Here is a 57,671-nt window from a genome sequence, read left to right as displayed (position 1 = left end):
CGGGTGCTCTCGATGCCACGCCTGGTCGGCACCATCGATCCAGCCGACGTCCGACACCCGGGCGATGCGCATCCACATCTCCATGTCGTGGGTGTGGGCGAGCTGGCGCTGACCGCCGACCTCGGCCACCACGGACATGCGCATCAGCGCCTCGGGCGACGTGATGCAGTTGACGCCGGATTCGCACCGCAGATCGAGCCAGGCGGGGCCGTCGGTGATCCGCCACCGCGTCGCATGCGCCCGATGCGTCGACGGACGATCCCCGGCGAAGTGCACGGGGCGACCGTAGACGAGCCCCACCGATGGCTCGGCTTCGGCGAGCGCGACCGCGCGGGCGACCGAGCCGGGCGTGAGGATGTCGTCGGCGTCGAGCCGGACGAGGTACTCGCCGGTCGCGACGGCGAGCCCATCGTTGAAGGTCGCGACCGGCCCGCTGTTCCGGGTATGGCGCACCAGCCGCACGTGCTCGCCGTAGGCGGTGGCGACCGCAGCCGAATCGTCGGTCGATGCGTCGTCCACGACGATGACCTCGATCTGCGCCCCGGCCTGCGCCAGTGCGCTGTCGATCGCGGCGGCGAGGTACCGGCCGTAGTTGAAGCAGGGGATCACCACACTCACCCGAGGGCGCGTTCCGGGCGTCTGGGCGACCGTCGACACCGTCCGATGATGCGGCGACGGCCGTCGCGCGGCCGAGGTCGATGCGCTCATATGCCGTGCCTCCGCCATCTCCGCCAACGCAGCCGATCCTCCAGCTGACGATAGTGCCGACCGAGCACCGTCGGGCTCGACGACAGGGTCGTCCTCCGGCCCACACCCGGCGCTCGCTCGAGATCCCGGGCAACCTCCGAGAACTTCGCGGCGGCGTCCGCCCCGCCCGACGGTCGCTCCGCAGCGCGGGCGCCGAGGCGCCTGGCGTCGCGCGCGAGCGACGAGAGCGCGACGGCGTGCAGTTTTCCGTGGTCTCTGAGCCGCGGACCGCACTCCTCGAAGAACATCGTCACCGCTGCGACACGCGCCTCGAGATCCGAGAGCTCGATGTCGTCGGCCGATCTCTGGAAGCTCTTGTCGTGCACCCGGTAGAGGCCCTGCGTCGCACCATCCACCCTGCCGATCGCGCCCATCGTCGCCAGCCGCAACCACCAGTTGTAGTCCTCGGCCCAGCGCAGCTGCGGGCGATATCCGCCCGATTCCACGACCGCGGTGCGGCGCACGACGACCTCGGGCTGCATGATGACGTTGTGGCCGCGCCGCAGCACCCGTTCGATCCAGTCCCGGCCCTCCCAGATCGTCCAACCGGAGACGGAGGTCGGCACGTCCGCCGGCGGGGTGCCGCGGAACTCCTGCGGGTACCCGTAGCACAGCACCGCCGAGGGATACGCGGTCAGCAGTGCGGTCGATCGCGCGAGCGACCCGGGAGTCAGCAGGTCGTCGGCGTCCAGTTTGACGACGAACTCGCCCGTCGCCAGCCCCAGCGCCTCGTTCGCGGTCTCGACATGGCCCAGATTGCGCGCGTGCCGAACGAGACGGACTCGCGGATCCCGGGTCGCAATGCGCTCCGCGACTGCGACGCTGTCGTCGGAGGACGCGTCGTCGAGGATCACGACGTCGAGGTCCACGCCCTCTTGAGCGAGCACGGAGCCGACCGAGTCTTCCAGGTACCGGGCGTAGTTGTAGCACGGGATCACCACCGAGACGCGAGGCTCGATGCCCGCGGGCAACGGTCGCGGAAGCATCCTCACGACTCCTTCCTCGTTCGGGCGATCCGGCGCAGCAGCGCGCTCGTGAGCCGTGCGAGCTCGGCCCACGCGACGGGCAATGTCAGCCGAACGAGCGGCACGTACACCACGACGACGGTGACACCGAGCAGCAGCACGGTGACCCAGTCCGGCAGCCCGGCCGTGAGCATCCCCACGCCGATCGCTGCCGCCGCCGCGCACAGCGCCGGCAGGCTCACTCGCACGAGCGGACCCGCGATCCGCTGCCACTGCGTCTCGAGCACCCGCCCGACGAGAATCCATCGCGCCGCGGTGGCGGCTGCGGCCACGCAGAGGAAGCCGATGGTCACCGCGAGCAGACCGTACGGGGCGACCAGGAAGGTGACGAGGATGGTGACGGCGTCGACGACGAGCGCGTAGCAGAACCACAAGCCGGGTCGACCCACCCCGTAGAGCAGCCCCTGGTCGAGGGCGTTCAGGGTGAGGATTCCGGCGACCGCGAGTGCTTGGGCGGGCGCGACGCTCGGACCCCACTGATCACCGAAGAACACGGGAATGAGAGCCGGAGCCCCGACCGCGATCACCAGCATGATCGGGGTGACGGCCGCGTACGACACCGCCTGTGCGCGGAGATACCCGGATCGGAGCCGGTCGACCGATTCGCGCACCTGCGCGAACACCACGACCGACACCGGGACGAGCGCGCTCACCGTGAGGTCCTGGGCGATCTGGATGAGGCGCTGCGCGATGGCGAGATAGCCCAGTCCGGTGGTGCCGAGGGCGGAGACGATGATGGCGTTCTCGAGCCACACCCGCGACAGCGCAACGAGTTCGACACCGATGACCTTCGCTCCGAATCGCAGCATGCGGTCGAGTTCCGCCCCCGAGAAGGCGAAGGCCGGCCGCCACCCCGATGCGATCCAGGCGAGCGTGGTTGCGACGGCCTGATAGGCGAGGGTCTGGGCGACGAGGGCCCACACTCCGAGCCCCATGAGCGCGATCGCGATCGCGATCGCCTGTCCGACTGCGCCGGCGACGACGGCCTGGACGGCGATGGCGCGGAACCGCATCTCGCGTCGCAGCCGGGCGAGCGGCACCGATCCCAGCGTCACGAGAAGTGCCGCCGGGGCGAGGCCGTAGATCACCGGCACGACTTCGGGGGTGTCGAGGACGAGACCGACGAGCGGGGCGACGAGCACGAGCAATCCGCCGAGCACGATGCCGACGACCGCGGAGAACCAGAACGCCGTGCTGTACGACCGTGCGGTCGGCCGGTCCGCCTGTACGAGATAGGTGGAGAACCCGAGATCCGACAGGAGCTGGACGAGTGGGAGCAGGGACAGCGCGATCGCGACCACACCGAAGTCGGCCGGCGCCAGCAGCCTCGTCAGGATCGCGACCGTGACGAAGCCGGTCACCCGGATGACCCACTTCTGCGCTACACCCCACGCGACACCGGACGCCGCGCGCCCTGCGAGGTCGCGCTCAGGCTGCGCAGTCCGCTCGCTCACGTCGCTGCTGCCCCTGCCGAGGTGAGATCGCGCAGGACCTCCGCGACCCGTTCCTGCTGCGCGGAGGACAGGTGCGGAGACATCGGCAGCGACAGGATCCGGCTGCTGCTGGCCTCGGCGATCGGGAACTGTCCCTCCCGGTACCCGAGGTCGCGGTAGGCACCGGTGAGGTGGAGCGGAACCGGGTAGTGGATGGCCGCGCCGATGCCTGCCGCTGCGAGGCCGTCGAGCACGCGGTCGCGTTCGTCGACGCGGACGACGTAGAGATGCCAGACATCGGTGTTGCCGGGCCGGGAGACCGGAATCCGCACGCCGGGCGCATCCGCGAGGAGTTCGGCGTACCGTGCCGCCGCGGCACGACGGTTCGCGTTCCATCCGTCCAAGCGGCGCAGTTTCGCGCGGAGCACGGTCGCCTGCACGGAGTCGAGGCGCGAATTGCCGCCGACCCGATCGTGCACGTACTTCACCCTGCTGCCGTGCGAACCCAGCTCGCGCACGACACCGGCCACCGCCGCATCGTTCGTGAGCACTGCGCCCGCGTCACCGGCCGCACCGAGGTTCTTGCCGGGGTAGAAGCTCGTCGCGGCGACCCGGCCCAGCGCGCCCGCCCGCCCGGCCGCAGACGAGGCTCCCTGCGACTGCGCGGCGTCCTCGACCACAATGAGGTCGTGGCGTCGGGCGATGGACTCGATCGCCTCCACCGGAGCGGTCTGCCCGTACAGGTGAACGGGGATCACCACACGCGTGCGTTCGGAGACCGCCGCATCGACCGCCCGCGGATCGATGAGGAGGTGCTCGTCATCGACGTCGACGAACACCGGCGTCGCGCCGACGCGGCTGACCGCCTCGGCGGTGGCGATGAACGTGTTGACCGGGAGGATGACCTCATCTCCCCTGCCGACGCCGACGGCTCGGAGCGCGAGCTCGATCGCGTCGGTTCCGTTGCCGACGCCGATGCAGTGCTCGACACCGATGTACTCGGCGTACTCGCGCTCGAAGGCCGCGACCTCGACCCCGCCGATGAACGAGGCCGTCACGAGCTGCTGCTGCCAGGTCGCCAGCACCTCGTCGGCGACCTCGGCCTGCTGAGCGGCGAGGTCCAGGAACGGCACCGGCCCCGGGTCGGCGGCGGTGTCTTCGGTTGCGCGGAGGGTATCGGTCATGTTCTGCATCGTCTCGTCAGGGCTCACGGCGCGGCGGGAAGGAGGAGTCGGTCGACGTTGCGGGGCGACCACCCGACGATCGAGTCGAGCTTTCGGACGGCCCTCGCGGTCACGGTGCGCATCCGCATCGCGCGTCGATCCCGCTCATCGAGCCGGGCGATCGCACCATGCAGCGACCACAGCAACGGTGACCGTTGCTCGATCGCGAGGATCGCGAGGCTGTAATCGGCGAGCTCGTCACTCGCAGGCGGAGCGGGCGTCTCGCCGATCGTGCGGCCGGCCGCGGAGAGCTCGTCGAGTCGCGTGTACAGGGCCTCGAGTCGATCGAGCCAGGATCCGTCCGTCGTGAGCTGGTCGAACACCCCCCGGGCGGCGGCACCGCGCGCGCGACGAAGCCCGTCGTCGCCCACCAGGTCGGTGAGGCGGCGTTGGAAGGTCGCGAGGTCGTCGGGTCGGTCGAGGTCGTCAGCGACGAAATCGGCGATGCCGAGGGCCTTGCGCAACCCGTGGTGCCCGTCGAAGGTGAGCACGGGCAGATTCGCCGACGACGCCTCGAGCAATGAGGTGAGCGACGAGAACGGGAACGTGTCGAGGTAGAGATCCGCCGCATTCAGGCACGCCTGCGGGTCGGGAAGCGGGCCGGTCAAGCGAATCCGGCCCGGATATCGTGCGAGCAGACCCGGCCAGGGCGAGTCGTCGGGGCCGGGGCCGACCGCGCAGTACACGAGTCGCGGGTTCCGGTCGAGCGCTTCGGCGATCAGGTCGGCGAACCTCGGTTCGAGCGGGGTGTCCTCGAACTTCACCGCACGGGCCACCGACACGGCGACGACGTCGGCATCGGCGAACCCGAGTCTCGCCCTGGCTTCGTCACGGAGTCCGCTCGCCGCGGCCCCGGGTACGAGCAACGGGAGCCGGTGCCGTGCAGCGGTGCCGTAGCCGCGTCCGAACTCGGTGAGCACGGCACCGGCCTCGCGGAAGTCGACCACCAGGCTCGCCCCCGTCGGTGCGAGCCAGAAGAGGTGGTCGGAATGGTTGAACAGCGCGACGGGTGCACCTCGGTAGCCGGCCCCGAAGGCGAGCGCTGGAACAGGGTCGCCGGGGTGCAGGTGGCAGATGACGAAGTCCGCTTCCTCGCCGAGCCTGCGCAGCTCGGCCGCCTGCGCGATGGCGTCTCCGAGACCGAACGCTGCCGTCACTCCGCCCGACGCGGCGACGGCCGCGACGAGCGGCTCGACCACCTCGGACTGCAGTGTGACGACGATCGACGATGTGCTCGCGGTGTCGTGGCGGATCCAGCGTTCTGCGAGTCGCGTGAGTCCGCCGATCGATCGAGCTTCACTCACGACGTGCAGCACACGTCGAGGCGGTGCCGACTCGCCGGTGGCGGACCGGCGCCGTTCGCGGGGCGAGGGGCGCAGCGCACGGGCGGCGATCTGATCGACCACCGCTTCGAGACGGTCGCTTCGGAGCACGCCCACCGGATTCGTCATCGCGAAACTCGCCGCGACACGCACCCATTCGACGGCGGACTCGAGCCGATCGTCGGATGCTCTGCCACTTGCGATGTCGATCAGACGATCGAAGATCCCTCGGTTGAGCTCGAGCGTCTCGGCTCCGAGATCGGCCGCGCGTTCAGACCGATGCGACCGTGTCGCGGTCATCTGGGCTCTCCGGCGTACGCGTTCAGCCGCTCCTGGGCGGTTCCGGTCTGCAGGCTCTGGGACGCGGCTTCGAGCACCGACAGCACGCGCAGCCCGGACTGGCCGTCGGTGCGCGGCGGGCGGCCCGTCGTGATCGCCTCGGCGAACTCGTCGACCATCGCGGCCAGCGCCTCGCGCTCCTGCAGCGCGGGCGACCAGGTGTCGCCGAGCCGGTAGGAGATGAGGGCCGACGCCCGATCGATGCCGTCGAGGGCTTGGATATCGAGATCGACGCCACGGTCGTAGACGCTGACCCGCTGCTGGGGGCTGAGATCGTCCCACACGACCGTGCGCCGCGACCCGCCGATGACGAGCTGACGGATCTTCGTGGGGCTGAGCCAGTTCACGTGAGCGTGGCCGATGGCCCCGCCGGGGAACATCATCGACAGGTATCCGATGCAGGCCTTACCCGCGCTGAGCGGGTCCGCCCCGACGGCGGTGACGCTCTCCGGCACGAGGCCTCCCGGCAGCAGGAAGTCCATGATCGACAGGTCGTGCGGGGCGAGGTCCCAGAAGACGTCGACATCGGGCTGGATGATACCGAGATTGATGCGTACGGAGTCGATGTAGAGGATGTCCCCGAGGTGGCCCTCGGCGATGAGTTCCCTCATCTTGAGTACCGCGGGCGTGTAGCAGTACGTGTGGTCGGTCATGAGCACGAGTCCGGCGGCATCGGCCGCCGCGACCATCTCACGAGCGCGCTGCGTGCCGTCGGCGATCGGCTTCTCGACCACGACATGCTTGCCGGCCGCGATGGCGGCCATTGCGATGGGGTGATGCGTGCGTGCCGGCGTGGCGATCGCAACGGCGTCGATCGCCGGGTCGGCGAGCACGTCGTCGAGCGAGGCGGTCACCCGCACACCGCCGAGCCGGGCCGCGAGCGCGGACGCACGATCCAGATCGAGGTCGCAGATCGCCTCGAGCCGCCAATCGGGGCTGTACTGGAAGTTGCGGGCGAGGTTCGGGCCCCAGTAGCCGGCGCCGATCACGGCGACGCCGAGGGTTCTGGTCATGGGTGGTCTCTTCCCCTGCGTGGGTAGTCGGGTCTGCAGCGAGGGTCGCGGCCGCGGATCGAGGTCGAATAGGGATCGATCTCGCTGACTCGCGTGTCGGGTGGGGTGCGTCGGATGATGACGTTGACTCACTGTCGCACACGGCCCTCGGGCGGTCATCCCCCAGAATGGGGTCCCCCCGCTCGGGGGGAACGCTCACTCGGCAGTGGTCACGCTCGCCGATCGGATCACGGCAGCGACGGAACCGCCCTCGGATGCACCGACGATGATGCCCAGACGCGGCGCGGCGAACGTCGCGGTAGTCGATCCGAGCGAAGTCCAGGTCGCACCGTCGTCGATGGAGTAGGAACCCTCGATCGTCGAGCCCAGGCGAACGAGCTGCAGCACCATCGTCGTGGCCGACGAGGCCGCCTGGCCCGGCGCGGTCGCGACACCGTCGCGCTCCGACACCATGACGAAGCCGGATCCGCCTCGTCCCGAGTTGAAGTTCCTCGTGACCTGCACGTAGTCGTCGTCGGAGTCGTAGACGACGACCCCGGCCTGCTGGAAGTTGGTGCCCGGGTCGAACTGCAACGAGAGCCGAACGCTCGCCCAGTCGGCCGGGAGCTCACGGAAGAGACTGTTCCTCGTGCTGTTCAGCCCTTCCCAGAGGTCACCCGGTCCGGCGGGAATCGCGAGCCCGGCCGGTGAGTACACGATGCTCTCACCGGCGAGCTGCTCCGTGTCACGGACCGTGCCCGACGAGGTCCGTGCCAGGAAGTCCCAGCCGTCGCCGACGAGCGCTGCGCGATCGGCGTAGTCGAAGTCGAACCTGGTCGTCGGCGTCGGCGTCGGCGTCGGCTCGGGCTCCGGCGTCGGCTCGGGCTCCGGCGTCGGCTCGGGCTCGGGCGTCGGCGTCGGCTCCGGGGTCGGCTCGGGCGTCGGCGTCGGCGTCGGCTCCGGCGTCGGCTCCGGTTGCGGCTCAGGTTGCGGCTCAGGTTGCGGTTCCGGTGTCGGCTCGGGCGTCGGCTCCGGTTGCGGCTCGGGCGTCGGCGTCGAGGACGCCGCCCGCACGACCGCGTCGCGGACGAGCGCCGACGCACCGCCGACGGCACCTCCGACGACGATGCCGAGACGCGGGTGCTCGATCTCGCCCTCGAGCGTGCCGACGGGGTTCCAGGTGGCGCCGTCGTTCGTGGAGTACGAACTCGTGATGAGCCCGCCGTTGCGGTCGAGCCGCAGGCGCATCGAGGTGGGTGCGACATACGCCCGCGCCGCGTCGACCGCCGAGCCGCCCGACTCCCCGATGAACGCGATCGACTGCCCACCAACCCACGGATTGAACACCCGGGTGATCTGAACGTAGTCGTCGTCGGACCCGTACACCACGAGTCCCGCCTGCTGGAGCGACTGGAGCGGTGCGAAGTCGAGCGCGAGTTCGAGGCTCGTCCAGTCGTCGGGCACGTCGCGGAACACACTGTTCCGGGTGTTGTTCAGTCCCTCCCAGAGGTCGCCCGAATCAACCGGGATCCGCAGCCCCTGCGCGGAGTACTCCACCACCGCCCCCGACGTCTGTTCGGTGTCGCGCGCGGCACCCGACCGGGTGCGCGCGGTGAAGTCCCACCCATCTGCGAGCAGCGCCGAGCGGTCGGCGTAGTCGAACGAGAACCTGTGCTCCGTCGGCTCCGTCGGGTCGGTCGGATCCGTCGGATCCGTCGGGTCGGTCGGGTCCGTCGGGTCGGTCGGATCCGTCGGATCCGTCGGGTCGGTTGGATCGGTCGGATCCGTGGGATTCCCGGGCGTTCCCGCGGTCACGATGGCGCGATGAATCGTCGCGACCGGGAAGCCGCCCGCCGAGGCACCCACGACGATGCCCAGTCGCGGGGAGGCGATGCTGCGCACGGCGACGCCGACCGGGATCCAGGTGGCGCCATCGTCGACCGAGAACGAACCGGTGATGACCAGTCCGTCGCGCTGCAGCCGCAGGTCGACCTCGGTGTCGCTGAGCAGGGCGGGTGCGCCCTCGCTCGCCGCGCCGGCGGTCTCGCTGATGAACGCGGTCGACTGGCCGCCCATGCCGGAGTTGTAATTGCGCGTGACCTGCACGTAGTCGTCGTCATCGCCGTACACCACGAGCCCGGCCTGCTGGAAGTCGGCTGTCGGCGCGAACTCGAGCGACACCTCGACCTGCGTCCAGTCTTCGGGGAGGTCGCGGAAGAGACTGTTGCGGGTGTCGTTGAGCTCCTGCCAGAGATCGCCGGCATCCGCCGGGATCCGCAGCCCCGACGAGGAGTACGACACGGTCGCGCCCGAGGTCTGCTCGGTATTGCGCACCGCGCCGGTGCGCGTCTCGGCGAGGAAGTCCCAGCCGTCCGCGAGCAGTTCTCCGCGGTTCGCATAGTCGAACGCGAACGCCTGCGCCGTGTTGTCGGACACACGGAGCGTGACGGGGATGGACTTGGGCGTCGCACCGGGAGCGCTGACCGTGACGGCGGCGGTGTGGGTGCCGGGCGGCAGCGACGCACTGTCGGCGTGGACGGTGAGCGTGCCGGATCCCGTGCCGCTGGCCGGGGTGACCGACAGCCACTCGGCGCCGGCACCCGTGACGGCGGCGTTCCACGAGAGGGTGCCGGCTCCGGCGTTGGCGAGTTCGACGGTCAGGTCGTCGACCGGCTGGCCGGTGGTCGCCGAGAAGGACAACGCCGCCGGCGCGGCCGAGATCACCGGCGGAACGACATCCGAGAGGCCGATCTCGGCGTGCTGTGTCGCGAGCGTCACGGGCGCCGAGAAGTACACGGACTTGCCCCCGCCCTCGATTCGCACCTCGAACGGCAGATCGACTCCGCCCACGCGCACGTGCGACACCCAGGGCGCGGTGCTCACGTCGACCTTGAACGTCACCTCGTCGGCCGCGTGGATGGTCGACTCGAAGTCGCGCAGCGGGGAGGTCGGCAGTCCGATGCGCGAGAAGTCGAAGCCGAGCGTGTCGGCGGTCGCCGTGGGGGACGTGATGACCGTGCGATCGCGTTGCAGGATGTAGTTCACGACGGTGCCGATCGGCGCCACCCACACATCCTTCGTCGTGGCGTACCGGATCGCACCGTCGTCGTTGGTGAAGTCGTGCAGCACGAGGTTCGCCCAGCCGCCCTGCTGCTCCGCCGCATCGACGATCGACTTCAGGTCGGCGGGCGGCACCGGCTCGTGCTCGTGCGAGTTGAACGACTTCAGGTTCATGAAGTCGAACGGCGTCGCGCTCTCGAGCTGGTTGATGTTGTAGCCACGCGCGGAGGTGAAGTAGCGCGCCGCGACCACGCCGTACTCGAGCGAGCGGAACCCGCACGGCCAGACGAGGGTGGCGACGTCGTCGAGCGTCCCGGTCGCGATCGCCACCCCGGCGACGTTCCGCTCGATCTCGTCGCGCAACGTGGGCCCGTCGACGGGCGTGCAGTAATGGCTGACGAGGTGCGACCCGAGTTCCATTCCCGAAGCGTGCATGTCCGCATACTCGGGCGGGGGCGTGGTGCCGTTCATGACGAACGTTCCGCCGACCCCGTTCGACACGAGCTCGGCGTACCCGCTCAGACGGCTGTCATCGGTCGACGAGCTGAACGCCCCGCGATGACCGTCCTTCCAAGTCGTCGTGGTCACGAACGACGCCGGATTGATGACGGCACTCACCGCCACCGTCTGCGGCGAGCCTGAGGCACCGGCGGCGGTGAAGGTGACGGTCGCGTGGTGCACGCCGACGGGAAGCCCAGCGCAGTCGGCGGTCGCCGTCGGTTGCGACGGCGTGGTGCCCGTGGACTGGGACAGGTGGACCCAGGCAGCATTCGCCGAGGCGTTCCACGCGTACTCGGGGCCGTTCCATGTGACGATCGAGAGCCCCTGCGGTGTATCGCAGCCCTGCCCCTGGGTGGCCCGGAAGACGACCTGCGAGGGGGTCGCGGCGATCGAGCGCGGCAACTCGGGCATGGCGAGCGCGGCGGGGCGGAGCAGGCCGGGGACGGGTGCCGGCGCACCACCGCGACCGGGCGTCTCCGAGAGGTCGGGCCGCAGATCGACGCGGTTCGAGATCGGCTCGCTGCGCGGATCGGCATGCGGTGCGCTCGAACCCGTGAACGCGGGCACGGCGATCAGGGTGGCCGACAGCGCCGCCACCGCGACCAGGACGATCCACTTGTTGCGATCGGACCCGGTGCGTGCACCGGTCCGGAACCATCGATCGATGACCGTTCTCCTCGGCTCTCGGGTAGCGCCTCTCGGCTGCCGACAGGGCATGCCGACCCGGGTGTGCGCACGCCGCTGATCGGAGAATATCCGTGTTGATCCGTGCGTCGCTCGCCCCAGATCGAGGGCCGTCGCTGCGCGCGGCCGGCCGATCATCGCACTCATCCGGCCTCCGCCCGCACCCCGGGCGTATCCTCCCGGTATGGCTGCTGCGACGACACCCGTCACGATCACCATCACCGGCGCGGGGGGCCAGATCGGCTACGCCCTGCTGTTCCGCATCGCGTCGGGCGCGATGCTCGGCGACGACGTGCCGGTGCGGCTGCGGCTGCTCGAGATCCCGCAGGGGCTGCGTGCGGCCGAGGGCGCGGCGCTCGAGCTGCAGGATGCCGCGTTCCCGCTGCTTCGCGGCGTCGAGGTGACCGACGACACCGCGGTCGGGTTCGAGGGCGCGAACCTCGCGCTGCTGGTCGGCGCGCGGCCGCGCGGCCCCGGCATGGAGCGCGGCGACCTGCTCGCCGCGAACGGCGGCATCTTCGGCCCGCAGGGCCGGGCGATCAACGACCACGCGGCCGACGACGTGCGGGTCGTGGTGGTCGGCAACCCGGCGAACACGAACGCGCTCATCGCGCAGGCGAACGCGCCGGATGTCCCGGCCGAGCGTTTCACCGCCCTCACCCGCCTCGACCACAACCGGGCGCTCGGTCAGCTCGCGGCCGCGGTCGACAGCCCGGTCGGCGAGATCCGGGATGTCACGATCTGGGGCAATCACTCCGCGACCCAGTTCCCGGATGTCTCGCATGCGACCGCGGCCGGAGACCCGGTGCTCGGCGTGCTCGCGGCACGGCTGGGCGGCACCGACGCCGCGCGCGAGTGGCTCGTCGACGAGTTCATCCCGCGGGTCGCCAAGCGCGGCGCCGAGATCATCGAGGTGCGCGGTTCGTCGTCGGTCGCCTCGGCGGCGTCGGCGACGATCGATCACGTGCGCGACTGGGTGCGCGGCACGGGCGAGCGCGGGTGGACGAGCGCGGCGGTGGTGTCGGATGGCTCGTACGGCGTGCCCGAGGGCCTCGTGTCGTCGTTCCCGGTGACGAGTGACGGCAGCGGCTGGCAGATCGTGCCGGGGCTCGAGCTCGACGAGTTCGCGCGGCACCGGATCGAGGCATCCGTCGCCGAACTCGAGAGCGAGCGCGAGGCAGTGCGCGAACTCGGCCTGGTCTGAACACCCCGACACATCCCGCAACGAAGGGTCATCCTCGGCAACAACGCTGGCCCGCGGCATCCGCCCCCGCCTAGCGTGACCGGCATCCGCATCGATCCGCCGTGAGGAGCCGACCGTGTCGCAGAACAGCCTGATCCACGAGCCGCTGAAGTTCGCCTACTGGGTGCCGAACGTGAGCGGCGGGCTCGTGGTGTCGAACATCGAGCAGCGCACCGACTGGTCGTACGACTACAACGTGCGACTCGCGCAGACCGCCGAGCGCGTCGGCTTCGAGTACGCGCTCTCGCAGGTGCGCTATCTGTCGAGCTACGGGGCCGCGCAGCAGCACGAGTCGACGTCGATCTCGCTCGCGCTGCTGCTCGCGACCGAGAAGCTCAAGGTCATCGCGGCCGTGCACCCCGGGCTCTGGGAGCCGGCCGTGCTCGCGAAGTTCATCCTCACCGCCGACCAGTTCTCGAAGGGCCGCGCCGCGGTCAACGTGGTCAGCGGCTGGTTCAAGGACGAATACACGAAGCTCGCCCTGCCGTGGCTCGAGCACGACGAGCGCTACCGTCGCTCGGCCGAATTCATCGAGGTGCTGCGAGGGCTCTGGACGCAGGAGAACTTCGAGTTCGCGGGCGACTTCTACCGCGTCAACGACTTCACCCTGCGGCCCGGGCCGTACCCGGTTGAGGGCCGGCCGCACCCCGAGATCTTCCAGGGCGGCAACTCGACCGCTGCGCGGTTCAACGGCGGCGCGCACGCCGACTGGTACTTCTCGAACGGCAAGGACTTCGACGGGTTCACCGAGCAGTACGACGACGTCACCCGCATCGCCGCCGAGCACGGACGCACCGTGCGGTTCGGCCTCAACGGGTTCGCGATCGTGCGCGATACCGAAGCCGAGGCGCGCGAGCAGCTGCGCGAGATCATCGCCCAGGCCGACGAGGCGTCGGTCGAGGGGTTCCGCCGCTCGGTGCAGCAGGCCGGCCCCTCCACGCACGACAAGAAGGGCATGTGGGCCGACTCGACCTTCGAAGACCTGGTGCAGTACAACGACGGGTTCCGCACGCAGCTCATCGGCGAGCCCGAGCAGGTCGCACGCCGCATCATCGCGTACAAGCAGCGCGGGGTGAACCTCGTCCTCCTCGGGTTCCTGCACTTCATCGAGGAGGTCGAGCGGTTCGGCACCGAGGTCATTCCGATCGTGCGCGAACTCGAGGCCGAGCTCGATCGCACGGGGGCCGTCGACCCGGTCGCCGTCTGAGCGCGTCGGCGAGGCGAGCCGCGCCTCGCCGCAGACGTCCCGGCGTCGACGGCTGGACCCCGTCGGCGCAGGGCGAATCCACTGATCAGCGACACCGAAAGGACGATCATGACTCTGACATCAGCGACGCCCGACGTCGTCACCGACCGTTGGCGAGGCGCGGCCCGACCACAGACTAGCGCCGAGTGGCTGGTGCGTGCCGAGGAGGTCTCCGACATCCTGTCCGCCGACGCGGTCGAACGCGACCGAGCCGGCGGCGCCCCGCGGGCGGAGGTCGAGCTGCTGAAGGCGTCAGGCCTCGTGACGCTGCTCGGCCCCGTCGAGCACGGCGGCGGCGGGCAGCGATGGGAGACCGCGTACCGCGTGATCCGCATCATCGCCCGCGGCGACGGCTCGATCGGCCAGCTCCTCGGCTACCACTACCTCTGGGCGTGGGCGGCCCGTCTCGTCGCCACCGACGAGCAGATCGCCGCGGTCGAAGAGGCGTACACCGCCGGCAACCTGCTCTTCGGCGGCGCGGTCAACCCGCGCGATGCCGACCTCGTCATCACCGAAGACGGCGACGAGCTCGTGTTCAACGGGCGAAAGTCGTTCTCGACCGGCGGCGTGGTCTCCGACCTGACGGTGCTCGAGGGCGTGCTCGACGGCACCGACACCCACATCTTCGCGATCGTGCCCACCGACCAGGAGGGCATCGTGTTCGCGCACGACTGGGACAATCTGGGGCAGCGCCTCACCGAGTCGGGCGCGGTCGAGATCCGCGATGTGCGGGTGCCGTGGTCGCAGGCCGCGGGCTTCGTCGACCGCGAGTTCGTGCCGCTGGTCTACAACACCTGGAACGTGCCCGCGATCCAGCTCGTGTTCGCGAACTTCTACCTCGGCATCGCCGAGGGGGCGCTGCGGACCGCGGCCGGGTACACCCGATCGCACACCCGGGCGTGGCCGTACGGCGGCGATGACAAGCCGCGAGCCACCGAGGAGTGGTACATCCTCGAGGGGTACGGGCAGCTGCAGTCCAAGCTCTGGGCCGATGCGACGCTCATCGACCAGGTGGGCGCCGAGATCAGCGCCGAACTGCACGCCCCGCGCGAGGAGACCACCCCGTTCCGTCGAGGCGAGCTCGCAGTGCGCATCGCCGCGGCGAAGCTGCGCATCGTCGAAGACGGCCTCGAGACGGCGACGAAGATCTACGAGCTCACCGGCGCGCGGGCGAGCGCGAACTCGGTCGGCCTCGACATCTTCTGGCGCAACCTGCGCACGCACAGCCTGCACGACCCGATCCCGTACAAGAAGCGCGAGGTCGGCGTCTACGCACTGCTCGGCGAGCTGCCCGAACCCACCTGGTACACCTGAGCGCGGGAACCGGGCCGGGGTCGTCGGCCCCGACGATCTGCGAGGCTGGGGGCATGGCACGCGAACCCATGTCCCCGGCCCGGCGCCGGCAGCTCATCGTCGGTCTCGTCGTCGGCCTGCTCGTCGGTGTCGGCATCAGCCTGTGGACGGGCTTCTGGCTGTGGCTCGCCGCGGGTGCGGCCGTCGGCCTCGCTGTCGGGGCGATCGTGAAGCCGCCCGGCGAGTAGCGCACCCCGGCGAGCCGCAACCCGGCGACTCGCAACCCGGCGACTCGCACACCCCTGCCCGCCGCGCAGACCGAACGGGCCGCCGCCCCCGGAGGGACGACGGCCCGCGCTGCGGAGCATCCGCTACTTCTTCTTGGCCTTCTTCGCCAGGGTCTTCTCGTGCACCGGCGCCTCGCCCGACGCGCGCTGCGCGTCGAAGTACGCGCGCGCCTCGTCCTGGCGCTGCTGCTCGGCGCCGCTGGCGATCTTCGCGCGCAGGTGCTCGTCGCCGTACCCGAACGCGTGCACGAGGTCGAGCGCGTACGGGCGCAGGCGCTCGATGAGCCGATCGATGTAGGCCGTCACCGACTGCGCGCGCTGCGGCGAGAGCCGGCCGTGGATGAGGTACCACTCGAGGTGCTTCTCGATGAGGCCGAGACCGAACAGGTCGCGTACCCAGGTCAGCACCTGCTTGGTGCCCGCATCGGCGGTGTGCTCGACGCCGCGGGTGAACGCCTCCCACTGCAGCAGCTCAGCGTGCGCGCGAGCGGCCTCGATGAGCTCGTTCTGGTTGCGGTTGAACACCGCGGCCGCGTCGGCCTTCGGCAGCTTGCGCGCCTCGTTGAGGCGGCCCGCGATCTCGGCGATCATCGTCTCGACGCGATCGGTGAGCAGGTCGTGCTGCGCCTTCTCGTCACGCAGGCCCGACACCGAGCGCGCCGTCGAGCCGAGGTCGGCGAGGTTCTGGCCGAGCCGGCGAAGCCCGGTGCCGTGCAGCGCCTTGCCTGCGGTCTGGCCGACGGCGTAGCGGGCGAGCGCGCCGAAGCCGGCGCCCTTGAACTGCTTCGAGTAGTCGGTGAGCAGTCGCTTGGCGACCAGCTGCAGCAGCACGTTGTTGTCGCCCTCGAAGGTGACGTAGACGTCGAGGTCCTGGCGGAGGCCGACGATGCGGTTCTCGGCGAGGAAGCCCGCGCCGCCGCACGCCTCGCGTGCCTCCTGCAGGGTGTCGAGCGCGTGCCACGTCGAGAGCGGCTTCAGTGCGGCGGCGATCGTCTCGAGGTCTTCGCGATCCTCGTCGGAGGCCGCCTTGCCGCTGAACACGGCGTCGAACTTCACGAGGAACTCGTCATGCGCGAAGGTCTGCGCGTACACCGTCGCGAGCCGCGGGATGAGGCGGCGCTGGTGCCGGCCGTAGTCGAGCAGCACCTCCTCCTCGGTCTCGCTCGCGCCGGTGAACTGGCGGCGCTGGGTCGCGTAGGTGATCGCGATCGTGAGCGCCATCGCCGCAGCGGCGGTGGCGGCCCCGTCGAGCGACACCCGGCCCTGCACGAGCGTGCCGAGCATGGTGAAGAAGCGACGGCCGGGGCTCTGGATCGGGCTCGAGTAGGTGCCGTCGGCCGCGACGTCGCCGTAGCGGTTCAGCAGGTAGTCGCGCGGGATGCGCACGCCCGTGAAGTGCAGCCGCCCGTTGTCGATGCCGTTCAGGCCGCCCTTCAGCCCGTCGTCCTCGCCGCCGATGCCGGGAAGGAAGTTCCCCTCGTCGTCGCGCAGGTGGATGTAGAACGCGTGCACGCCGTGGTTCACGCCCTTGGTGATGAGCTGGGCGAAGACGACCGCGTCCTTGCCGTGCAGGGCGGCGTTGCCGAGGTAGTCCTTCCACGCGCCGCGGAACGGCGTGTTGATCACGAACTCCTCGGTGGCCTCGTCGTAGGTGGCGGTCGTGGCGATCGACGCGACATCCGACCCGTGGCCGGTCTCGGTCATCGCGAACGCGCCCGGCACCTCGAGCGACATGATCTTCGGCAGGAACCGCTCGTGGTGGCTCGTCGTGCCGAGGTGCAGCACCGCGGCGCCGAACAGCCCCCACTGCACGCCCGACTTGATCTGCAGGCTCGGGTCGGCGATCACGAGCTCTTCGAACGCGGCGATGTTGCCGCCGTGGTCGTCGGCGCCGCCGAGCTCCTTCGGGAACGCTCGGTGCACAGCGCCCGTGTCGACCAGCAGCTGGAGCTGCGCGAGCACGCGCTCGCGGTGCTCGGCCATGCTCTGCCCCTCGATGCGCTGGAACTCGGGCTGCGCGGCGCGCTCGCGCGCCTCGAGGCGGATGTCGGCCCAGGTGCCGAGCAGCTGGCGGCCCAGCGCTTCGACGTCGACCTTCGGGCGATCGGATGCCTCGGAATCCGGGCGTGCCGGCTTCGGTGCCGTGGGGCGCTGATCGGTCGTGCTGGGTGCGGTGTCAACCATCGTCGGTGCCGTCCTTCTCGATCGAATGAAGACTGCCTCCCACGGTACGGCGAGGGCGCCGCACCCCTGAAACGGTGCGTGAGCGGCCTACAAACCCTGCTTCGGGCACCCCGAACGACGTTGTCCGCACTCTACAAGTCGGCATGCCCGACTCGGTCGAGTCCCCACAACGGAGGACCGAGGCATCCGAAGCCCGTCGTCGCTCAGCTGCGGAAGAACTCGCTCGCTTTGCGGCTCCAGAGCAGCAGCAGCACGATGAGCGAGAAGAAGATGCCGAGCCACTCCCAGATCACCTCGGGGCGATTGCCGTAGTACGCGAACACGAGGAACAGTCCGCCGATGATCGACAGCACCTCGACGACCGTCACGATCAGGCGCGCCGCCGAATTGCCGTTCAGCAGGCCGCCCGCCACCAGCACCACGATGAGGCCGACGATGATCGACGCGATCGCGGCAGTCAGCAGCCCGCCCGTGCCTTGGAACTGGTCGACGACGGCCTGCACCGGCAGCAGGAACAGCAACAGGATGCCCGAGATGAGGTCGAGCGCCCCCGAGATCCATGCCAGTACCGCCACGACGGTGACACCCGTCGGTCGAATCGCCCTGTCGGCCATGTGCCCCTCATCCCCTCGACGCGCCACCCCTCGCGACGCTCCCCTGTGGTGATCGTAGCGCGGCAGGGCGTCAGTTCGCGGGGACGCGTCAGTTCGCGGGGACGCGTCAGTTCGGGGCGCGCGTCAGTTCGCGGCGACCACCGCGACGAGCGCCTCGCCGTACTGCTCGAGCTTCTTCGCGCCGATGCCCGAGATGCCGTCGAGTTCGGCGACGCTCGCGGGCCGTGCGACCGCGACCGCCCGCAGCGTCGCATCGCCGAACACGATGTACGCGGGCACCCCCTGGTCGCGCGCCTCGCCCGCGCGCCATGCGCGGAGCGCCTCGAAGAGCTCGGCCTGCGCGGGCTCGAGATCGGATGCCGCGGGCGCGGCCCGCTTCGCCTGCGCGCGGGGAGCGCGCTCGGGTTCGGTGCGCAGCTGCACGGTGCGCTCGCCCGCGAGCACGCCGCCGGATGCCTCGGTGAGTCCGAGCACACCGTACTCGCCGTGCGACTGCAGCAGGCCCTGGGCGAGCAGTTGCCGCACGATGCCACGCCACTGCTGGTCGCTGAGATCGTCGCCGATGCCCCACGTCGACAGCGAATCATGCCCGTACTGGTCGACCCTCGGGGTGCGCTTGCCGCGAAGGATGTCGATGAGGTGACCGGCGCCGTAGCGCTGCCGGCGTTCGCGCTCGAGCCGCACGATCGTCGAGAGCAGCTTCTGCGCCGGAACCGTGCCGTCCCAGGCGGCGGGCGGCTCGAGACAGGTGTCGCAGTTGCCGCACGGGTCGCTTCGCTGCCCGAAGTACGCGAGCAGATTCTGCCGGCGGCACTGCACGGTCTCGCAGAGCGCGAGCATCGCGTCGAGGTGGGCGCTCAGCCGCCGGCGGTGGGCGAGATCGCCCGGGCTCTCGTCGATCATGCGACGCTGCTGCACGACGTCGTGCAGGCCGTAGGCGAGCCACGCGGTCGACGGCAGACCGTCGCGACCGGCACGCCCCGTCTCCTGGTAGTAGCCCTCGACCGACTTCGGCAGGTCGACGTGCGCGACGAACCGCACGTCGGGCTTGTCGATGCCCATGCCGAACGCGATGGTCGCCACGACCACGACCCCGTCTTCACGGAGGAAGCGCTCTTGCGTGCGGCGCCTGACATCGGCGTCGAGGCCCGCGTGGTACGGCATCGCGTCGATGCCGTTCTGCACGAGGAAGGCTGCGATCTTCTCGGTCGACGCCCGCGAGAGTGCGTAGACGATGCCGGCGGCCGGACGGCCCTCGCCATCCACCCCCTCGGCGCGGATGAACTGCAGGAGCTGCTTGCGCACCTCGTTCTTCGGCGCGATGCGGTACTGGATGTTCGGCCGGTCGAAACTCGCCACGAAGTGCCTCGCGCCGCCGAGAGACAATCGCTCGGTGATCTCGCGATGGGTCGCCTCGGTGGCCGTCGCGGTGAGCGCGATGCGCGGCACGCCGGGCCAGCGCTCGGCGAGCTCGGAGAGGGCCAGGTAGTCGGGCCGGAAGTCGTGACCCCACTGCGCCACGCAGTGCGCCTCGTCGATGGCGAACAGCGCGATCGTGCCCCGCTCGAGGAACCGCTTCACCGCCTCGGAGTTCAACCGCTCGGGCGCGAGGTACAGCAGGTCGAGCTCACCCGCGAGGTACGCCCGCTCGACCTGCGCGCGCTCGGCGGCGCTCTGGCTCGAATTCAGGTAGCCCGCGCGAACGCCGTTGCGCACGAGCGCGTCGACCTGGTCGTGCATGAGCGCGATGAGCGGCGACACCACGACGCCGGTGCCCTCGCGCAACAGCGCCGGGATCTGGTAGCAGAGGCTCTTGCCACCGCCGGTCGGCATGAGCACGACCGCATCGCCGCCGCCCGCGACCTGGTCGATGATCTCGGCCTGGTCGCCGCGGAATGCGTCGTACCCGAACACGGTGTGCAAGGCATCGAGCGCGGTGGCGAACCGGACGGGAGCAGCGCGCAGCATCGCTGGCGCGGTGGGCGTCGCGCCGGATGCCACGGCGCCCGTCGCGGGCGCGGCGGCCCCGCCGAACCGGTCGGAGTCGGGCGGCAGCCACGCCTCGTCGTCGTCGGGAGGGGTGAGCGCGTCGGGATCGAACGGGATGTCGTCGGGCTCCCACGCCGGCTCGTACGCGCTGCGGTTCACCCGCTCGACCCTACCCGCCACCTCCGACGCCGGGTGCAGGTCTCCACACCCGTCCGCCCCCGCCGCGCCCGCTGGTCGAGTAGCGAGCGCCAGCGAGCGTATCGAGACCCGGTGACGCGCCTTCCGGGGTCTCGATACGCGCTTCGCGCTACTCGGCCGGCGGCGTGCGGCGCGGCCGTGCGACGAGCCAGGTCGCGACGCCGGCGGCGATGACGAGCACCGCCGCCGCGCCGATCCAGAGCGCGTCGGCGGGCAACGCCGGCGACCCGCCATCCGAGTCGGCCGGGACATCCGTCGCCTCGCCCGAGGTCACGAGCTCGGTGCACGCCGGTTCGGCCGCGCCGTCGGCGAGCACCTCGCCCTCGGCCGGAGCCCATTCGAACGCGAACTCCCCCGCGATCGGGTGCCCGTCGGCCGACACCACGCGCCACTCCACCGTGTACTCGCCGGCTCCGCCGAGCGCGACCGGCACCGAGGCATCCGACCCGGCGATCGTCGCACACGCCGTCGCGTAGTGGAGCCCGTCGGGGCCGACCACGTCGATCACGTTGCCCGACCCGAGGTCGAGCAACTCGTCGCTCGTGGTCAGCGACACCTCGCCGGGCTGCGCCGTCACGGTCGCGCCCTCGGCGGGCGAGGTCGACGTAATCGAGTTGTGCGCCGCGGCCGGCGCAGCCGGAACGACCGCGAGCAGGGCCGCCGTACACACCGCCGCACCGGCGGCCGCGAAACCGGCAGCCCGCCGGAGCTTCACCCGGGCGGACATCAGGCCCGCTTCCCCGCCCGAGCCGCGATCGCCAGCACGATGCCGACCACACCGACCACGAGCCCGCCGATGCCCAACACTCGGGCGAGCACGTCGGGCTCGGATGCGGCGGGCTGCGAGGCATCCGTCGACGCAGCCGCGTCGCCGGACGCATCGTGGCCGTCGTGGCCGCCCGATGCGGTCGAGGCGCCGTGCTCATCGGCGGCCGCCTCGGTCACCGCGATCGTCGGAGCCGGCGACTCGGGCTCGGCGCCGTCGTCGGTCGGCAGGTCGGCCCAGTTCGTCTCGCCTTCGACGCAGGTCTGCAGCACGGGGAACGCGAGCGTCGTGCCCGCCGCGTCGTCGGGCGTGCGCACCTGCACCTCGATGGTGTCGCGGTAGCCGTCGGGCAGCGGCGTCTCGGCGGTGTAGACGACCTGGCCCACCCGCTCGGTGACGGTGTCGCCGTGGGCGCCCTCGGCGGGCTCGTCGAGCGGCACCATGACCTTCTCGACGGTCCAGCCGGGCTTCACGGTCGGGGTGACCGACAGCACGTTCTCGGGGATGTCGACGGTGAGGGCGGTGGTCGGCGAGCCGTCGCAGCCGTGCCCGACCGAGAAGGTGAGCACGGCGGAGGCGCCGGCGGGCGCGTCGCCCGGCGTGACGGTGACGTGGGCCGATGCGGCGAGCGGTACGGCGGCGAGGGCGAACAGGGCGCCGGCGCCGAGGCCGGCGGCGGTGAGTCGCGCGATGCGCATGATGGAGGATTCCTTCGTCGATTCGTTCGCGCGGGCGCGTGAGCGCGCCCGGCGGATGGGATGGGGTGAGCCGATGCGTGGTCGCGCGTCAGCGCGCGACGGATGCCACGGGCGGGCCCCGGTATCGAAGGGAGTCGACGAGACGGAGGACGAGGGGCGCGGCGAACGATCGCTCGACGCGCAGGCGCGGTGCCGAGGGCAGGTCGACCAGCGGGACGCGCACGCGCGACAGGCGAGCGAGGATGCCTCGCACGAGTCGGCCGAACGCGTCGAACACGTCGTCGGCGACGACGAGGAACCCGACGGTGAGCGCGGCCGCCGCGAGGTGCGTGAACGGCATCGCGCCGCCGCCGTGGTCGACGAGGGCCATCGGATCGGGCACCGGGATCGTGCCGCCGGAGGCGGAGTGGCCGGCGTGCGACAGGTGCGGGGCGGATGCGCCGAGGCCCGAGGCATCCGCACCGCCGATGCCGATCGCGTAGACGACGTGCAGCAGCGCCTGGGTGACCATCGCCGAGATCGCGATCGCGCTTACGCGTGCGCGGGCACCCGCCAGCAGCATGGCCAGCGGCGCCGAGAACGCGAGTGCCAGCGCGACGGCGACGGGGCCGGGCGCCGACCCGCCGCCGACGGTATGGGCGAGCGCGGCGACGAACGTCGCGAACGCGGCCACGGCCGCGCCGCGCATCGCCCGAGCGCCGCGAGTTCTCACCGTGCCAGCGTACCCGCGGGCGCCGGACGCGGCGGACGGCCGACCGGGATGCCCCGGCCGACCGTCCGTCGCGTACCCGACGGCAGCTCGACTACTTCAGCACCACCACCGGTGCCGAGAACGACGTGTCGTCGCCGTAGCCCGGCCCGCCGTCGAACACCGCCTTCAGCACGTGCACGCCGCGGCTCAGCTTGCCGACCGGCACGGTGAATGCGCCGCGCGACGAAGCCGTGACCTGCACCGAGCCCACCGCCTTCGATCCCTCGTACACGGTGACCGTGCCGACCGGGCGGCTCAGGTCGTGCGCGATGACGACCCCGACGTACGAGACCGCCTTCGACGACGTCGTGATGATCGGGCTCGGCAGGCCGACCACCGTGACGGCGACCGGCTTCGCGTTGATCGTGATCGGCAGCGTCGCGGTCGAGCCGGTGCCCGGCACGCTCACGGTGAGCTGCTGCACGCCGTACACGCCCGCCGGGATCGGCGCCGTGATCGACGCCCGCCCGAACTCGTCGTTCAGCCGCACCAGCGAGGTGTCGATCGCGCTGCGGCCGAGTTCCTTCCCGCCGATCGACACGACGACCTCGCCGCCGGTCGGGTTGGCCGAGAAGTCGAGCGACGACAGGTCGACGGTGAGCGAGTCGCCCGCGTCGTAACCGTCGGCGTCGGGCGCCGACAGGTGGACGCCCACCGACCGCTGCACCGGGTCGGGGCTTCCGGTCTGGAACTCGGTGAACCAGTCGACCATCGACTGCAGATCGATCTTGCCGCTGTCGCGTCGGTCGGTGCCCTGGCCGAGTGTGAAGAAGTTGTCTCCACCCGCGGCGAGGAACGAGTTCGCCACCACCCGGTACGTCGCCGCCGGATCGATCGGCACCCCGTGGAGCGCGATGCCCGTGATGCGCTGACCTTCCGGCAGTGTCGGATCGAACGTGTACGTCAGCCCCTGATTCACGCCCAGCTTCAGGAACGGGCGGCTCGAGCCAGCCGGCTGCCACTGCTCCTCGAGCACCTGCTTCACCTGCGCGCCCGTGAGGGTCTGCGTGAACAGGCTGTTCGCGAACGGCTGCACGTTGGCCGCCTCGCGATACGTGACGACGCCGTCGGGTGCGTACGCGATGTTCGTGCGCAGACCGCCCGGGTTCATGAACGCGATGTCGACCGCGGCATCCTGGTTCGCCGACCAGTACTGCACGTCGGCGACGAAGTTGCCGAGCGTCGACTCGGCGCCGCGGTTCTCGACGGCCGGCTTGCTCGGGTCGACCTCGCCGTTCGCATCCACGTCGGGCTGCAGGCCGCGCGCCAGATCGGCAGTGACCGAGCCCAGCGGCACCGCGCCGCGAACATCGGCCTCGGCGAGATAGGGCGCGAGCAGGTCGGTGACGGCCTGGTCGGGCACATCACGGTAGGTGAAGTTGCTCGTACCGGGGATCGGCGTCGAGGCATCGATCACCTCGTTGTCCATCGACACGATCGAATCGGTGTCGGTGTCGTACACGATCTCCATGTTGCTGAACTTCTCGCCGTACTGTCCGCTCGAGATCACCGGCCGGCCGTTGATCACATGGTTGTAGGCGAGGTGCGTGTGACCCGAGACGATCGCATCGACGCTGTCATCGACGCCCAGCACGACCTGGCCGAACGGGGAGTCGGGGTCGGTGGCCGATGCCTCGGCAGTGGTCGCGGCGCCCTCGTGGATGAGCAGCACCACAATGTCGGCACCGCCCTGCTCGAGCCGGTCGGCGGCGGCATTCACCGAGTCGACGATGTCGCGCACCTCGAGCTCGGCGATGCCCGCGGGGCTGACCAGCGACGGCAGCTCCTCGGTGACGGCGCCGACGAAGCCGACCTGCACGCCGCCGACCGTCGTCGTCCACGACTCGGCGAGGGCCGTGTCATCCGTGCCCTCGTAGAACACGTTCGCGGCGATGTACTCCCAGTTCGCCCGGTCTTGCACGTCGGTGCGCAGCGTCTCCCAGCCGCGGTCGAACTCGTGGTTGCCCGCCGCGCTCACGTCGAGCCCCGCCGCATTCAGCGCGTCGATGGTGGGCAGCTCGTCGAGGATGAACGACTCGAACGTCGAGGCCCCGATGAGGTCGCCGGCGGCGGCGAAGATCGTGTTCGGGTTCTGGGCACGGATGCCGTTGACGGCGGTCGCCAGTGCGGCCGCGCCGGTCGAAGCGCCGTCGCGCTTGATGCGGCCGTGGAAGTCGTTGACGGTGACCAGGTTGATGGTCACGTCGTCTTCGGCGAAGGCAGGTGCCGGGCCGAGCAGCCCGATGGCGACGAATCCCGCGGTGGCCAATGCCGCCGTCGAGAGCCCCCGAATGGTGCGTCGATGCATGTCTCTCCTCCCCTGAGACCCCGCGGACGCACGTCGGCGGCGGGGCACATGCACCGCATGCGGGGAACACACCGCATGCTACGGACGCCGACCCCTCGCCCGGAAGGGGCGCGATGGGCTCGTCACCTGCGCTTAAGTAGATCGACGCGAAAAATGCTCATCTGAGCAGAGCGGCGCCCTTCGGTGCGGCAACCCGCGCTCGCCCTAGGCTTCTCCCCATGCTCACAGCGGTCCTCGCACTCAGCGGCGCCTTCGTCTACGGTGCCGCAGACTTCGTCGGAGGGCTCGCCGCGAAGCGGATCAGCTCGGTGCTCGCCGTCGCACTCGGCGCGGCATCCGGCCTGATCGCCCTGCTGCTCGTGCTGCCCGCCCTCGGCGCCTCCTGGCGCGCGACCGACCTCGCGTGGGGCGCACTCGCGGGCGTTGCGGGCACCATCGCGATCGGGCTGCTCTACGCGTGCCTCGCGATCGGGCCGATGAGCATCCTCTCGCCGCTCACCGCGGTCGTTTCGGCCATCACGCCCATGGTGTGGGGCGTCGCCGTCGGCGGCGAGCGCTTCGGCCCCCTCGGCGCGTGGGCGATCGGGCTGGCACTCGTCGCCGTCGTGCTGGTCGGCTTCGTGCCCGAGCGCGGCGCGGTGCGGCCGATCGCGCGCGGCATCCTCATGGCGATCGGCTCGGGCGCGGGGATCGGCACCTACTACATCCTCATCGCGCAGACCTCGGATGCCTCGGGGCTCGCGCCGCTCGTCGCCACGCGCAGCGTGACCGCGGTGCTCGGGTTCGCGGCGGCGGGAGCGGTCGCGCTGGTCGTGCTGCGGCGGCGTGCGGCGGCGGCCGCCGAGTTCGCGGGGGATGCCGGTGCCGCGGGTGCCGGTGCCGCGGGTGCCGGTGCCGCGGATGCCGGTGCCGCGGCCGCCACTGCCAGTGCCAGTGCCGCGGACACCGGTGCCGGTGCTGGCGCCGGTGCCGGTGCCGCGGCCGCCGCTGCGTCACGGAAGCGCGGCGTGCGGCTCGCGCTCGGCGCCGGGCTGGCGGATGCCGCCGCGAACGCACTGCTGCTGCTCGCGCTGCGGGCCGGCGACCTCTCGGTGGCGGCCGTGCTCGGCGCGCTCTACCCCGCCGGCACCATCCTGCTCGCTGCGATCGTGCTGAAGGAGCGCATCGCGCCCGTGCAGTGGGTGGGGCTGGTGCTCGCACTGGCCGCGGCGGCAATGCTCGCGGTGGGGTGAGCCACCGCTGCGCCCCGCACCCCGCACTCCTGTCGGGGAACACTTTCGAGGATTGGGAGGAGATTCCTGTCAGAACGTGTTCCCAATCCTCGAAAGTGTTCCCAACGGGAGGGGAGTTGGGGTGGTGCGGGGAACTGGGGTGGTGAGGGGAGTTGGGGTGTGGGGATGAGGGCTGGACTCAGAGGCGGGTGACCTCGGTGACCCGGACGACCGCCGCACCCTGCTCGGCCGACGCGTCGAGGTCGACCTCGGCACGGATGCGCCAGTCGTGGTTGCCGTCGGGGTCGTCGATCGTCTGCTCGACCCGCCAGATGCCACTCGAGGCATCCGTCTCGTCGATGGTGATCATGCGCGGCGAACGCGCCGCGGGCCCCACGCCGATCGCGTCATGCTCGTCGTAGTAGCGGTCGAGGGCGCCCGGCCAGTCGACTTCGGGGTCGAGTTCGGCGAGCTCGTCGTCGCGCTCGAGCGCCGCGAGCTGCACCCGGCGGAACAGCTCGTTGCGCACCAGCACCGTGAAGGCGCGCCGGTTCGTGACGACCGACGGCGGGGCCGGCGGCACGACGGGCGCCTCGTCTTCGGGCAGGTGCGCGTTCGGGTCGACGAGCTCGGCCCACTCGTCGACGAGGCTCGAGTCCACCTGGCGCACGAGCTCGCCGAGCCACTCGATGAGGTCGCGCAGCTCTTCGTCCTTCGCCTCGTCGGGCACCGTCTGCCGGATCGCCCGGAACGCATCGGAGAGGTACCGCAGCACGAGCCCCTCGCTGCGCTGCAGTTGGTAGAACGAGACGTACTCCCCGAACGACATGCTGCGTTCGAACAGATCGCGCACCACCGACTTCGGGCTGAGCTCGAAGTCGCGCACCCACGGCTGGCTCGACGCGAACGTCTCGAACGCGTGCGCGAGCAGCTCGGCGAGCGGCTTCGGGTAGGTCACGTCCTCGAGCAGCGCCATCCGCTCGTCGTACTCGATGCCGTCCTGCTTCATCGCCGCGACCGCCTCGCCGCGGGCCTTGTACTCCTGCTGGCCGAGGATCTGGCGCGGGTCGTCGAGCGTCGACTCGATGATCGAGACGACATCGAGGGCGTAGTGCCCGGTGCCCTGCTCGCTCGCGGTGGTGGATCCGGGCGTCGGGGGTTCGAGCAGTTCGATCGCCGCGAGCGCGAACGGTGAGAGCGGCTGGTTGAGGGCGAAGTTCGGCTGCAGGTCGACGGTGAGCGCGATCTCGACGCCGAGCCCCCCGCCCGCCGCCTCACCCGTCGAGTGTTTCCGTTCGTGCGCAGGGTTTCCGCTCGAACGGAAACCATCGGCGGGAGCGGAAACACTCGGCGGGGCGGCGATCGCCGGGGTGGTGGGGGTGGATGGGGGTGAGGTGGGGGTGGGGCGCAGGGTCACGACGCTCGCGTCGCGCAGGGTGCGGAGGATCTCGAGCGCGCGGCGGGCGAGCGCGTACTTCCGAGCGCGCGGCTCGTGGTTGTCGAAGACGAGCGAGCGGATGTCTCCGACGACGTCGCCACCCCGGCCGATGACGTTGATGAGCATGGCGGCGGTGAGCTTCAACTGCGGCACGAGCGGCTCGGGCGGGGCGGCGACGAGCCGCTCGAACGAGCCCTCGCCCCACGACACGAACCCGGCCGGCGCCTTCTTGCGCACGACCTTCTTGAGCTTCTTCGGGTCGTCGCCGGCCTTGCGCAGCGCCTGCTCGTTCTCGATCTCGTGGTCGGGTGCGAGCACCACCACGTTGCCGGCGGTGTCGTAGCCGGCGCGGCCGGCCCGCCCGGCGATCTGGTGGAACTCGCGGGCGCTGAGCTGACGCATCCGCTGCCCGTCGTACTTCGACAGCGCGGTGACGAGCACCGTGCGGATCGGCACGTTGATGCCGACGCCGAGCGTGTCCGTGCCGCAGATGACCCGGAGCAGTCCGCGCTGCGCGAGGGTCTCGACGAGTCGGCGGTAGCGAGGAAGCATCCCTGCGTGGTGCACACCGATGCCCGCGCGCACGAGCCGCGACAGGGTCTGGCCGAACCCGGTGGTGAACCGGAACCCGCCGATCGCGTCGGCGATCTCGTCGCGCTGCTCGCGCGTGGCGACCCGGATCGACGCGAGCGCCTGCGCTCGCTCCATGGCGGCGGCCTGCGAGAAGTGCACGATGTAGATGGGCGCCTCGCGGGTCTCGAGCAGCTCTTCGACGGTCTCTTGCACGGGCGTCTTCGCATACGAGAAGTGCAGCGGCACGGGCCGTTCGACGCCCGTCACCTGCGCCGTCTGCCGGCCCGTGCGGCGGGTCAGGTCGTCGGCGATCGCGGTGACGTCGCCGAGGGTCGCCGACATGAGCACGAACTGCACGTGCGGCAGCGTGATGAGCGGCACCTGCCACGCCCAGCCGCGCTCGGGGTCGCCGTAGTAGTGGAACTCATCCATCACGACCTGGTCGACCGCGGCATCGGGCCCCTGCCGGAGGGCGAGGTTCGCGAGGATCTCTGCGGTGCAGCAGATGATCGGGGCATCCGCGTTGACCGACGTGTCGCCCGTGACCATGCCAACCCGCGACGCGCCGAAGATCTCGACGAGCTGGAAGAACTTCTCGCTGACCAGTGCCTTGATCGGGGCGGTGTAGAACGTGCGCCCGCCGGCGGCGACCGCGGCCGCGTGGGCGGCGACCGCGACGAGCGACTTGCCGGTGCCCGTGGGCGTGGACAGGATGACGTTCGACCCCGACACGATCTCGATCACCGCTTCGTCCTGCGCGGGGTAGAGCGCGAAGCCGCGCCCCTCGGCCCACTCGACGAACGCGTCGTACATCGCGTCGGCGTCGTACGGGTTCGGCGCGAGGTCGAGCAACGGGGAGGCCATCGAGTCAGTCTGCCGCATACCGGGCGGCTGCCCGGTCGATCGCGGCCTGCGCGAGTACGGCGACGATGGCCGCCCCTCGCCTCGCCGAGGTGCTCGGTACGCCCGTCGGCACGGGCCGACGCCGCTCAGGCGAGCTCGACCTGCGGCCCGATCGCCGGCGACCACCGCACCAGCCCGCGCTCGAACCGACCGACCCACTCGTCGGACTCGACGTCGTACTCGGGGTCGGCGATCGGCACGCCGAGGCTCGACCGCTCACGGCCGAGCAGCTCCCACACGTCGCGCACCATGCCGTGCAGCGACACCGCGCCGTGGGCGCGGGTCCAGAACACCAAGCCGCGATCGTACTCGCGCAGGTAGCCGACGCCATCGAGTCGGGCGTGCGGGGTGAGCGGGGCGCCGAGCTCTCGGTGCTGGGCGCGTTTGGCGGTGATCTCGGCCACCGCGACCACCGTGTCGGGTTCACCGCCGAAGCGCACGGCCTTCTGAAAGTCCGTCCAGCTCACGGCGCGCGTGAGTCGCGGGTCGATGGTCGCAGCGGGCATCTCGGGCTCCAGTTCGATCGGGCGGTAGCGGTAGCGGTAGCGGAGGCGGGCGGGTAGCGCGGGTCTGGCACGCCGATGTGCGGCATCGGTGGTCGCCCTGATTCCGGGCGCACAAGGGGAGCCGGCCTCCGCTCGATCCCCCAGGTTCGGGCGGGGCCGGCTCACGGATCGCGGCCCCGAACGGTTCCCCCTGAAGCTCGGCGACCGCGATCGATTTCACGGTAGGCCCGGCCGGGGGGCACGGGCATCAGGGTAGACCCTGATCCTCGCCTGAGCCTGCCACCGTCGGGCGCACCACCCCGCCGGGGTCGCCGCCCGTGACCAGCTCGACGAGCGCCTCGACGAGCCGGAACGGCAGCAGCAGCACGACCTGGCCGATGACGAGCGGACCGAGCAGGCCCGTGCCGTACGCGAGCACGAGCTGCAGCGGCGCGAGCCGCCCCCACGCCGCCGCCGCGACGGCCGGCACTGCCGCGAGCAGCAGCCACCACGGCGACCACCACGCGAGCACCACCGCGGCGACCACGGCGAGCGCGCCCAGGATGCCCTGCAGCAGGAACAGCCGCCCGAGCCATCCGTTGAACTCGCGCTCGCGGTCGGCCGACACCCACGCCCACATCAGCCAGGCTCGCAGCAGCGGCACGCGCTGCTCACGCAGCGCGGTGCGGAACACCCGGTCGTCGCGCCGGCGCTGTGCGAGCGCCGCCGGCCGGTCGGTGCGGGCGAGCTCGGAGGCGACGAGCGAGCGATGATCGTGCAGCAGCGCGGGCGCCGACTGGCGGCCGTAGCTCGCGATGAAGCTCCAGAGGGCAGTCGGCACCGACGCGAGGTCGCTGCCGCGAAGGCCGGATGCCTCGCCGGCACCGGGCACCGTGAGGCGGTCACCGGTCACGGGGTCGACGTAGGCGAATCCCTCGACGAGGTCGAACCGGAACCCGTCGGGCGGGCGCTGGTCGAGCCGCAGGGCGTCGAGCGGCGACCCGTCGTGGCGTTCGAACGGCATGCGACCTCCTGTGCCGCCATCCTGCCGGTCGCCGCCGACATCGGCACCGCGACATCCCCAGCCTCGTCGACCTCGTCAGGTGCCGAGCAGCACCCCGACCACAATGAGGAGCGGCACCGCGCCCAGCGTGGTCACGAAGATCGTGTCGCGGGCGACCAATTCGCCGGTCGAGTACCGTTGGGCGATCACGTGCACGTTCTGCGCGGTCGGCAGTGACGCCAGCACGGTCACCGCGTACACCTGGTCGTCATCGAGGCCGAAGGCGAATCGCGCGAGCGCCCAGGCTGCCAGCGGCATCGCGACGAGCTTCAGCGTCGAGAGCACGATCACGTCGATGCGGTGCCGTCCGGGCGCGAGCACGCGCTGGCCGTGCAGCGAGAGCCCATAGGCGATGAGCATGAGCGGCACCGTCGCATGCCCCACGAACGAGACCGGCTCGCTCACCCACTCGGGCAGCCGGAGCCCCGACACCGCGACGCCGACGCCGAGGATCGAGCCGATGATGATCGGGTTGCCGAGGGTGCCGCGCACGATGCCCGCGACCGAGGTGCGACCGTCGACGGTCGCACCGAGCACGGCGAGCGCGACGGGCATGAACACGAGCAGCTGCAGCAGCACGACCGGCGCCGACAGCGCGGCATCCCCCAGCATGTAGAGCGCGACCGGGATGCCGATGTTGTTGCCGTTCACGTACCCGGCCGCCAGCGACCCGACGGTCGCTTCGGGCAGGCTGCGCCGCAGGGCGAGCGCGAACACCGCGGCGAGCGCCATCATGCCGACCGACGCGATGACGTACACGGGCAGCAGGGTCGAGAACAGCTCGCGTACATCGGCGGTCGAGAGCACCGAGAACAGCAGGAACGGGGCGAGCACCGTGAAGTTGAGCTTCGCCAGCACCGGCCGGGCTTCGGGCCCGACGACGCCGGTGCGTGCGGCGACCCAGCCGACGAAGACCGCGAGGCCGATGACCGCGAAGCCCGTGACGATGCCGCTCATCGTGGTCGAGCCTAGTTCCTCGACCAGCAGCCATCTGCGCCGTAGGCTCGTGCCGGCGGGCACCGCGGGGAGGCGCCCCGATCCGTTGGGGGAAGCATGGCCATCGACCTTGCGACCGTGGACGCGTGGTGGCGCGCGGCGAACTACCTGAGCGTGGGGCAGATCTATCTGCTCGACGACGCGCGCCTCGCCCGGCTGCTCACGCGCGACGACATCAAGCCGCGTCTGCTCGGACACTGGGGCACCTCGCCCGCGCTCAACCTCGTGTACGCGCATCTGAACCGCGTCCTCGTCGAGCGCGGCACCCCGACGATCTACGTCTGCGGCCCCGGTCACGGCGGGCCGGCGATGGTCGCGAACACGTGGCTCGAGGGCACGTACAGCGAGCTGTTCCCGCGGGTGACGCTCGATGCGCCGGGCATGGCGCGGTTGTTCCGGCAGTTCTCGTTCCCGGGCGGCATCCCGTCGCACGCGGCGCCCGAGACGCCCGGGTCGATCAACGAGGGCGGCGAGCTCGGGTACTCGCTCATGCACGCGTACGGCGCGGCGCTCGACAACCCCGACCTCGTGGTCGCGTGCGTGATCGGCGACGGCGAGGCCGAGACCGGCCCGCTCGCGGCGAGCTGGCGCGCGCACGCGTTCCTCTCGCCCGTGACCGACGGCGCGGTGCTGCCGATCCTCAACCTGAACGGGTACAAGATCGCGAATCCGACGCTGCTCGCACGCATCCCCGAGGAGGAGCTCGCCGCGTTCTTCCTCGGGCAGGGCTACGCGCCGATCTTCGTGACCGGCGGCTTCGACGGCGAGGATCCGATGCGGGTGCACGAGCGCATGGCCGATGCGCTCGATGCGGCGTACGACGCGATCCGCGACATCCAGCAGGCGGCCAGGTCGGGCGGATCGGATGCCTCGAGTGTCTCGGGTTCGGATGCCTCGGATGCCTCGGACTCGCCCGATGCGCTGGATGCCACGATCGCCCCCGACGAGACATCCGACCCGCGTTGGCCGCTCATCGTGCTGCGCACTCCCAAGGGCTGGACCGGCCCGAAGGAGGTCGACAGCGTGCCGGTCGAGGGCACGTTCCGGGCGCACCAGGTGCCGCTCGCCGGCGTGCGCGACAACCCCGCGCACCTGGCCCAGCTCGAGGAATGGCTGCGCAGCTACCGCGCCGACGAGCTGTTCGACGCCGACGGCCGGCCGATCGCCGAACTCAGCGCCCTGCGACCCGACGGCGACCTGCGCATGAGCGCGAGCCCCCACGCGAACGGCGGCGTGCTGCGCAGCCCGCTCGACCTGCCGCCGATCGAGGCGCACGCCGTCGAGATCCCCGACGACCGCTGGGTCGAGGGCGAGTCGACGCGCGTACTCGGCCGGTGGCTGCGCGACGTGATGGCGGAGCATCCGACCTCGTTCCGCCTGTTCGGACCCGACGAGGTCGCCTCCAACCGGCTCGACGACGTCTTCGACGCGACCCCGCGCGTGTGGGCCGAGCAACTCGTGCCCGGCGACGTGCACCTGGCGCGCGAGGGCCGCGTCACCGAGGCGCTCAGCGAGCACCTCATGCAGGGACTGCTCGAGGGATACCTGCTCACCGGGCGGCACGGGCTCATCACCAGCTACGAGGCGTTCATCCACATCGTCGATTCGATGTTCAACCAGCACGCGAAGTGGCTGCAGGCGTGCGACGACATCCCCTGGCGCGCGTCGGTCTCATCGCTGACCTACCTGCTGTCGAGCCACGTGTGGCGGCAGGACCACAACGGGTTTTCGCACCAGGATCCGGGGTTCCTGAACATCGTCGTGAACAAGAAGGCCGAGGTCGTGCGGGTCTACCTGCCGGCCGACGCGAACTCGCTGCTCGTCACGATGGAGCACTGCTTCACGACCGTCGACCACGTGAACGTGGTGGTTGCCGGCAAGCAGCCCCAGCCGCAGTGGCTCTCGCTCGCCGAAGCGCGGGCGCACGGCGAGGCCGGGCTGTCGATCTGGCACTGGGCCGGAAGTGAAGACGATCCGGGCCTCGACCCCGACGTCGTGCTCGCGTGCGCGGGCGACGTGCCGACGCTCGAGGCGATGGCCGCGGCGCAACTGCTGCGCGAACGCGTGCCCGGGCTGCGGGTGCGGTTCGTGAACGTGGTCGACCTGATGCGGCTGCAGGACTCGAAGGAGCATCCGCACGGCCTCACCCACCCCGAGTTCGACCGCATCTTCACGACCAACCGGCCGATCGTGTTCGCCTTCCACGGGTACCCATCGCTCATCCACCAGCTCACCTACCGGCGCACGAACCACGCCAACCTGCACGTGCGCGGGTTCAAGGAGGAGGGCACCACGACGACGCCGTTCGACATGGTGCATCTGAACGACCTCGACCGGTACCGACTCGCGCTCGACGTGCTCGACCGGGTGCCGGGGCTGCTCGAGGCGCCCGGCATCGCCGCGGTGGCCGACGAGTGGCGCGCCGCGCGAGCCGACGCGCGGGCCTACGCGTACGAGCACGGCGAAGACCCCGCCTGGATCACGGGCTGGCGCTTCGCGCGCTGACCCGCGCCCTGTGCCCGGCCCTCTGCCCTCGGCCCGCGGCCCTCGGCCCGCGGCCCTCGGCCCGCCCATTCACCGGATCAGGAAGGACGGGGGCCCGCCCGGCGTGTCGCGGCACGACACGCCGCAACTCCCGTCGGATTTCCTGATCGCGTGAAACGCGGGGCCCGCGGAACGTACGGGCGTCGGGGCGAGAGAAGCCGGCGCGCGCACGAACCGGCGGTGCGGACGCGAGGGGCGCGCCGCCCCGGGCGCCCTACCAGCGCGGGTGGATCGCCGCGCGCAGTTCGCGGTCGTAGAGGTCGCGCACGGCCGCGGCGAGCGACGCGGGCAGCTCGAGCGAGCCGGCCACGGCGTTCGCGCGCGCCTGATCGGGGTTGCGCGCACCGGGGATGACGGTCGACACCCCGTCGAGCCCGGCGACCCAGGCGAGCGCGACCTGGGCGGTCGTGGCCTCGGGGGCGGCCGCGCGGGCGAGCTCGGCGAACTCCTGCGCGGCGCGCACGCCGGTCGCGTAGTCGACGCCCGAGAACGTCTCGCCGACGTCGAACGCCTCGCCGTGCCGGTTGTACGTGCGGTGGTCGTTCGCGGCGAACGTGGTGTCGAGCGAGTACCGGCCCGACAGCAGCCCCGAGGCGAGGGGCACGCGCGCGATGATGCCCACGCCGGCAGCCGCCGCGGCGGGCAGCACCTCGTCGAGCGGCTTCAGCCGGAATGCGTTCAGGATGATCTGCACGGTCGCGACGTTCGGCCGCGCGATCGCGGTGAGCGCCTCGTCGACGGTCTCGACGCTCACGCCGTACGCGGCGATGCGCCCCTCGTCGACGAGTGTGTCGAGGTCGTCGAAGACCCGGTCGGTCGAGTAGACCGAGGGAGGCGGACAGTGCAGCTGCACGAGGTCGAGCGTGTCGACGCCGAGGTTGCGCCGCGACCGGTCGTTCCAGGCGCGGAAGTTCGCCATCGAGTAGTTGTCGGGCTCCTGGGGCAGGCGCCGCCCCATCTTCGTGGCGACGGTGACGCCCGCGTCGGGGTGGGCGCGCAGCCACGCGCCGATGAGCGATTCGCTGCGGCCGTCGCCGTAGACGTCGGCGGTGTCGAAGACGGTGACGCCGGCATCGTGCGCGGCGTCGAGCACGGCGAGCGCGTCGGCCTCGTCGACCTCGCCCCAGTCGGCGCCGAGCTGCCAGGTGCCGAGGCCGATCACGGAGACGGTGCGGCCGGTGCGGCCGAGAGTGCGGGTCTGCATGCGTTCGAACCTACCGCGCAGGATGGGGGTGGATGCTTCGCGGCGGCGCCGCGCAACGGCGTGGCCGCCGCACTACGGCTTGCCCGGCGCGTACCGGATGGCCGACCAGCACTCGGCGATCGCGCTGGTGGCGGTCTCGTGGCGCCCGGCGTCGCGCATCACCTCTCGCACCGCGGCGTCGCCGGGGGCGGGGCAGTGGCGCCCCTTGCCGTGGATGACCCACAGCGGGGCGACGACGCCGGTCTCCTGCAGCCACACGGGCAGCGTGTCGAGTGCGGCGTCGTCGTGCACGACGGCGAACACCAGGTCGGCCTCCCAGGGCGCGACCCGGGGCGAATCGACGAGCGCGTCGGCGAGCGCGGTCACGGGCAGCGCGCCCCGCACGGCGACGGCGACGTCGGGCCCGACGCCGAGCTTCTCGTCGAGGGGGCGAGGGGGCCTCGCGAGGGCTTCGGCCCAGTCGGATGCCGCCTGCCCCACCTGGAACCGGTACTGCGCTCCTGAGGCGGCCTCGAGTTCGACGACGCCGTCGGTCACGTCGACCCGCCGGAACTCGGTGCGCGGCACGGTCGCGCGCCGGGCCCCGCGTACGGTCAGCGCATCCCATTCGAGCCGCAGCGTCACCGCAGCGCGGTCTCCTGAGTCGAGCCAGTACGCCCTCGATTCACGCCCCATCGCTTCCCCCTCCGACATGATCCACCGCGTCCGGCGGTGATGCAATGCCTCGGGTGCGACCATCCGTCCATTCCTGTCACGGAACGTTCACCAAGCGGTCACCGGGCGGGCGGAGCATCCGTTGGCCCAGTCGACGCCTGCTCGGCGCCGAAGCGCTGCCGGGCGTCGAGCAGGATGCAGGGCCCGGTCGAGCTCGGTCGTGCGCTCGGTCACGCGCTCGCCCCCTCGGCGACCAGCGCGTCGAGGCGTTCGAAGCCTTCGGTGAGCCCACCCTCCATGCCCGACTGCACCATGCCGTCGCGGGCCTCGACGCTGGGGTACGTCGAGTGGATGCGCACGCGCGAGCGCCCGCCGCCGAGGTCTTCGAAGGCGATCGTCTCGACCGCGACCACGTCGGGCACGCCCTCGAACTCGAAGGTCTGCACGGCGAACTCGTTCTCGCGCACGCTGTGGAACGTGCCGTGGAACCCCCACGCCCCGCCCTGCGGGTCGTGGTGCACGTAGCGGTAGGCGCCGTGGGTCGTGAAGTCCCACTCGGCGATGTCCATCTCGTAGCCGTTCGGCCCGAGCCACTGCTTCACCAGCTCGGGTTCGCGGTGCGCACGGAAGACCGCGGCGACCGGGGCGTCGAACTCGCGCTCGATGTCGATGAACGGCAGGCCTTCAGGCGCGGTGACGATGACGGGGTTGCTCATGATTCCTTCTCCTTCGGATGGTGGGCGGCGGTGTCGTCGCCGACGGATGCCTCGAGCACCGCGTCGAGCGAGCGGTACTGCTGCTCGTGGATGAGTCGGTAGCGGTCGATCCAGCCGGTGAGCCGTTCGAGCTCGGCCGGTGCGAGGTGCACGGGCCGGCGCTGCGCGTCGCGCGTGCGCGTGACGAGCCCCGCCTGCTCGAGCACCTGGATGTGCTTCGAGACCGCCTGCTTGGTGATCGAGAACGGCTCGGCGAGTTCGTTGACCGTCGCCGGGCCTCGGCTGAGCCGCGCGATGATGCCGCGACGCACCGGGTCGGCCAGGGCGAGGAACGCCCGGTCGAGCCATCCGTCATCGGCACCGTGGTCTCGCATATTCAACCTTCTTCTTTATCAACCGTTAAGTTGATTACAGCACGCGGATGCCTCGCCGTCAACCCCCTCGGCGACACCCGCCGCCGCTCGTCGCACGATCACCGCCGCTCGTCGCACGACCTCCCGTTCGGGGGGTGCGCCCTGCCTAGGATCGAGGCCGCCAGCAGTGCAACGACGCATTCAGGAGGAATCAGGATGACCCGAACCCCCAGCGGCCCCGCGGCCCCACCCGCGGACGAGCTCGAGCAGGATCCGGCCCTGCCGCCGGTCGCGGTGCCCGAGGCCGAACTCGAGCGCGAACGAAAGTGGACCCCGGGCAAGATCGCCCTCTGGGCGGCCATCGCCCTGCTCGGCGGCGTCGCCTGGACGATGATCGCGATCGTTCGCGGCGAGACCATCAACGCGATCTGGTTCGTCTTCGCCGCCGTCTGCTCGTACTTCATCGGCTACCGCTTCTACTCGAAGGTGATCGAGCGGTACCTCACGAAGCCCGACGACCGGCGCGCGACCCCGGCCGAGCGCAACAGCGACGGCAAGGATTACGTACCCACCGACCGGCGCGTGCTCTACGGCCACCACTTCGCGGCGATCGCGGGCGCGGGCCCGCTCGTCGGCCCGGTGCTCGCGGCCCAGATGGGCTACCTGCCCGGCACGATCTGGATCATCGTCGGCGTGATCTTCGCCGGAGCGGTGCAGGACTACACCGTGCTGTTCTTCTCGATGCGCCGCGGCGGGCGCACCATCGGACAGATGGCGCGCGACGAGCTCGGCCGCGTCGGCGGCATCGCCGCGATGGTCGCCGCCCTGCTCATCATGGTGATCATCGTCGCGATCCTCGCGCTGGTCGTCGTGAACGCCCTCGGCGAGAGCCCGTGGGGCGTGTTCAGCGTGTCGATGACGATTCCGATCGCGCTGCTCATGGGCGTGTACCTGCGCTACCTGCGGCCCGGCAAGATCACCGAGGTCTCGATCATCGGGTTCGTGCTGCTCATGCTCGCGATCGTCGCGGGCGGCTGGGTCGCCTCGACCGACTGGGGTTACGCGGCCTTCCACCTCGACCGCACCACGATCGCCTGGGGCATCATCGTCTACGGCTTCATCGCCGCCATCCTGCCGGTGTGGCTGCTGCTCGCCCCGCGCGACTACCTCTCGACGTTCATGAAGATCGGCGTCATCGTGATGCTCGCCGGCGCGATCGTGCTCGTACGCCCCGAGATCACCGTGCCCGCCATCAGCGAGTTCGCGGGCGGCGAGCTCGGCCCGGTCTTCAGCGGGTCGCTGTTCCCGTTCCTCTTCGTGACGATCGCGTGCGGCGCGCTCAGCGGATTCCATGCGCTGATCTCGAGCGGCACGACGCCGAAGCTCGTCGAGAAGGAGCGCCAGACCCGCTTCATCGGCTACGGCGGCATGCTCATGGAGTCGTTCGTCGCGATCATGGCGCTGGTCGCCGCGCTCACGCTCGACCGCGGCCTGTTCTTCGCGATGAACTCGTCGGCGGCCGCGACGGGCGGCACCGTCGAGGGCGCGGTCGCGTTCGTCAACTCGCTCGGGCTCACCGGCGTGAACCTCACGCCCGACCAGCTCACGTCTGCCGCCTCGGCGGTCGGCGAGGAGACGATCATCTCGCGCACCGGCGGCGCGCCGACCCTTGCGCTCGGGCTGTCGAACATCATGTCGCAGCTCATCGGCGGTTCGGCGCTCGCGGGCTTCTGGTACCACTTCGCGATCATGTTCGAGGCGCTGTTCATCCTCACCGCGGTCGACGCCGGCACGCGTGTCGCGCGCTTCATGCTGCAGGACTCGATCGGCAACCTCGCGCCGAAGTTCAAGGACACGGGCTGGAGGCCCGGCGTCTGGATCACCACGGCGATCATGGTCGCCGCGTGGGGCGCGATCCTGCTGATGGGCGTCACCGATCCGCTCGGCGGCATCAACACGCTGTTCCCGCTGTTCGGCATCGCGAACCAGCTGCTCGCGGCGATCGCGCTCGCGGTGGTGATGACGATCGTCGCCAAGCGCGGGGCGTTCCGGTGGCTGTGGATCGTGGCGGTGCCGCTCGCGTTCACCGCGGTCGTGACCATCACCGCGTCGCTGTTCAAGATCTTCTCGCCGGTGCCCGCGGTGGGCTACTGGGCCAACCACGTCGCGTTCCGCGACGCGCTGGCCGCCGGTGAGACGAGCTTCGGCACGGCGAAGACCGTCGAGGCGATGGAGGCGGTCGTGCGCAACACCTTCATCCAGGGCACGCTGTCGATCATCTTCGTCACCCTCTCGGTCATCGTCATCGTCGCGGCCATCGCGGTCACGGTGAAGGCGTTCCGCAACGGTGGCGGCGTCGACACCGAGGATGCCCCGGTGCCCTCGCGCCGGTTCGCCCCGGCGAGCCTCTTCGCCACGAAGGCCGAGCGCGAGATCGAGGCGCAGTGGGCGGCGCTGCCCGCCGAACAGCGTCCGGTCGAGCGCGCCACGCACTGATGGCCGACGCCTCGAAGGCGAGCATCGAACGCCCCGCGGGCGTCGTCCGGGCTGCGGCCCGGGCGGCGCCTGCCGGCGTGCTCCGCGGCATCCGGAGCATCCGCTGGTTCGTGACCGAACTCATGGGCGACCGCGCCTACGCGACCTACCTCGAGCACCACCGCCGCGCCCACCCCGGCGAGCCCGCGCTCGACGAGCGCGCGTTCTGGCGGCAGCGCTACGCCGAACAGGACGCGAACCCGGGCGCGCGCTGCTGCTGAACGCGGGGCGCCGCACCTCGCGGATCGGAGCCCCTCGCGGATCGGGCCGATCCGGGGCAGAATCGCCGCAGGCGACGACGCCGAAGAAGGGAACGACGATCATGGCGGTCACACTCAACCCGTACGTCAGCTTCGACGGCAACGCGCGCGAGGCGCTGGAGTTCTATCACTCGGTATTCGGCGGCGAGCTGAACACCAGCACGTTCGGCGAGTTCGGCCAGGGCGAGGGCTCCGAGGCCGGCAAGCTCATGCACGGCCAACTCACGGCCGACGGCCTCACGCTCATGGCGGCCGACACCCCGAACGGCGTCGAGTACCAGCGGCCCGCGGGCTTCTCGATCTCGCTGTCGGGCGACGACGACGCGACCCTGCGCGGGTACTGGCAGGGCTTGTCGGAGGGCGCGACCATTGTCGAACCGCTCGAGATCGCTCCGTGGGGCGACGCGTTCGGCATCCTCGTCGACCGCTTCGGCGTCGGCTGGATGGTGAACATCGCGGGTGCCGCGGCCTGACGCGACGATCGGGACTCCAGCGTCCGCGAATCGCCAGCGGATATCAGGCGATTCGTAGGTGAGCGCGGAAGGGTGGAGGGATGACCCGTCGCGCCGCCCTCGTCATCGCCACGGTGGCGTACCTCGCCCTCGTGGGGTGGGCGACCTTCGGCACGGTGTCATGGCATCGCATCGGCTGGCAGGCCGAGTACGGCGTGCTGACGCCGTCGATCTGGTTCGAGCCCACCACCTGGAGCATCGGCTCGCCCGTCGAGTGGGCGCTGAACGTCGCCATGTTCGTGCCGATCGGCCTGCTCTTCGCGATGCTCGTCGGCGCCCGCAGGTGGTTGCTCGCCCTGCTTTCGGCGGCAGCGCTCAGCGTGGCGATCGAGATCGCGCAGATCCCGATCGACGACCGCATCTCGGATCCGCGCGACCTGGCTGCGAACTCGGCCGGTGCGGCGATCGGCGTCGCGATCGCCGCGACCGGGTGGCTCGTGGGCGCGATCGTCCGTGGGCTCGCGCGCCCGTCCGCGATGGTCGCGGGCGTGTCGACGGGCGCAGGCTCGGCCCGCGCGGCCTCATCGGCGTCGGGGTCCGACTCCGCGTCACGGCAGCTCAGTCGCGCCGCGTGAGCGCGACATCGGCCGCCACGCACGGATCGGCCCGCGGCTGCTGCCAGACTTGAGACCATGCGCATCGTCGTCACCGGCGGCTCGGGCAAGCTCGGCCGCACCGTCGTCCGTACTCTCCGCGACGAAGGACACGAGGTGGTCAACCTCGACCGCACCGGCGCCCGCGGCACCGTCGTCGTCACCGACCTCGCCGACTACGGGCAGGTCATCGACGCGATCGCCGGCATCGACGAGCACGGCACCGGCGCCGATGCGATCGTGCACCTGGCCGCGATCCCGGCGCCGGGGCTCGCGACCGACGTCGAGACGTTCCGCAACAACCTGCTCTCGACCTACCACGTGCTGCAGGCGGCGCGCCGGCTCGGCATCCGCCGCATCGTGACGGCGTCGAGCGAAACCGTGCTGGGGCTGCCCTTCGACGTGCCCCCGCCGTACATCCCGGTCGATGAAGACGTCACGAGCCCCGAGTCGACGTACTCGCTCGTCAAGCACCTCGAGGAGCAGCTCGCGATCCAGCTCTGCCGGTGGGACCCCGAGCTGTCGATCTCGGCGCTGCGGTTCTCGAACGTCATGGACCCCGACGACTACGCGGCCTTCCCCGCGTTCGACGCCGACGCCCGGCTGCGCAAGTGGAACCTGTGGGGCTACGTCGACGCGCGAGACGGCGCGCAGGCGGTGAGCCGCGCGCTCGCGGTCGGTGCGGCCGGGTTCGAGCGCTACGTCATCGCGGCCGCCGACACGGTGATGTCGCGGTCGAACACCGAGCTCGTCGCCGAGGTGTTCCCGGGTGTCGAGGTGCGCGGCGATCTCGGCGTCAACGACACGCTGCTGTCGATCGAGAAGGCCCGGCGGGTGCTCGGGTACGAGCCGCGGCACTCGTGGCGCGACGAGGTCGGCGAGTGAGCTCGGGCGACACCGCCCGGCCGCCGGTCGGGCTCGTGCGCCTGGTCGTCGTCGGCCTGGCCGGCGGGTTCCTGTCGGGACTGTTCGGGGTCGGCGGCGGCATCATCATGGTTCCACTGCTCGTGCTGCTCGCGCACCTCGACCAGCGGCGGGCCGCGGCCACCTCGCTCGCGGCGATCCTGCCGGCCTCGATCTCGGGGTCGATCGGCTACCTCGCGGGCGGGCAGGTCGACTGGTGGTCGGCGCTGTTCGTGGCGATCGGCAGCATCGTCGGGTCGCAGCTGGGCACCTGGCTGCTGCGTCGGCTTCCGGTCGCGGTGCTGCGGTGGGGATTCATCGCGTTGCTCGTCGTGATCGCGGTGCGGCTGCTGTTCGCGGTACCCGATCGCGACACCGGCGCACTCGAGATCACCCCGCTCATCGCGCTCGGGCTCATCGCGTTCGGCCTGTTCGTCGGCATCGCATCGGGGCTGTTCGGCATCGGCGGTGGCGTGCTCATGGTGCCGGTCTTCATCAGCCTGTTCGGCATGGGCGACCTGCTCGCGAAGGGCACGTCGCTGCTCGTGATGATCCCGACCTCGATCAGCGGCACGATCGCGAACCTGCGCGCACGGCTCGTCGACTGGAAGCAGGGGCTCGCCGTCGGCCTCGCGGCCGTCGTCGCCTCGTTCGGCGGCGTCGCCGTGTCGTTCGTGCTGTCGCCGCTCGTCGCGACGTGGCTGTTCGCAGGCCTGCTCGCGTTCGTCATCGTGCAGATGACGGTGCGCGCCATCCGACTGCAGCGTCGCGGGTGACACTCGCCGACCGGCCCGCCGGCCGATCCCCCGGCGGACCAATGCAGAAGGCCCCCCGGCAGCGATGCTGCAGGAGGGCCTTCGCGGTTCGCGCTTAGAGGGCGCGGATGTTCTCGGCCTGGGGACCCTTGGGGCCCTGGGCGATCTCGAACTCGACCTTCTGGCCCTCATCGAGGGAACGGTAGCCGTTGCCCGAGATGGCGCTGAAGTGTGCGAAGACGTCGGCGCTGCCGTCGTCGGGGGCGATGAAGCCGAAGCCCTTCTCCGCGTTGAACCACTTGACGGTTCCGGTTGCCATGCTGTTCTTCCTTCGTTCACGGGGCCCGCGACGCGAGCCCATGCGATCGGCTTTCGATCGCGATCCTCGCGGCTGGAAGCGGCGAGGGGGGCGAGCGATGGCGACGTGGCGTCGTCGACATCGACTCGGTCGGGTCATGCCACGCGGAAGGTTCCGCCTCCGGGCAATCGGATGGAGCAGCGGGCATATTACCCGCCGGGTGGAGGATTCGGTTCTGCAAGCCTAGCGTGCTCGGGCTGTGAAGTGTCCACCAAGTCGATGGATATCTCGCCGTGTCTCGCCGTATGTCGGCGGGCGTCACTAGCGTGGCTGCATGCGGTTCCGGTTCGAGGCTCCCCTGTGGGAGTGGCAGGCGCGCGCCGAGTGGTACTTCGTCACCGTGCCCACGGCCGCGTCGGCCGACATCCGCGAGGTGCCGTTGCCGCCGCGCGGCTTCGGGTCGGTGCGCGTCGAGGCCACCGTCGGCGGGTCGACGTGGCGCACATCGATCTTCCCCGACTCGTCCGAGGGGGCGTACGTGCTGCCCGTGAAGCGGGCGGTGCGGGTCGCCGAGGGGCTCGTCGAGGGCGGGCCGGTCGCGGTCGACCTGCGGCTGGTCGACTTCTAGAACGTGTTGCTCGGCACGAGGCGTTGGCACCCGGCCGACCTGCCTCGAGCCCGGTGGGCGAGCGCGGCCGGCCCGCTCACGGCGCGAGTCGCGGCATCCGCCGTACGCCGAACTCGCGGCGCAGGGCACTGCGCGCCGCGTACCAGCCGGCGAGGCCGTGCACGCCGGGGCCCGGCGGGGTCGACGCCGAGCACAGGTACACGCCCGACGCAGGCGTGCGCCACGGGTCGCGCGCGAGCACGGGCCGGGCGATGAGCTGGCCGAGCGTGGGTTCGCCGGCCGCGATGTCGCCGAGCACGTAGTTCGGGTTGTAGGCGGCCACGTCGACCGCGGTCGACGACGACGACGCGAGCACGACGTCGCGGAACCCCGGCGCGAATCGCTCGAGCTGCCGCGTGATCGCCTCGGTGCGGTCGACGTTCGAGCCCCGCGGCACATGCGTGTAGGTCCACAGGGTGTGGCGGCCCTGGGGCGCGCGGCTCGGGTCGAAGGCCGACGGCTGCGAGACGAGCACGTAGGGAGCATCGGGGTGGATGCCACGGGTCACCGCGTTCTCGGCCGCCGCGATCTCGGCACGGGTGCCGCCGACGTGCACCGTGCCGGCCCGGGCGAGCTCGGGCTCGCGCCACGGCACCGGGCCCGACAGTGCGAAGTCGACCTTCGCCACGCCGTTGCCGTAGCGGAACCGCGCCAGCCGGTCGGCGTAGCCGCGGGGCAGCGCGTCGCCCGCGATCCGGATGAGGGCCTGCGGGGTGACGTCGAGCAGCACCGCGCGCGCACTCGGCAGGTCGCGCAGGTCGCACACCTCGTGACCCGTGACGACCTCGCCGCCGAACGCGACCAGATCGGCGACGAGCGCGTCGGCGATCGCCCGGCTGCCGCCGATCGGCACGGGCCAGCCGCGCGCGTGCGCGTGCACCCCGAGCGAGAACGCCGCACCCGCCGCGGCCAGTGACGGCAGCGGCAGGATGGCGTGGGCCGCGACACCGGTGAGCAGCGCGGGCGCGACCTCATCGTGCCATCCGGCGTCCCAGGCGCGCGTGCCTTGCGAGAGCGCGGCCAAGCCGAACCGCGCGGCCACGAGCGGATGCCTCGGAATCCCCACGAGCGGCGAGCCCGTGAACCGGGCCACCTCGTCGACATGCCGCACGAGCGGACCCATCAGTCCGTGGAACGCCTCGCCGTCGGCGCCGAGCCCGTCGACCGTGCGGTCGAGGTCGCGCCAGGCGAGCCCGGCCCGACCATCGTCGAGGGGGTGGCCGTACGAGAGCTCGGGCACCGCGAACTGCACCCGCCGGTCGAGGCCGAACGCGCGGAAGAAGCCCGACGCGAGGGCGAGCGGGTGCACGGCCGAGCAGACGTCGTGGCGGAAGCCGGGCAGCGTGAGCTCAGCGGTGCGCAGGCCACCGCCGACCTCGTCGGCACGTTCGTAGACCCGGACCGAGAGCCCGGCCCGCGCGAGCGTCACCGCGGCGGCGAGCCCGTTCGGGCCCGAGCCCACGACGATCGCGTCGAGTTGCGGCATCCATCCCCCTCGCGTCCGGACCTCGTGTCCGGACCTCGCGTCCGGACGTCGTGTTCGAGCCTCGTGTCCGAGCCCGCCTTCGAGCCTACGCGGCATGCCTCCGGCGGCAGGCCCTCACGTCGCGGGTTTGCGCGGTGCGCGGACGCAGTGGCTCGCCGTGACCCGGGCGCGGTGCTGGGCATGCACGTTTCTTCCACGAACCGTGATCGTGCGGTGATCACCCCTCGGACGGCGGACAGGCGTGGCGGGTCTTCTCGAACCGCCCTCCACCGCTCAGCGCGCACGCCCGGCCGGTAGAATCGGAGTGTTCCGCCCGCTGCAGACAGGAGACCCTTCCTACGTGACCGACCGCGACCCCGGCACCCGTTCCGCCTTCGCCGCCGCCGAACCGGCCCCGCCGCCCGCGCTGTCGCTCACCGACGCTGCTGAGCCGGCCATCGTCTCCGGTGGGCGGCGCTTCGAGCGCACCGACCTGGTCATCCGCAAGGGCGAATACGCCCTGCGCAACGGGCACCTGACGCCGCGCGAGTCGATGACCGAGGACCTGCTCGCGATCCGCGACGTGCTCGATGCGACCGGCATCCGCCACCTGCTCGTGCGCGGCGACGGCGACCGCCCCGTGATCGCCGTCGACCGGGCCCAGCGCAAGGCGCTGGCCCGTGCCTTCGCCGAGGCGTTCGCCGAGGAGCCCTTCTACTCGGCCGCGATCGCCCCGGGCCGCGCCCGCGAGACCCGCCCCGTGCTGCTGGCCGACGGGCACCTGTCGACGCACCGGAAGGCCAGCGCGTTCCGCCTGTACCGGCCGCGCATCGAACCGCTCGGCCGGCTGCGGTACGGCAGGGCGACCGCGGTGCAGCTCGAGCTGTGGCGATTCGGCGAGACGACGATCCACGCGCCGCTGCCGAACGCGCTCATGCGCACGACCCTGCCGCGCGGCGAAGCGGTGGAAGACACCGTCGAGCTGTTCGGCCGCGAGTGGACGACGCTCGAGCACATGTGGGCGCCGCTCGCGGGCGACGTCGACTTCGACATCGACCTGGTGTTCTCGTGGGTCGACGGGTCGAGCGACGACTTCGTGCGCGAGCGCGCGAAGCGCATGCAGAGCTACGTCGTCGGCGACGGCGATGACTCCGAGGCCCGCTACCGACAGATCGACGAGCTCAAGTACGCGCTGCGGAGCGTGCACCTGTTCGCCCCGTGGATCCGGCGCATCTTCATCGCGACCGACTCCCCCGCCCCGAAGTGGCTGGCCGAGCACCCGAAGGTGCGGATCGTGCGCAGCGAGGAGTTCTTCGCGCGCCCCGAGGACCTGCCGACCCACAACTCGCACGCGGTCGAGGCCCAGCTGCACCGCATCGACGGGCTGTCCGAGCACTTCCTCTACTCGAACGACGACATGTTCTTCGGTCGCGCGGTCTCGCCCGAACTGTTCTTCTCGCCCGGCGGAATCACGCGGTTCGTCGAGGCGGGAACCCGGATCGGCCTCGGCGAGTCGAGCCCCGACCGCAGCGGCTTCGAGAACGCGGCCCGCGTCAATCGCGCGCTGCTGCGGTCGCGATTCGGTCGGGTCACGACCCGCCATCTCGAGCACTGCGCGGCACCGCTGCGCCGCAGCGTGATGCGCGAACTCGAGCGGGAGTTCGCCGACGAGTTCCGCCGCACCACGGCGAGCCCGTTCCGATCGGCGACCGACATCTCGGTGACGAACTCGCTCTACCACTACTACGCGCTCATGACCGGCAAGGCGGTCACGCAGACGCAAGCGAAGGTGCAGTACATCGAGACGACGCTCAAGCGCGCGCTGCCCGCGATGGATCGGCTGCTCGAGCGGCGCGATCAGGACATGTTCTGCCTGAACGACGGGTCGAAGCCCGAGATCTCGGTCGGCGAGCGCACGGCCGCGGTCACCGAGTTCCTCGACCGGTACTTCCCGTTCCCGGCGCCGTGGGAGAAGGAAGCGACGGATGCCGCGGCGCGCGACGTGGCATCCCTCGCGCGGTCCGTCGGCGGCTGACCCACCCGCCCGATCGCCGCTGCCGGTCGAGTCGCGACGATCGAGCGCTCCTCGACCAGCGTGGTCAGGGGAGCCGGATGGGCTCGGTGAACGGGCCCGAACGGGCGAGGAACGCGTCGAACTCGTCGATGCGGGCGGGCGAGTCCACCCGGTCGCCGATGCGGATGCCGGCCTCCTCGAGCCGGCGGCCGCTCTCGGGCGCGTCGATCCAGTCGAGCGCCGGGAAGGTGCCGAGCGGCACGACCGAGTGCAGCACCGTCGTCGGGTACACGTGCACGAGGTTGAACGCGCGGGCGCCGTCGCGGCCCCTGGTGCCGCCGACCGGCACGTTCAGATCCTGCGTGTAGCAGGTCGCCGAGGCGACCGACACGGGGATGCCCGCGAACGTCGCGGTCGACGAGTAGTGCAGGTGACCGGCGATGATCGAGCGCACGTCGCTGCCCTCGAGCACCTCGGCGAGCCCCCCTTGGTCGCGCAGCTCGACCGATACCGCGAGGTCGAGCACGCTCGGCACGGGCGGGTGGTGCATCGCGAGGATGGTGCCGTGCGGGGCATCCGTCGCGAGTTCCTCGGCGAGCCAGTCGAGCTGCTCGCCGGTGACCTCGCCGTGATGATGGCCGGGCACGGTGGAGTCCAGCGTGATGATGCGAAGGCCGTTCACGTCGTCGACCCGGTCGACCGGTCGGGTGGAGCCGGCGGGCTGGTCGAAGAGATGCTCGCGGAACGCGCCGCGGTCGTCGTGGTTGCCCATCACCCAGATGACCTGGGCGCCGAGCCGCTCGGCGACGGGCTCGACCACGCGGCGCAGCCGCCGGTAGGCATCGGGTTCGCCGCGATCGGCGAGATCGCCGGTGAAGACGATCGCGTCGGGTCGGCCGCCGGATGCCTCGAACTCGTCGAACACCTGGCGCAGGTGCCGTTCGCTGGCGACCCGGTCGTAGAGCCGACCGCCGCCCGCAAGCAGGTGGGTGTCGGAGATGTGGAGCAGGAAGTGGTTCGGCCGGGGGTACTCGGCCGTCCGGATCGTCACTGGGGCATCCCATCGTTCGAATCGCGCATCTTCGGGCGTCTGCGCGTGCAGATTAGCCGAACATGCGATGCTGAACGCCCGATGAACGCGGCGTGTGCCGCTTCGCGACGAAAGGTGATCAGCGCGCATGCGGCCCGGTCGGGCTCCGTCCCCCCGGGCGACGGAGATCCGGGACCCCTCGCGCGCGGCGTTCAGGCTCGGTCGAGGATTCCCGCGAGGTCGGCGTCTGCGGGCAGCATTCCGTACTGGAGCCCGCCCCGCCCGCCGAGCCGGGTCGCGCAGAACGCGTCGGCCACGGCGGCCGGCGCATGCTCGATGACGAGCGCGCCCTGCAGCACGAGGGCGAGCCGCTCGGTGAGCTCGCGGGCGCGGAGGGCCGCGACGGATGCCCCGGCCCCCGGGTCGGCGAGATCGCGGGCGGTCTCGCGGGCGAGGGCTTCGGCGCGCGCGAGGGCGATGTCGAACGCGGCATCCGACCCGGTCGCCCGGCCGACGACCTCGAAGAACGCCTCGAAGGCCTGCGGCTCCCGCGCGAGCACACGCAGCACGTCGAGCGCGATGACGTTGCCCGATCCCTCCCAGATCGCGAGCAGCGGCTGCTCGCGGTAGCGCCGCGCGAGCGGCCAGGCCTCGGTGTACCCATTGCCGCCGAGGCACTCGAGCGCTTCGGCGGCGTGCCCGGCCCCGCGCTTGCAGACGTGGTACTTCGCGACGGCGGTCGCGAGGCGGCGGAACGCGGCATCGGTTGCGGCATCCGTCGAGGCATCCGCATCGTCGTCGTACGCCGCGGCCAACCGCATGGCCGTGAGCGTCGCCGCCTCGCTCTCGATCGCGAGGTCGGCCACGACCGCCCGCATCGCGGGCTGGTCGACCAGCAGCGATCCGAAGGCGCGCCGGTGGCGCACGTGCCAGGCGGCCTCGGCGACGGCCTGGCGCATGCCCGCGGCCGAGCCGATGACGCAGTCGAGGCGCGTGCGCGTCACCATCTGCACGATCGTCGCGACTCCGCGCCCCTCATCGCCGACGAGGTAGCCGACGGTGCCGTCGAACTCGACCTCGCTCGACGCGTTCGAGCGGTTGCCGAGCTTGTCCTTCAACCGCTGGATCGCGAACGCGTTGCGCGCCCCATCGGGCAGGATCCTCGGCACGAACACGCAGCCGAGCCCGCCGTCGGTCTGCGCGAGCACGAGGAACGCGTCGCTCATCGGCGCACTGCAGAACCACTTGTGCCCGGTGAGCACGACCTCGCGCCCCCACGGGGTGTCGGCGCCGGTGAGCTCGGCGCGGGTCGTGTTGGCGCGCACGTCGCTGCCGCCCTGCTTCTCGGTCATCGCCATGCCGATGAGTGCCGAGCGCTTCGCGGCCGCCGTTCGCGGATCAGGAATTTCTCGCCGACTCGCCGTCGCCGGGGGGTCGTAGTCCGGCGTGTCGGCGAGGAATTCCTGATCGCGCGCAAGGGTGCCGCCCAGCGCGGGGTCGTAGTCGCGGCTCAGCAGCCGCGGCATCCAGTCGTCGGCGAGCCCGGGTGCCCCGAGCCGCAGCGTCGGCACCGCCGCATGGGTCATCGAGATCGGGCAGGCGTGGCCGGGCTCGACCTGGGCGAGCAGGAAGAACGCGGCGGCGCGGTCGACGCTCGCGCCCGGCCGGGGCTCGGCCCATGCCGACGTGTGCGCGCCCGCCCCGACCGCCGCGGTCATGATGCGGTGGTACGACTCGTCGTAGTCGACCTCGTCGATGCGTCGACCCCAGCGGTCGTGCGTGCGCAGCTGCGGCGGGCGGGTGTTCGCCAGTTCGGCATCGCGCTGGAATGCGGCCGAGCCGACCTGTCGCCCCAGGTCCGACAGGCGGTCGTGCGAGCGATGATCGGATGTCGCGCCCGACGCCGACACGGAGGCATCCGACCCCCAGCGCGAGACCGCCTCGACGAGCGGCGGGTTCGTCGCGAACTCGTCGATGCCGGCCCGCTCGGGCACCTGGTTCCGAACCTCGTGCGTCGTCGCCATCTCCACATTCTGCGCTCCCACGCCCGTCCGTTACCGCCTTGTGACCTGAGCGATCCTCGCGTAAGGTGCACGGGACGACTTTCCCGGGTCGCGACCCGGGCCGAAGATCAGCACGGGTCGACGCGCCGGCGGGCGCCCGGCCCCGGGGGAAACGCATGGGGAACACCACCACGTCGAGGCAACCGCATCGACTCGGATCGCTCGCTCGCGCCGTCGTGGCATCCGCCGCGGTCGCCGGCCTCGCGGTCACGGCGGGCACCGGATTCATGTTGCAGTCGACCATCGACGACCAGGCGAAACGGGTCGCCGAGACCGCCGAGCTCCGCGCCGCTGCCGAGATCGACCCGGCCCAGCTGGGCGCGAACCGCGACATCCTGGTCGCCAGGGCGGTCGGCGCCGCCGACGAAGCGGTCGCCGCCACCCGGCCCGTGGTCGCCTCGGCGTCGGGCAAGGTCGACGCCGCAGCCCTCGCGGCAACGCTCGCGCAGCTCGAGGCATCCGAGCTGATGGCGCCCGCGCGCGTGTTCGAACTGGTCGACGCGGCGCGAACCCAGGCCGACGAGCTCGCCGCCGCGGTCGCCGAATGGGATCGCGCCGAGGCCGAGCGCAAGGCCGCCGAGGAGGCGGCCCGGCTCGAGGCCGAGCGCGTCGAGGCCGAGCGCGCTGCCCGAGAGGCTGCCGCCGACGAGTCGTCCGGCGGCGGCGGCGGGGGCGGCGGCGGGGGCGGGGGCGGCCCTGCGGCGCCCGCCAACCCCAGCGAGGCGCAGGTCATCGCGCGCGACATGATCGCCCAGCGCTACGGCTGGGGTGACGACCAGTTCGGATGCCTCGTGGCCGTGTGGGACTACGAGTCGCACTGGAACGTGTACGCCTCGAACGGCTCGAGCGGCGCGTACGGGATCCCGCAGGCGCTGCCCGGGTCGAAGATGGCCTCGCACGGCGCCGACTGGCAGTCGAACCCCGCCACCCAGATCTCGTGGGGCATCGACTACATCGCCGGGCGGTACGGCAGCCCGTGCGGAGCGTGGGGGCACATCCAGTCGACCGGTTGGTACTGAGCGGCTGATCGAGGAACGCGGCAGCCCGCCGGTCGCCCAATAGGCTGGGCGGATGACCGTGCGCCCCCTCGTGATCGCCGCCCTCGCCCTCACCGCGTTCGGACTCGCCGGATGCACCGGCAGCACGCCCGAGGCATCCGAACCCGCCGTGACGGCGTCGCCGAACGCGTCCGCCTCCGATGACGCGAGTGGGGCCTCCAACGACTGCGCCGGAGTCGCGGTCGTCGTCGATGCCGGCGACCTCGACGCCGCCGACGACCCGTCGACCGAGGCGTGCCTCGTCGTCGACGGGCCCATCGTCGCCGCCGACGCGCTCGCGCAGGCCGGCATCACGACCGAGGGCACCGACGACTACGGCGACCAGGTCGTCTGCCGCGTGAACGGGGCACCGGCCGAGAGCGACACGATCGTCGCCGACGACGGCACCGAATACCACGAGACCTGCCAGACCATGCCCGCCGCCTTCGCGTACTGGGCGGTGTGGATCAAGCCCGTGGACGGCGAATGGGCGTACGCACAGGAAGGCCTCGCGACCCAGCAGATCGCGCCCGGCGAACGCCTCGGCCTCTTCTTCACCCTGAACGGCGAACCGGCGCAGCCCGCGTCGTGACGGGCTGATGCTGCGATTCCGGCCTGAGGCCCTGCGCACGGCGGCGCTGCTCGCCGTCGCGTTCGTGGTCTTCCGGGTCGCGTACCGGGTGCTCTTCGACGGCGCCGGAGGCAGCGGGTTCGTGCTGCTCGACCTGCCCGAGATGCGGCTGCCGGCGCCGTTCGGCCACGTCGTGCTGTTCGGCGACATCACCGTCGACGGACTCGCGCGGGCCGTGGCGGGCGCCCTGCCGATCGCACTCGTCATCGTCGCGTTCGGCGTGCTGAACGCGATCGTCGACGTGTCGCGGTTGTTCGCACGCGGGGCTCGGCGCGGGCCGGTGCGCGGCATCGCCCGGGCGCTCGTGATCGCGTGGGCGACGTTCCCGGGCCTCGGCGAGGCGGTGCGCTCGGTGCAGCTCGCGCGTCGGCTGCGTGGCGAGCGCGGTGCCGCGTCGCTGCTCGTGCCGGTGTTCGAGCGCACCGTCGAGCGAGCGGTCGCGGTCGCGGCGGCGATGGAGGTGCGCGGGTTCGCGGCGGCGCACCGGGTCGAGGGTGCCTGCGAGCGGCCGGTCGAGGTGCGCGGGGCGCGGATATCGCGGGGCGGCACCGGTGCGCCGAAGGCAGCCTGGGCGCTCGAGATCGACGAACTCGTGCTCGCGCCCGGAACGCTCACCGTCGTCGCCGGGCCGACCGGATCGGGCAAGTCGACCCTGCTCGACGGGCTCAGCGGCCTGCTCTCGCACGTCGACGGCGGCACGCTCTCGGGCACCGTGCGAGTCGGCGGCGTCGACCGCGCGACCGCGCTGCCGCGCGACACGGCGGGATTCGTGGGGGTGGTGCTGCAGAACCCGCGGCTCGGGTTCGCCGCCGAGACCGTCGACGCCGAGATCGGGTTCGCGCTCGACGTGCGGGGCGTGGCGCCCGCGATCGTCGCGTCGCGGGTGGCCGAGATCGCGGGGCACGTGGGCATCGCGCACCTGCTCGGGCGGGACATCCGCGCACTGTCGGCCGGCGAGGCGACGCTCGTGGCGATCGCCGCGGCGCTCGTCGAGCGGCCCTCGCTGCTGCTCGTCGACGAGCCACTCGCCGACCTCGACGCCGACGCGCGCGGGCGCATCGTGGCGCTGCTCGACCGGCTCGCGCACGAGGCCGGAGTCTGCGTCGTGGTGGCCGAGCACCGGGTGGCGGCGCTGGCGGGTGTCGCGGATGGGGTGGTGTCGACCTCTCGGCCGGTCGAGGAGCGCCCGAGCGAAGCGACGACGCGTCTCGAGGCCCTCGCGACCCAGCGCAGCTCACGGGGTCTCGATAGGGTCGCTCCGCTCCCTACTCGACCAGCGGGAGGTCGGGACGACGGGGGCGGCGAGGCGCTGCTGCGGGTGAGCGGGTTGTCGGTCAGGCACGGGACGCGCGACGCGGTGGTGGATGCCTCGCTCGAGGTCGCCCCCGGCGAGGTGGTCGCGCTCGCCGGGCCGAACGGGGCCGGCAAGTCGAGCCTGCTCACCGCCATCGCTCTGCCGCGTGACCGCGGCACGGTCGAGGTCGACGGCGCCGACGTCGCCCGGCTCGACCGCGGGCAGCGCCGGCGCGCGGTCGTACTCGTGCCCGAGGCATCCGACGACCTGCTGCTCGCACTCACCGCGGCCGATGAGTGCCGCCACGCCGACCGGGCCGCGCACGCGCGGGCGGGTGCGACCGCCGCCAGGTTCCTCGCGTTCCTCGGCCTCTCCCTCGAGTCGCCCGACGGGTTGCGGCGGCTCGCTGCGCACCCGCGCGACCTGTCGGCGGGCGAACGCCGGCTGCTCGCGCTGGCGATCCAGCTCGCGGCGGGCGCGCGGGCGGTCATGGTCGACGAGCCGACGCGCGGCCTCGACGACGACGCGCGTTCGCTGGTCGCCGGCGCGCTCGCGGCGGTCGCCGAGGCGGGCGGAGCGGTCGTCATCGCCACGCACGATCGGGCGTTCGCGGCGGCCGTCGCCGACCGGGTCGTGACCATGAGTGCGGGTCGGGTCGGGGCGAGTGGTTCCGCGGGTGCGGAGGTGGCGGAGTCTCGAGACGCGCTTCGCGCTCCTCGACCAGCGACCCCCACCATCGCGTCTCGAGCGCCCGCAACCCGATCCTCCCGACCCCACCGACGCCCGATCCACCCTCTCGTCACCGCGCTCGCACTCACCCTCGGCAACGTCATCGCCGCGATCGCATTCGCATGGCCGTTCTTCACACCGGCCCTGCCGTCGCAGGCGCAGGCCGCGGCGCCCTTCGCGGCGATTGCGCTCACGCCGTTCCTGCTCGCGGTGATCCTGCTCGTGCTCGACGACCGGGTGCGTTCGGCGAAGCTGCTCGCGATGCTCGGCACGCTGACCGCGGTCGGCGCGGCCGTGCGCATCGCGAGCACCGGCGTCGGCGGCGTGGAGGCGGTATTCGTGCTGCTCCTGGTCGCGGGGCGGGCATTCGGGGCCCGGTTCGGGTTCCTGCTCGGGGTGCTGGTGATCGCACTGTCGTCGGTGGTCCAGGGCGGAGTCGGGCCGTGGACGCCGTTCCAGATGTTCGCGTGCGCGTGGGTGGGCGCGGGGGCGGGGCTGCTGCCAGGTACGCGGACACGCGCGGCCGAGATCGCGCTGCTGTCGGTGTACGGCGTGGTCGCGTCGTACGTGTTCGGGCTGGCCATGAACCTGTGGTTCTGGCCGTTCGCGGTCGGCGCGGGCACCGCCATCTCGTACGACGGCGCAGCGCCGTTCACGCAGAACCTCGGCAGCTTCCTGCTCTACTCGTTCGTCACCTCCACGGCCGGCTGGGACACGCTTCGCGCGATCACGACGGTGATGGGACTGGTCGTCGCCGGCCCGGCCGTGCTCGCCGCGCTGCGCCGCACCAAGCTCACGCCGATGGCCGGCTCGCCGACGCCTCGACGGGCACGGCAGACGCAGCCTCCGCGGGGACGGCCTCGACAGATGCAGCCTCGTCAGGTGCCGCCTCCTCAGGTGCCGCCTCGACCTGGCCAGGCGCCCGCCCCGGCAGCACCAGCGCGACGACCATCGCGATCGCGGTGAATCCGACCAGCCACCAGAACGCGGTGTCGAACCCGGCGGCGACCTCGGCCGCCGATCCGGCGCCCATGATGCCGGCCTCGAGGATCACCGCGAGGATCGCGGTGCCGAACGCGCCGCCCAACTGCTGGGCCAGACGGGTCAGGATGCTCGCGTGCGGGACATCCGACCGATCGATCCCGACGTACGCGACCGACATCACCGGGATCATCACCGCGCCGAGTCCCACGCCGCGCACGAACAGCACGGCCAGCAGCCAGATCCCGTTCGTCGAGGCATCCGCGAGCGCGAACGGCACGGTCGCGACGGCGGTCAGCACGAACCCGCCGATCGCGACCCACCGTGCGCCGATACGGTCGGTGAGCCGGCCGGCGAGGGTGCGGCTGACGAGGGTGCCGACGCCCTGCGGAATCAGCAGCAGGCCGGCCACGAGCGCGGTCTCGCCGCGCACGTTCTGGAAGTACAGCGGCAGCAGCAGCATCGACCCGAACAGCGTCGCGCCCGAGAGGAAGAGCACGGTCGATGACGATCCGACCGCGCGGCGCGCGAACAGCCGCACGTCGACGAGCGCCGCCCCGGCGCGCCGCAGCGCGACGACCACGAACGCGACGAGCAGCACCGCACCGACGGCGAGCGGCACGACGACGTCGAACCGGCCGAACCCGCCGTCGCGGCCCGCGTTGCTGAGTCCGTAGAGCACGCCGACGAGTGCCGGGGAGAGCAGCAGCAGCCCGACCACGTCGAGCTTCGCACGCACGGTCGGCACGTCGGCCGGAAGCATCCGCCACGCCAGCAGCAACCCGACCAGGCAGAACGGCACGTTCACCCAGAACAGCCAGTGCCAGTCGAGCCAGGTGAGGATGACGCCGCCGAGCGTCGGCCCGAGGATGGGCCCGAGCGCGGCGGGCAGGCTCACGACGGCCATCAGCTTGCCGAGCTTGACCCCGGTGCCCGCGACCTGCTGCATCGCGAGGGTCGCCATCAGCGGCATCATGAGCCCGCCGCCGAGGCCCTGGAGCACCCGGAACGCGATCAGGCTGGGTGCGTCCCACGCGAGGCTGCAGAGCACGGATGCCACGAGGAAGACGGTGAGCGCGATCATCCAGAGCCGCTTGCCGCCGATGCGCGCCTGCCCCCACGCGACGACCGGGATGGTGACCGCGAGCGCGAGCAGGTACCCGGTGCTGACCCACTGGATGGTGCTCACCGGCACGTGCAGGTCGGACGCGAGGGTGTCGAGCGCGATGCTCACGATCGTGCTGTCGAAGATGACGGCGAGGCCGCCGACGACGAGCACGAGCGCGGTGACGATCGCGCGGCGTTCGGAGGTATCGGACTTCATGGGAGCTCCTGGATCGATGAGATACATGTATGTATCTAATTAGGATCGTACGCTCACGCGATAAGATACGCAAATGGATCTCAATCCGGATGCCGCTCCCGCCGCCGCGCCGGCGACCCGGCGCCGCGGCGCCGCGCTCGAACAGGCACTGCTCGACGCTGCATGGGACCAACTCGTCGAGGGCGGCTACGGCGCATTCACGTTCGAGGCGGTGGCCGAGCGCGCGGGCACGAGCCGCCCGGTGGTCTACCGGCGCTGGCCCGACAAGACCGCCCTCATCCGCGACGCGATCACCCACGGTGTCGGCACCCGACCGCTGCACCTGCCCGACACCGGGTCGCTGCGCGACGACGTCGTCGGCCTGCTGCGGTCGGCGAACGCCGAGCGCTCACAGCTCATGCCGCTGTTCAGCGTGCTGGTCGGCGCGTACTACGCCGACTCAGGCACCACCCTCGCCGATCTGCGCGAGCGGATTCTGCGCGACCGCGGGCCCGGCGGCACCCGGCGACTGCTCGAGCGCGCGGCTGCTCGCGGCGAGGTCGACCTCGCGCGGCTGCCCGATCGGGTCGCCGAACTGCCGTTCGACCTGTTCCGCCACCAGATGATGATGACCATGCGCCCACTCGACGACACCGACATCGAGGGCATCGTCGACGAGGTCTTCATGCCGTTGGTGCAACTCTCCCGTTAGCGGCACCGCCCCGCCCCTGCGGCCTCCCCCACGCCACCCGACCGCACGCTCATCCGCCCGGCCCGACCCGACCCGCCCGCCCGCCCGCCCGACCGACCCGCCCGCCCGACCCGCCGCAACGCCCGCCGAGTGTTTCCGATCGCGCCGAGCGTGGCCGTTCCAACGGAAACGCTCGGCGCGATCGGAAACGCTCGCGAGGGGGGCCGGGCGGGCCGGGGTGCGGCGCGGCGCGCGGAGGGGGGTGCAGAGTGCGGCCGGAGCCGGCGTCGCGACCCGCTCAGACCGAGAAGTACTTCGCCTCGGGGTGGTGGAACACGAACGCGTCGGTCGACTGCTCGGGGTGCAGCTGCAGCTCGTCGCTGAGCTCGACGCCCATGCGCTCGGGGCGCAGCAGCTCGACGACCTTGCGGCGGTCCTCCATGTCGGGGCACGCGGGGTAGCCGAGCGAGAACCGCGCGCCGCGATACTCGAGCTTGAACAGGCCCGCGGTGTCGGCCGGGTCTTCGTCGGCGAAGCCCAACTCGGAGCGGATGCGCGCGTGCCAGAACTCGGCGAGCGCCTCGGTGAGCTGCATGACGAGCCCGTTCAGCTCGTAGTAGTCGCGGTAGCGGTTCTCGGCGAACATCTTCGCGGTGAACCCGTCGATCTTCGCGCCGGCGGTGACGAGCTGCACGGGCAGCACATCGACCGCGCCCGACTCGCGCGAGCGCACGAAGTCGGCCAAGCACAGGTGCCGGTCGCGGCGCTGCCGCGGGAAGTGGAAGCGCAGGCGGTCGGCGCCGAGGTCGCCGGGCGCCGAAGAACCGCCGTCGGGTGCGAGCAGGCCCGGCAGGCCCAGCACTCCGG

Annotated in this window: 45 protein-coding genes and 1 pseudogene (2 of these 46 cut by a window edge); 18 read left to right on the top strand and 28 right to left on the bottom strand. The window is 71.5% G+C overall.

What is annotated here, in order from left to right:
• From FLP10_RS11870 to FLP10_RS17610, 7 genes are all read right to left on the bottom strand, one after another.
• Positions 1–618 carry the 5' portion of a glycosyltransferase family 2 protein gene (locus FLP10_RS11870; RefSeq protein ID WP_168209188.1) on the bottom strand. The gene continues 393 nt to the left of window position 1, outside the view, so only the first 618 of its 1,011 coding nucleotides appear in the window; the start codon lies at positions 616–618; the stop codon falls past the left edge of the window.
• Between the two features lie 86 nt (positions 619–704).
• Positions 705–1,733, bottom strand: a complete 1,029-nt coding sequence (locus tag FLP10_RS11865) for a glycosyltransferase family 2 protein (protein ID WP_246150376.1) — start codon at positions 1,731–1,733, stop codon at positions 705–707.
• 2 nt (positions 1,734–1,735) lie between these two features.
• Entirely contained in the window at positions 1,736–3,226 is a 1,491-nt protein-coding gene (locus FLP10_RS11860) for a lipopolysaccharide biosynthesis protein (protein WP_149161053.1), read from the bottom strand.
• A complete protein-coding gene (locus tag FLP10_RS11855; protein WP_149161052.1) occupies positions 3,223–4,389 on the bottom strand; it encodes a DegT/DnrJ/EryC1/StrS family aminotransferase in 1,167 nt (388 codons plus the stop codon). Before FLP10_RS11855 ends, FLP10_RS11860 begins: the two co-directional genes overlap by 4 nt.
• A 23-nt stretch (positions 4,390–4,412) precedes the next feature.
• Positions 4,413–6,050: a glycosyltransferase family protein gene (locus FLP10_RS11850; RefSeq protein ID WP_149161051.1), complete on the bottom strand. Its 1,638-nt coding sequence runs from the start codon at positions 6,048–6,050 to the stop codon at positions 4,413–4,415.
• Positions 6,047–7,102 carry a Gfo/Idh/MocA family protein gene (locus FLP10_RS11845; protein WP_149161050.1) on the bottom strand — a complete coding sequence of 352 codons (1,056 nt, stop codon included), beginning with the start codon at positions 7,100–7,102 and terminating at the stop codon, positions 6,047–6,049. The genes FLP10_RS11850 and FLP10_RS11845 overlap by 4 nt, the downstream gene beginning before the upstream one ends.
• A 195-nt stretch (positions 7,103–7,297) precedes the next feature.
• Positions 7,298–11,473: a beta-xylosidase family glycoside hydrolase gene (locus FLP10_RS17610; protein ID WP_149161049.1), complete on the bottom strand. Its 4,176-nt coding sequence runs from the start codon at positions 11,471–11,473 to the stop codon at positions 7,298–7,300.
• A gap of 37 nt (positions 11,474–11,510) precedes the next feature.
• Between FLP10_RS17610 and FLP10_RS11835 the strand changes: the two genes are divergently transcribed.
• The 4 genes from FLP10_RS11835 to FLP10_RS11820 all read left to right on the top strand — a co-directional run bounded on the left by FLP10_RS11835 (position 11,511) and on the right by FLP10_RS11820 (position 15,356).
• Entirely contained in the window at positions 11,511–12,530 is a 1,020-nt protein-coding gene (locus FLP10_RS11835) for a malate dehydrogenase (protein WP_149161048.1), read from the top strand.
• A gap of 115 nt (positions 12,531–12,645) precedes the next feature.
• A complete protein-coding gene (sfnG, locus tag FLP10_RS11830) occupies positions 12,646–13,776 on the top strand; it encodes a dimethylsulfone monooxygenase SfnG (RefSeq protein WP_149161047.1) in 1,131 nt (376 codons plus the stop codon).
• 108 nt (positions 13,777–13,884) lie between these two features.
• Complete coding sequence (locus tag FLP10_RS11825; RefSeq protein ID WP_149161046.1) at positions 13,885–15,129, top strand: acyl-CoA dehydrogenase family protein; 1,245 nt, start codon at positions 13,885–13,887, stop codon at positions 15,127–15,129.
• 53 nt (positions 15,130–15,182) lie between these two features.
• On the top strand, positions 15,183–15,356 hold the full coding sequence (locus FLP10_RS11820) for an HPP family protein (RefSeq protein ID WP_149161045.1): 174 nt from the start codon (positions 15,183–15,185) through the stop codon (positions 15,354–15,356).
• Positions 15,357–15,479: 123 nt separating this feature from the next.
• Here the strand turns inward: FLP10_RS11820 and FLP10_RS11815 are convergent, their stop codons facing one another.
• From FLP10_RS11815 to FLP10_RS11785, 7 genes are all read right to left on the bottom strand, one after another.
• Positions 15,480–17,579 (bottom strand): acyl-CoA dehydrogenase family protein, encoded by a 2,100-nt coding sequence (locus FLP10_RS11815; protein ID WP_149161044.1) that lies wholly within the window; start codon positions 17,577–17,579, stop codon positions 15,480–15,482.
• 203 nt (positions 17,580–17,782) lie between these two features.
• A complete protein-coding gene (locus FLP10_RS11810) occupies positions 17,783–18,193 on the bottom strand; it encodes a DUF7144 family membrane protein (protein ID WP_149161043.1) in 411 nt (136 codons plus the stop codon).
• A gap of 123 nt (positions 18,194–18,316) precedes the next feature.
• Positions 18,317–20,341, bottom strand: a complete 2,025-nt coding sequence (gene recQ / locus FLP10_RS11805; protein ID WP_246150009.1) for a DNA helicase RecQ — start codon at positions 20,339–20,341, stop codon at positions 18,317–18,319.
• Positions 20,342–20,489: 148 nt separating this feature from the next.
• Positions 20,490–21,107: a copper resistance CopC family protein gene (locus FLP10_RS17745; RefSeq protein ID WP_149161042.1), complete on the bottom strand. Its 618-nt coding sequence runs from the start codon at positions 21,105–21,107 to the stop codon at positions 20,490–20,492.
• On the bottom strand, positions 21,107–21,844 hold the full coding sequence (locus tag FLP10_RS11795) for a YcnI family copper-binding membrane protein (protein ID WP_149161041.1): 738 nt from the start codon (positions 21,842–21,844) through the stop codon (positions 21,107–21,109). Before FLP10_RS11795 ends, FLP10_RS17745 begins: the two co-directional genes overlap by 1 nt.
• 88 nt (positions 21,845–21,932) lie before the next feature.
• Entirely contained in the window at positions 21,933–22,556 is a 624-nt protein-coding gene (locus tag FLP10_RS11790; protein WP_149161040.1) for a hypothetical protein, read from the bottom strand.
• Positions 22,557–22,647: 91 nt separating this feature from the next.
• Positions 22,648–24,903 carry a 5'-nucleotidase C-terminal domain-containing protein gene (locus FLP10_RS11785; RefSeq protein ID WP_149161039.1) on the bottom strand — a complete coding sequence of 752 codons (2,256 nt, stop codon included), beginning with the start codon at positions 24,901–24,903 and terminating at the stop codon, positions 22,648–22,650.
• 218 nt (positions 24,904–25,121) lie between these two features.
• On the opposite strand from FLP10_RS11785, the gene FLP10_RS11780 reads away from it, so the two are divergent.
• On the top strand, positions 25,122–26,135 hold the full coding sequence (locus FLP10_RS11780; protein ID WP_149161038.1) for an EamA family transporter: 1,014 nt from the start codon (positions 25,122–25,124) through the stop codon (positions 26,133–26,135).
• A gap of 178 nt (positions 26,136–26,313) precedes the next feature.
• On the opposite strand, the gene FLP10_RS11775 is transcribed toward FLP10_RS11780, so the two are convergent.
• The 4 genes from FLP10_RS11775 to FLP10_RS11760 all read right to left on the bottom strand — a co-directional run bounded on the left by FLP10_RS11775 (position 26,314) and on the right by FLP10_RS11760 (position 31,533).
• Positions 26,314–28,989 carry a DEAD/DEAH box helicase gene (locus FLP10_RS11775; protein WP_149161037.1) on the bottom strand — a complete coding sequence of 892 codons (2,676 nt, stop codon included), beginning with the start codon at positions 28,987–28,989 and terminating at the stop codon, positions 26,314–26,316.
• A 125-nt stretch (positions 28,990–29,114) separates the two neighbouring features.
• Positions 29,115–29,534 carry an LGFP repeat-containing protein gene (locus FLP10_RS11770; protein ID WP_149161036.1) on the bottom strand — a complete coding sequence of 140 codons (420 nt, stop codon included), beginning with the start codon at positions 29,532–29,534 and terminating at the stop codon, positions 29,115–29,117.
• A 247-nt stretch (positions 29,535–29,781) separates the two neighbouring features.
• The gene (locus tag FLP10_RS11765) at positions 29,782–30,537 is read right to left on the bottom strand and encodes a DUF1353 domain-containing protein (RefSeq protein ID WP_149161035.1); all 756 of its coding nucleotides are present in this window, start codon (positions 30,535–30,537) and stop codon (positions 29,782–29,784) included.
• Positions 30,538–30,612: 75 nt separating this feature from the next.
• Entirely contained in the window at positions 30,613–31,533 is a 921-nt protein-coding gene (locus FLP10_RS11760) for an AEC family transporter (RefSeq protein WP_149161034.1), read from the bottom strand.
• Between the two features lie 96 nt (positions 31,534–31,629).
• On the opposite strand from FLP10_RS11760, the gene FLP10_RS11755 reads away from it, so the two are divergent.
• Positions 31,630–34,077 carry a phosphoketolase family protein gene (locus FLP10_RS11755; RefSeq protein WP_149161033.1) on the top strand — a complete coding sequence of 816 codons (2,448 nt, stop codon included), beginning with the start codon at positions 31,630–31,632 and terminating at the stop codon, positions 34,075–34,077.
• A gap of 253 nt (positions 34,078–34,330) precedes the next feature.
• Here the strand turns inward: FLP10_RS11755 and FLP10_RS11750 are convergent, their stop codons facing one another.
• From FLP10_RS11750 to FLP10_RS11735, 4 genes are all read right to left on the bottom strand, one after another.
• Positions 34,331–35,320 carry an aldo/keto reductase gene (locus FLP10_RS11750; protein WP_149161032.1) on the bottom strand — a complete coding sequence of 330 codons (990 nt, stop codon included), beginning with the start codon at positions 35,318–35,320 and terminating at the stop codon, positions 34,331–34,333.
• A gap of 72 nt (positions 35,321–35,392) precedes the next feature.
• The gene (locus FLP10_RS11745) at positions 35,393–35,995 is read right to left on the bottom strand and encodes a hypothetical protein (RefSeq protein WP_149161031.1); all 603 of its coding nucleotides are present in this window, start codon (positions 35,993–35,995) and stop codon (positions 35,393–35,395) included.
• 209 nt (positions 35,996–36,204) lie between these two features.
• Positions 36,205–36,690: an SRPBCC family protein gene (locus tag FLP10_RS11740; RefSeq protein ID WP_149161030.1), complete on the bottom strand. Its 486-nt coding sequence runs from the start codon at positions 36,688–36,690 to the stop codon at positions 36,205–36,207.
• A complete protein-coding gene (locus tag FLP10_RS11735) occupies positions 36,687–37,064 on the bottom strand; it encodes an ArsR/SmtB family transcription factor (protein ID WP_149161029.1) in 378 nt (125 codons plus the stop codon). Before FLP10_RS11735 ends, FLP10_RS11740 begins: the two co-directional genes overlap by 4 nt.
• Positions 37,065–37,259: 195 nt before the next feature.
• Here FLP10_RS11735 and FLP10_RS11730 point away from each other — a divergent pair, with 195 nt between their 5' ends.
• The 6 genes from FLP10_RS11730 to FLP10_RS11705 all read left to right on the top strand — a co-directional run bounded on the left by FLP10_RS11730 (position 37,260) and on the right by FLP10_RS11705 (position 42,622).
• Entirely contained in the window at positions 37,260–39,539 is a 2,280-nt protein-coding gene (locus FLP10_RS11730; RefSeq protein ID WP_149161028.1) for a carbon starvation CstA family protein, read from the top strand.
• Positions 39,539–39,799, top strand: a complete 261-nt coding sequence (locus FLP10_RS17740) for a YbdD/YjiX family protein (RefSeq protein WP_149161027.1) — start codon at positions 39,539–39,541, stop codon at positions 39,797–39,799. Before FLP10_RS11730 ends, FLP10_RS17740 begins: the two co-directional genes overlap by 1 nt.
• Positions 39,800–39,900: 101 nt before the next feature.
• Entirely contained in the window at positions 39,901–40,311 is a 411-nt protein-coding gene (locus tag FLP10_RS11720; protein WP_149161026.1) for a VOC family protein, read from the top strand.
• 80 nt (positions 40,312–40,391) lie between these two features.
• Positions 40,392–40,925 carry a VanZ family protein gene (locus FLP10_RS11715; protein WP_149161025.1) on the top strand — a complete coding sequence of 178 codons (534 nt, stop codon included), beginning with the start codon at positions 40,392–40,394 and terminating at the stop codon, positions 40,923–40,925.
• A 57-nt stretch (positions 40,926–40,982) separates the two neighbouring features.
• Positions 40,983–41,828, top strand: a complete 846-nt coding sequence (locus FLP10_RS11710; protein WP_149161024.1) for an NAD-dependent epimerase/dehydratase family protein — start codon at positions 40,983–40,985, stop codon at positions 41,826–41,828.
• On the top strand, positions 41,825–42,622 hold the full coding sequence (locus FLP10_RS11705) for a sulfite exporter TauE/SafE family protein (protein ID WP_246150008.1): 798 nt from the start codon (positions 41,825–41,827) through the stop codon (positions 42,620–42,622). Before FLP10_RS11710 ends, FLP10_RS11705 begins: the two co-directional genes overlap by 4 nt.
• Before the next feature lie 94 nt (positions 42,623–42,716).
• Here the strand turns inward: FLP10_RS11705 and cspE are convergent, their stop codons facing one another.
• Positions 42,717–42,920, bottom strand: a complete 204-nt coding sequence (gene cspE / locus FLP10_RS11700; RefSeq protein WP_149161023.1) for a transcription antiterminator/RNA stability regulator CspE — start codon at positions 42,918–42,920, stop codon at positions 42,717–42,719.
• A 313-nt stretch (positions 42,921–43,233) separates the two neighbouring features.
• Between cspE and FLP10_RS11695 the strand changes: the two genes are divergently transcribed.
• Positions 43,234–43,527 carry a DUF1905 domain-containing protein gene (locus FLP10_RS11695; RefSeq protein WP_149161022.1) on the top strand — a complete coding sequence of 98 codons (294 nt, stop codon included), beginning with the start codon at positions 43,234–43,236 and terminating at the stop codon, positions 43,525–43,527.
• Between the two features lie 76 nt (positions 43,528–43,603).
• Here the strand turns inward: FLP10_RS11695 and FLP10_RS11690 are convergent, their stop codons facing one another.
• Positions 43,604–45,052, bottom strand: a complete 1,449-nt coding sequence (locus FLP10_RS11690; protein WP_149161021.1) for a phytoene desaturase family protein — start codon at positions 45,050–45,052, stop codon at positions 43,604–43,606.
• A 340-nt stretch (positions 45,053–45,392) separates the two neighbouring features.
• Between FLP10_RS11690 and FLP10_RS11685 the strand changes: the two genes are divergently transcribed.
• Positions 45,393–47,066 (top strand): stealth family protein, encoded by a 1,674-nt coding sequence (locus tag FLP10_RS11685; RefSeq protein ID WP_425457580.1) that lies wholly within the window; start codon positions 45,393–45,395, stop codon positions 47,064–47,066.
• Positions 47,067–47,130: 64 nt separating this feature from the next.
• On the opposite strand, the gene FLP10_RS11680 is transcribed toward FLP10_RS11685, so the two are convergent.
• Entirely contained in the window at positions 47,131–48,096 is a 966-nt protein-coding gene (locus FLP10_RS11680; protein ID WP_246150007.1) for a phosphodiesterase, read from the bottom strand.
• 191 nt (positions 48,097–48,287) lie between these two features.
• Positions 48,288–50,099, bottom strand: coding sequence for an acyl-CoA dehydrogenase family protein (locus FLP10_RS11675; protein WP_149161019.1), 1,812 nt, complete (start codon positions 50,097–50,099; stop codon positions 48,288–48,290).
• A 155-nt stretch (positions 50,100–50,254) separates the two neighbouring features.
• On the opposite strand from FLP10_RS11675, the gene FLP10_RS17605 reads away from it, so the two are divergent.
• The 3 genes from FLP10_RS17605 to FLP10_RS11660 are packed head-to-tail and all read left to right on the top strand — an operon-like array spanning position 50,255 to position 54,795.
• Positions 50,255–51,157 (top strand): aggregation-promoting factor C-terminal-like domain-containing protein, encoded by a 903-nt coding sequence (locus tag FLP10_RS17605; RefSeq protein WP_210418392.1) that lies wholly within the window; start codon positions 50,255–50,257, stop codon positions 51,155–51,157.
• A 52-nt stretch (positions 51,158–51,209) separates the two neighbouring features.
• Complete coding sequence (locus FLP10_RS11665) at positions 51,210–51,767, top strand: hypothetical protein (RefSeq protein ID WP_149161018.1); 558 nt, start codon at positions 51,210–51,212, stop codon at positions 51,765–51,767.
• A gap of 7 nt (positions 51,768–51,774) precedes the next feature.
• Positions 51,775–54,795 carry an ATP-binding cassette domain-containing protein gene (locus FLP10_RS11660; protein ID WP_246150006.1) on the top strand — a complete coding sequence of 1,007 codons (3,021 nt, stop codon included), beginning with the start codon at positions 51,775–51,777 and terminating at the stop codon, positions 54,793–54,795.
• An 88-nt stretch (positions 54,796–54,883) separates the two neighbouring features.
• On the opposite strand, the pseudogene FLP10_RS11655 reads toward FLP10_RS11660, so the two are convergent.
• Positions 54,884–56,134: pseudogene (locus FLP10_RS11655) on the bottom strand (MDR family MFS transporter); the annotation flags it as partial.
• A 73-nt stretch (positions 56,135–56,207) separates the two neighbouring features.
• Here FLP10_RS11655 and FLP10_RS11650 point away from each other — a divergent pair.
• Positions 56,208–56,825, top strand: coding sequence for a TetR/AcrR family transcriptional regulator (locus FLP10_RS11650; protein ID WP_149161016.1), 618 nt, complete (start codon positions 56,208–56,210; stop codon positions 56,823–56,825).
• 277 nt (positions 56,826–57,102) lie between these two features.
• Here the strand turns inward: FLP10_RS11650 and metH are convergent, their stop codons facing one another.
• Positions 57,103–57,671, bottom strand: the 3' portion of a protein-coding gene (gene metH / locus FLP10_RS11645; RefSeq protein ID WP_149161015.1) for a methionine synthase. 3,073 nt of this gene lie beyond the right edge of the window; the window shows 569 of its 3,642 coding nt (coding positions 3,074–3,642); the start codon falls outside the window, past its right edge; it ends in the stop codon at positions 57,103–57,105.

It is taken from the genome of Agromyces intestinalis, assembly GCF_008365295.1.
In the GTDB taxonomy this organism is placed as follows: domain Bacteria; phylum Actinomycetota; class Actinomycetes; order Actinomycetales; family Microbacteriaceae; genus Agromyces; species Agromyces intestinalis.
Note: the sequence above shows the minus strand (reverse complement) of the source record. Positions and strands in the feature narration are given on the sequence as shown.

What these genes read in the sequence shown, in the direction of transcription:
- FLP10_RS11865 (WP_246150376.1), bottom strand. Translation starts at nt 1,733, where the DNA reads ATGCTTCCGCGACCGTTGCCCGCGGGCATCGAGCCTCGCGTCTCGGTG.
- FLP10_RS11855 (WP_149161052.1), bottom strand. Translation starts at nt 4,389, where the DNA reads ATGACCGATACCCTCCGCGCAACCGAAGACACCGCCGCCGACCCGGGG.
- FLP10_RS11850 (WP_149161051.1), bottom strand. Translation starts at nt 6,050, where the DNA reads ATGACCGCGACACGGTCGCATCGGTCTGAACGCGCGGCCGATCTCGGA.
- FLP10_RS11845 (WP_149161050.1), bottom strand. Translation starts at nt 7,102, where the DNA reads ATGACCAGAACCCTCGGCGTCGCCGTGATCGGCGCCGGCTACTGGGGC.
- FLP10_RS17610 (WP_149161049.1), bottom strand. Translation starts at nt 11,473, where the DNA reads ATGAGTGCGATGATCGGCCGGCCGCGCGCAGCGACGGCCCTCGATCTG.
- FLP10_RS11835 (WP_149161048.1), top strand. Translation starts at nt 11,511, where the DNA reads ATGGCTGCTGCGACGACACCCGTCACGATCACCATCACCGGCGCGGGG.
- FLP10_RS11825 (WP_149161046.1), top strand. Translation starts at nt 13,885, where the DNA reads ATGACTCTGACATCAGCGACGCCCGACGTCGTCACCGACCGTTGGCGA.
- FLP10_RS11820 (WP_149161045.1), top strand. Translation starts at nt 15,183, where the DNA reads ATGGCACGCGAACCCATGTCCCCGGCCCGGCGCCGGCAGCTCATCGTC.
- FLP10_RS11815 (WP_149161044.1), bottom strand. Translation starts at nt 17,579, where the DNA reads ATGGTTGACACCGCACCCAGCACGACCGATCAGCGCCCCACGGCACCG.
- FLP10_RS11810 (WP_149161043.1), bottom strand. Translation starts at nt 18,193, where the DNA reads ATGGCCGACAGGGCGATTCGACCGACGGGTGTCACCGTCGTGGCGGTA.
- FLP10_RS17745 (WP_149161042.1), bottom strand. Translation starts at nt 21,107, where the DNA reads ATGTCCGCCCGGGTGAAGCTCCGGCGGGCTGCCGGTTTCGCGGCCGCC.
- FLP10_RS11795 (WP_149161041.1), bottom strand. Translation starts at nt 21,844, where the DNA reads ATGCGCATCGCGCGACTCACCGCCGCCGGCCTCGGCGCCGGCGCCCTG.
- FLP10_RS11785 (WP_149161039.1), bottom strand. Translation starts at nt 24,903, where the DNA reads ATGCATCGACGCACCATTCGGGGGCTCTCGACGGCGGCATTGGCCACC.
- FLP10_RS11780 (WP_149161038.1), top strand. Translation starts at nt 25,122, where the DNA reads ATGCTCACAGCGGTCCTCGCACTCAGCGGCGCCTTCGTCTACGGTGCC.
- FLP10_RS11775 (WP_149161037.1), bottom strand. Translation starts at nt 28,989, where the DNA reads ATGGCCTCCCCGTTGCTCGACCTCGCGCCGAACCCGTACGACGCCGAC.
- FLP10_RS11770 (WP_149161036.1), bottom strand. Translation starts at nt 29,534, where the DNA reads ATGCCCGCTGCGACCATCGACCCGCGACTCACGCGCGCCGTGAGCTGG.
- FLP10_RS11765 (WP_149161035.1), bottom strand. Translation starts at nt 30,537, where the DNA reads ATGCCGTTCGAACGCCACGACGGGTCGCCGCTCGACGCCCTGCGGCTC.
- FLP10_RS11760 (WP_149161034.1), bottom strand. Translation starts at nt 31,533, where the DNA reads ATGAGCGGCATCGTCACGGGCTTCGCGGTCATCGGCCTCGCGGTCTTC.
- FLP10_RS11755 (WP_149161033.1), top strand. Translation starts at nt 31,630, where the DNA reads ATGGCCATCGACCTTGCGACCGTGGACGCGTGGTGGCGCGCGGCGAAC.
- FLP10_RS11750 (WP_149161032.1), bottom strand. Translation starts at nt 35,320, where the DNA reads ATGCAGACCCGCACTCTCGGCCGCACCGGCCGCACCGTCTCCGTGATC.
- FLP10_RS11745 (WP_149161031.1), bottom strand. Translation starts at nt 35,995, where the DNA reads ATGGGGCGTGAATCGAGGGCGTACTGGCTCGACTCAGGAGACCGCGCT.
- FLP10_RS11740 (WP_149161030.1), bottom strand. Translation starts at nt 36,690, where the DNA reads ATGAGCAACCCCGTCATCGTCACCGCGCCTGAAGGCCTGCCGTTCATC.
- FLP10_RS11735 (WP_149161029.1), bottom strand. Translation starts at nt 37,064, where the DNA reads ATGCGAGACCACGGTGCCGATGACGGATGGCTCGACCGGGCGTTCCTC.
- FLP10_RS11730 (WP_149161028.1), top strand. Translation starts at nt 37,260, where the DNA reads ATGACCCGAACCCCCAGCGGCCCCGCGGCCCCACCCGCGGACGAGCTC.
- FLP10_RS17740 (WP_149161027.1), top strand. Translation starts at nt 39,539, where the DNA reads ATGGCCGACGCCTCGAAGGCGAGCATCGAACGCCCCGCGGGCGTCGTC.
- FLP10_RS11720 (WP_149161026.1), top strand. Translation starts at nt 39,901, where the DNA reads ATGGCGGTCACACTCAACCCGTACGTCAGCTTCGACGGCAACGCGCGC.
- FLP10_RS11715 (WP_149161025.1), top strand. Translation starts at nt 40,392, where the DNA reads ATGACCCGTCGCGCCGCCCTCGTCATCGCCACGGTGGCGTACCTCGCC.
- FLP10_RS11710 (WP_149161024.1), top strand. Translation starts at nt 40,983, where the DNA reads ATGCGCATCGTCGTCACCGGCGGCTCGGGCAAGCTCGGCCGCACCGTC.
- cspE (WP_149161023.1), bottom strand. Translation starts at nt 42,920, where the DNA reads ATGGCAACCGGAACCGTCAAGTGGTTCAACGCGGAGAAGGGCTTCGGC.
- FLP10_RS11695 (WP_149161022.1), top strand. Translation starts at nt 43,234, where the DNA reads ATGCGGTTCCGGTTCGAGGCTCCCCTGTGGGAGTGGCAGGCGCGCGCC.
- FLP10_RS11690 (WP_149161021.1), bottom strand. Translation starts at nt 45,052, where the DNA reads ATGCCGCAACTCGACGCGATCGTCGTGGGCTCGGGCCCGAACGGGCTC.
- FLP10_RS11675 (WP_149161019.1), bottom strand. Translation starts at nt 50,099, where the DNA reads ATGGCGACGACGCACGAGGTTCGGAACCAGGTGCCCGAGCGGGCCGGC.
- FLP10_RS17605 (WP_210418392.1), top strand. Translation starts at nt 50,255, where the DNA reads ATGGGGAACACCACCACGTCGAGGCAACCGCATCGACTCGGATCGCTC.
- FLP10_RS11665 (WP_149161018.1), top strand. Translation starts at nt 51,210, where the DNA reads ATGACCGTGCGCCCCCTCGTGATCGCCGCCCTCGCCCTCACCGCGTTC.
- FLP10_RS11660 (WP_246150006.1), top strand. Translation starts at nt 51,775, where the DNA reads ATGCTGCGATTCCGGCCTGAGGCCCTGCGCACGGCGGCGCTGCTCGCC.
- FLP10_RS11650 (WP_149161016.1), top strand. Translation starts at nt 56,208, where the DNA reads ATGGATCTCAATCCGGATGCCGCTCCCGCCGCCGCGCCGGCGACCCGG.